The organism is Salipiger bermudensis HTCC2601 (genome assembly GCF_000153725.1).
GTDB lineage: Bacteria > Pseudomonadota > Alphaproteobacteria > Rhodobacterales > Rhodobacteraceae > Salipiger > Salipiger bermudensis.
In genome coordinates, this window is sequence record NZ_DS022276.1 from 680,345 (window position 1) to 733,790 (window position 53,446).

48 protein-coding genes and 4 pseudogenes are annotated in these 53,446 nt (G+C 66.5%); 19 read left to right on the forward strand and 33 right to left on the reverse strand.

Annotated features, from left to right (window positions below):
• Positions 1-317: 317 nt before the first annotated feature.
• The 3 genes from R2601_RS03260 to R2601_RS03270 form a co-directional block, all read right to left on the reverse strand.
• Positions 318-1,583: an ABC transporter permease gene (locus tag R2601_RS03260; RefSeq protein WP_007793513.1), complete on the reverse strand. Its 1,266-nt coding sequence runs from the start codon at positions 1,581-1,583 to the stop codon at positions 318-320.
• Positions 1,580-2,386: a taurine ABC transporter ATP-binding protein gene (locus R2601_RS03265; RefSeq protein WP_040544322.1), complete on the reverse strand. Its 807-nt coding sequence runs from the start codon at positions 2,384-2,386 to the stop codon at positions 1,580-1,582. The genes R2601_RS03260 and R2601_RS03265 overlap by 4 nt, the downstream gene beginning before the upstream one ends.
• A gap of 109 nt (positions 2,387-2,495) precedes the next feature.
• Positions 2,496-3,488: a taurine ABC transporter substrate-binding protein gene (locus R2601_RS03270; RefSeq protein WP_083793958.1), complete on the reverse strand. Its 993-nt coding sequence runs from the start codon at positions 3,486-3,488 to the stop codon at positions 2,496-2,498.
• A gap of 317 nt (positions 3,489-3,805) precedes the next feature.
• Here R2601_RS03270 and R2601_RS03275 point away from each other — a divergent pair, with 317 nt between their 5' ends.
• Positions 3,806-5,194 carry an aminotransferase family protein gene (locus tag R2601_RS03275; RefSeq protein WP_007793517.1) on the forward strand — a complete coding sequence of 463 codons (1,389 nt, stop codon included), beginning with the start codon at positions 3,806-3,808 and terminating at the stop codon, positions 5,192-5,194.
• Between the two features lie 3 nt (positions 5,195-5,197).
• Positions 5,198-5,899, forward strand: coding sequence for a GNAT family N-acetyltransferase (locus R2601_RS03280; RefSeq protein WP_007793520.1), 702 nt, complete (start codon positions 5,198-5,200; stop codon positions 5,897-5,899).
• A gap of 9 nt (positions 5,900-5,908) precedes the next feature.
• Here R2601_RS03280 and R2601_RS03285 read toward each other — a convergent pair whose 3' ends face one another.
• From R2601_RS03285 to R2601_RS03300, 4 genes are all read right to left on the reverse strand, one after another.
• Complete coding sequence (locus R2601_RS03285; RefSeq protein ID WP_007793523.1) at positions 5,909-6,346, reverse strand: MarR family winged helix-turn-helix transcriptional regulator; 438 nt, start codon at positions 6,344-6,346, stop codon at positions 5,909-5,911.
• Positions 6,347-6,579: 233 nt separating this feature from the next.
• On the reverse strand, positions 6,580-6,867 hold the full coding sequence (locus R2601_RS03290; protein ID WP_007793529.1) for an HU family DNA-binding protein: 288 nt from the start codon (positions 6,865-6,867) through the stop codon (positions 6,580-6,582).
• Positions 6,868-7,009: 142 nt separating this feature from the next.
• Positions 7,010-8,494: an AMP nucleosidase gene (locus R2601_RS03295; RefSeq protein ID WP_007793531.1), complete on the reverse strand. Its 1,485-nt coding sequence runs from the start codon at positions 8,492-8,494 to the stop codon at positions 7,010-7,012.
• A 435-nt stretch (positions 8,495-8,929) separates the two neighbouring features.
• Entirely contained in the window at positions 8,930-9,799 is an 870-nt protein-coding gene (locus R2601_RS03300) for a branched-chain amino acid aminotransferase (protein ID WP_007793534.1), read from the reverse strand.
• A gap of 160 nt (positions 9,800-9,959) precedes the next feature.
• Between R2601_RS03300 and R2601_RS03305 the strand changes: the two genes are divergently transcribed.
• From R2601_RS03305 to dxs, 6 genes are all read left to right on the forward strand, one after another.
• Positions 9,960-10,472 (forward strand): MarR family winged helix-turn-helix transcriptional regulator, encoded by a 513-nt coding sequence (locus R2601_RS03305; RefSeq protein ID WP_007793536.1) that lies wholly within the window; start codon positions 9,960-9,962, stop codon positions 10,470-10,472.
• Positions 10,469-11,170 carry a response regulator gene (locus tag R2601_RS03310; RefSeq protein WP_007793541.1) on the forward strand — a complete coding sequence of 234 codons (702 nt, stop codon included), beginning with the start codon at positions 10,469-10,471 and terminating at the stop codon, positions 11,168-11,170. Before R2601_RS03305 ends, R2601_RS03310 begins: the two co-directional genes overlap by 4 nt.
• Before the next feature lie 84 nt (positions 11,171-11,254).
• Positions 11,255-12,181 carry a histone deacetylase family protein gene (locus R2601_RS03315; protein ID WP_007793545.1) on the forward strand — a complete coding sequence of 309 codons (927 nt, stop codon included), beginning with the start codon at positions 11,255-11,257 and terminating at the stop codon, positions 12,179-12,181.
• The gene (locus R2601_RS03320; protein ID WP_007793548.1) at positions 12,178-12,420 is read left to right on the forward strand and encodes an exodeoxyribonuclease VII small subunit; all 243 of its coding nucleotides are present in this window, start codon (positions 12,178-12,180) and stop codon (positions 12,418-12,420) included. Before R2601_RS03315 ends, R2601_RS03320 begins: the two co-directional genes overlap by 4 nt.
• A gap of 6 nt (positions 12,421-12,426) precedes the next feature.
• Positions 12,427-13,296, forward strand: a complete 870-nt coding sequence (locus R2601_RS03325; RefSeq protein ID WP_007793550.1) for a polyprenyl synthetase family protein — start codon at positions 12,427-12,429, stop codon at positions 13,294-13,296.
• Between the two features lie 15 nt (positions 13,297-13,311).
• The gene (gene dxs, locus R2601_RS03330) at positions 13,312-15,237 is read left to right on the forward strand and encodes a 1-deoxy-D-xylulose-5-phosphate synthase (protein WP_007793553.1); all 1,926 of its coding nucleotides are present in this window, start codon (positions 13,312-13,314) and stop codon (positions 15,235-15,237) included.
• A gap of 336 nt (positions 15,238-15,573) precedes the next feature.
• Here the strand turns inward: dxs and R2601_RS03335 are convergent, their stop codons facing one another.
• The gene (locus R2601_RS03335) at positions 15,574-16,074 is read right to left on the reverse strand and encodes a L,D-transpeptidase family protein (RefSeq protein WP_007793555.1); all 501 of its coding nucleotides are present in this window, start codon (positions 16,072-16,074) and stop codon (positions 15,574-15,576) included.
• 18 nt (positions 16,075-16,092) lie between these two features.
• Positions 16,093-17,187 (reverse strand): GTP cyclohydrolase II, encoded by a 1,095-nt coding sequence (gene ribA / locus R2601_RS03340; protein ID WP_007793557.1) that lies wholly within the window; start codon positions 17,185-17,187, stop codon positions 16,093-16,095.
• Between the two features lie 156 nt (positions 17,188-17,343).
• Here ribA and R2601_RS03345 point away from each other — a divergent pair.
• Positions 17,344-18,029 (forward strand): annotated as a pseudogene (locus tag R2601_RS03345) (response regulator transcription factor).
• Positions 18,030-18,246: 217 nt separating this feature from the next.
• On the opposite strand, the gene R2601_RS03350 reads toward R2601_RS03345, so the two are convergent.
• The gene (locus R2601_RS03350) at positions 18,247-19,761 is read right to left on the reverse strand and encodes a catalase (RefSeq protein ID WP_007793566.1); all 1,515 of its coding nucleotides are present in this window, start codon (positions 19,759-19,761) and stop codon (positions 18,247-18,249) included.
• A 404-nt stretch (positions 19,762-20,165) separates the two neighbouring features.
• On the opposite strand from R2601_RS03350, the gene R2601_RS03355 reads away from it, so the two are divergent.
• Entirely contained in the window at positions 20,166-20,987 is an 822-nt protein-coding gene (locus tag R2601_RS03355; protein WP_007793568.1) for a DUF2711 family protein, read from the forward strand.
• A 102-nt stretch (positions 20,988-21,089) separates the two neighbouring features.
• Here R2601_RS03355 and pnp read toward each other — a convergent pair.
• From pnp to R2601_RS03380, 5 genes and pseudogenes are all read right to left on the reverse strand, one after another.
• Positions 21,090-23,230 (reverse strand): annotated as a pseudogene (pnp, locus tag R2601_RS03360) (polyribonucleotide nucleotidyltransferase).
• Between the two features lie 356 nt (positions 23,231-23,586).
• Entirely contained in the window at positions 23,587-25,956 is a 2,370-nt protein-coding gene (locus R2601_RS03365; RefSeq protein ID WP_040544324.1) for a hypothetical protein, read from the reverse strand.
• Between the two features lie 155 nt (positions 25,957-26,111).
• Positions 26,112-26,376 (reverse strand): annotated as a pseudogene (rpsO, locus tag R2601_RS03370) (30S ribosomal protein S15).
• Between the two features lie 180 nt (positions 26,377-26,556).
• Positions 26,557-27,498, reverse strand: coding sequence for a calcium-binding protein (locus tag R2601_RS27535; RefSeq protein ID WP_007793577.1), 942 nt, complete (start codon positions 27,496-27,498; stop codon positions 26,557-26,559).
• A 78-nt stretch (positions 27,499-27,576) separates the two neighbouring features.
• Positions 27,577-28,116 carry a DUF1643 domain-containing protein gene (locus R2601_RS03380; RefSeq protein WP_007793580.1) on the reverse strand — a complete coding sequence of 180 codons (540 nt, stop codon included), beginning with the start codon at positions 28,114-28,116 and terminating at the stop codon, positions 27,577-27,579.
• 101 nt (positions 28,117-28,217) lie between these two features.
• On the opposite strand from R2601_RS03380, the gene R2601_RS03385 reads away from it, so the two are divergent.
• Positions 28,218-29,189 (forward strand): threonine ammonia-lyase, encoded by a 972-nt coding sequence (locus R2601_RS03385; protein ID WP_007793582.1) that lies wholly within the window; start codon positions 28,218-28,220, stop codon positions 29,187-29,189.
• Positions 29,190-29,253: 64 nt separating this feature from the next.
• The gene (locus tag R2601_RS03390; protein ID WP_195903837.1) at positions 29,254-30,696 is read left to right on the forward strand and encodes a ferredoxin reductase family protein; all 1,443 of its coding nucleotides are present in this window, start codon (positions 29,254-29,256) and stop codon (positions 30,694-30,696) included.
• On the opposite strand, the gene R2601_RS03395 is transcribed toward R2601_RS03390, so the two are convergent.
• The 8 genes from R2601_RS03395 to hemE all read right to left on the reverse strand — a co-directional run bounded on the left by R2601_RS03395 (position 30,681) and on the right by hemE (position 36,996).
• Positions 30,681-30,938, reverse strand: a complete 258-nt coding sequence (locus R2601_RS03395) for a hypothetical protein (protein WP_040544328.1) — start codon at positions 30,936-30,938, stop codon at positions 30,681-30,683. The two genes, R2601_RS03390 and R2601_RS03395, sit on opposite strands and share 16 nt — an antisense overlap.
• An 80-nt stretch (positions 30,939-31,018) precedes the next feature.
• Positions 31,019-31,216: a Trm112 family protein gene (locus R2601_RS03400; RefSeq protein WP_007793593.1), complete on the reverse strand. Its 198-nt coding sequence runs from the start codon at positions 31,214-31,216 to the stop codon at positions 31,019-31,021.
• The gene (locus R2601_RS03405; RefSeq protein WP_007793595.1) at positions 31,213-31,860 is read right to left on the reverse strand and encodes an LON peptidase substrate-binding domain-containing protein; all 648 of its coding nucleotides are present in this window, start codon (positions 31,858-31,860) and stop codon (positions 31,213-31,215) included. The genes R2601_RS03400 and R2601_RS03405 overlap by 4 nt, the downstream gene beginning before the upstream one ends.
• Before the next feature lie 27 nt (positions 31,861-31,887).
• Positions 31,888-32,805, reverse strand: coding sequence for a thioredoxin family protein (locus R2601_RS03410; protein WP_007793598.1), 918 nt, complete (start codon positions 32,803-32,805; stop codon positions 31,888-31,890).
• 108 nt (positions 32,806-32,913) lie between these two features.
• Positions 32,914-33,585, reverse strand: a complete 672-nt coding sequence (locus R2601_RS03415) for an endonuclease/exonuclease/phosphatase family protein (protein WP_007793600.1) — start codon at positions 33,583-33,585, stop codon at positions 32,914-32,916.
• 15 nt (positions 33,586-33,600) lie between these two features.
• Positions 33,601-35,022, reverse strand: a complete 1,422-nt coding sequence (cls, locus tag R2601_RS03420) for a cardiolipin synthase (protein WP_007793603.1) — start codon at positions 35,020-35,022, stop codon at positions 33,601-33,603.
• 71 nt (positions 35,023-35,093) lie between these two features.
• Positions 35,094-35,882 (reverse strand): exodeoxyribonuclease III, encoded by a 789-nt coding sequence (locus R2601_RS03425; protein ID WP_007793606.1) that lies wholly within the window; start codon positions 35,880-35,882, stop codon positions 35,094-35,096.
• A gap of 82 nt (positions 35,883-35,964) precedes the next feature.
• Positions 35,965-36,996 carry a uroporphyrinogen decarboxylase gene (hemE, locus tag R2601_RS03430; RefSeq protein ID WP_007793609.1) on the reverse strand — a complete coding sequence of 344 codons (1,032 nt, stop codon included), beginning with the start codon at positions 36,994-36,996 and terminating at the stop codon, positions 35,965-35,967.
• A 91-nt stretch (positions 36,997-37,087) separates the two neighbouring features.
• Here hemE and hemC point away from each other — a divergent pair, with 91 nt between their 5' ends.
• The gene (hemC, locus tag R2601_RS03435) at positions 37,088-38,047 is read left to right on the forward strand and encodes a hydroxymethylbilane synthase (RefSeq protein WP_007793611.1); all 960 of its coding nucleotides are present in this window, start codon (positions 37,088-37,090) and stop codon (positions 38,045-38,047) included.
• 365 nt (positions 38,048-38,412) lie between these two features.
• Here hemC and R2601_RS03440 read toward each other — a convergent pair whose 3' ends face one another.
• Both R2601_RS03440 and R2601_RS03445 read right to left on the reverse strand, forming a co-directional pair.
• A complete protein-coding gene (locus tag R2601_RS03440) occupies positions 38,413-39,873 on the reverse strand; it encodes a D-alanyl-D-alanine carboxypeptidase family protein (protein ID WP_007793613.1) in 1,461 nt (486 codons plus the stop codon).
• A gap of 299 nt (positions 39,874-40,172) precedes the next feature.
• Positions 40,173-40,871, reverse strand: a complete 699-nt coding sequence (locus R2601_RS03445) for an HAD family hydrolase (RefSeq protein WP_007793615.1) — start codon at positions 40,869-40,871, stop codon at positions 40,173-40,175.
• A gap of 95 nt (positions 40,872-40,966) precedes the next feature.
• On the opposite strand from R2601_RS03445, the gene clpS reads away from it, so the two are divergent.
• From clpS to hemF, 4 genes and pseudogenes are all read left to right on the forward strand, one after another.
• Positions 40,967-41,329: an ATP-dependent Clp protease adapter ClpS gene (gene clpS / locus R2601_RS03450; protein WP_007793618.1), complete on the forward strand. Its 363-nt coding sequence runs from the start codon at positions 40,967-40,969 to the stop codon at positions 41,327-41,329.
• A gap of 25 nt (positions 41,330-41,354) precedes the next feature.
• Positions 41,355-42,330: pseudogene (locus R2601_RS27680) on the forward strand (class I SAM-dependent methyltransferase).
• A 46-nt stretch (positions 42,331-42,376) separates the two neighbouring features.
• Complete coding sequence (locus R2601_RS03460; protein WP_007793625.1) at positions 42,377-43,177, forward strand: SDR family NAD(P)-dependent oxidoreductase; 801 nt, start codon at positions 42,377-42,379, stop codon at positions 43,175-43,177.
• Between the two features lie 55 nt (positions 43,178-43,232).
• Positions 43,233-44,129 (forward strand): oxygen-dependent coproporphyrinogen oxidase, encoded by an 897-nt coding sequence (hemF, locus tag R2601_RS03465; protein ID WP_007793627.1) that lies wholly within the window; start codon positions 43,233-43,235, stop codon positions 44,127-44,129.
• Positions 44,130-44,157: 28 nt separating this feature from the next.
• On the opposite strand, the gene R2601_RS03470 is transcribed toward hemF, so the two are convergent.
• Together R2601_RS03470 and R2601_RS03475 are read right to left on the reverse strand one after the other, a co-directional pair.
• The gene (locus R2601_RS03470) at positions 44,158-44,772 is read right to left on the reverse strand and encodes a response regulator transcription factor (protein WP_007793629.1); all 615 of its coding nucleotides are present in this window, start codon (positions 44,770-44,772) and stop codon (positions 44,158-44,160) included.
• A gap of 250 nt (positions 44,773-45,022) precedes the next feature.
• Positions 45,023-47,122, reverse strand: a complete 2,100-nt coding sequence (locus tag R2601_RS03475) for a methyl-accepting chemotaxis protein (protein ID WP_007793637.1) — start codon at positions 47,120-47,122, stop codon at positions 45,023-45,025.
• A 146-nt stretch (positions 47,123-47,268) separates the two neighbouring features.
• Between R2601_RS03475 and ade the strand changes: the two genes are divergently transcribed.
• Positions 47,269-48,966, forward strand: a complete 1,698-nt coding sequence (gene ade, locus R2601_RS03480) for an adenine deaminase (RefSeq protein WP_007793639.1) — start codon at positions 47,269-47,271, stop codon at positions 48,964-48,966.
• On the opposite strand, the gene R2601_RS03485 is transcribed toward ade, so the two are convergent.
• Positions 48,967-49,371: a hypothetical protein gene (locus R2601_RS03485; protein ID WP_086003292.1), complete on the reverse strand. Its 405-nt coding sequence runs from the start codon at positions 49,369-49,371 to the stop codon at positions 48,967-48,969.
• Positions 49,372-49,453: 82 nt separating this feature from the next.
• A complete protein-coding gene (locus R2601_RS03490) occupies positions 49,454-50,629 on the reverse strand; it encodes a lytic murein transglycosylase (RefSeq protein WP_007793645.1) in 1,176 nt (391 codons plus the stop codon).
• Between the two features lie 178 nt (positions 50,630-50,807).
• On the opposite strand from R2601_RS03490, the gene R2601_RS03495 reads away from it, so the two are divergent.
• A complete protein-coding gene (locus R2601_RS03495) occupies positions 50,808-51,176 on the forward strand; it encodes a response regulator transcription factor (RefSeq protein WP_007793647.1) in 369 nt (122 codons plus the stop codon).
• Between the two features lie 6 nt (positions 51,177-51,182).
• Here the strand turns inward: R2601_RS03495 and R2601_RS03500 are convergent, their stop codons facing one another.
• The 4 genes from R2601_RS03500 to R2601_RS03515 form a co-directional block, all read right to left on the reverse strand.
• Positions 51,183-52,169 carry a glutathione S-transferase family protein gene (locus R2601_RS03500; RefSeq protein WP_007793650.1) on the reverse strand — a complete coding sequence of 329 codons (987 nt, stop codon included), beginning with the start codon at positions 52,167-52,169 and terminating at the stop codon, positions 51,183-51,185.
• A gap of 133 nt (positions 52,170-52,302) precedes the next feature.
• Positions 52,303-52,707: a c-type cytochrome gene (locus tag R2601_RS03505; protein ID WP_007793652.1), complete on the reverse strand. Its 405-nt coding sequence runs from the start codon at positions 52,705-52,707 to the stop codon at positions 52,303-52,305.
• 146 nt (positions 52,708-52,853) lie between these two features.
• Entirely contained in the window at positions 52,854-53,090 is a 237-nt protein-coding gene (locus R2601_RS03510) for a GlsB/YeaQ/YmgE family stress response membrane protein (protein WP_007793655.1), read from the reverse strand.
• Between the two features lie 5 nt (positions 53,091-53,095).
• Positions 53,096-53,338: a hypothetical protein gene (locus tag R2601_RS03515; RefSeq protein WP_007793658.1), complete on the reverse strand. Its 243-nt coding sequence runs from the start codon at positions 53,336-53,338 to the stop codon at positions 53,096-53,098.
• Positions 53,339-53,446: the final 108 nt, after the last annotated feature.

Below are 53,446 nucleotides of genomic sequence, written 5' to 3' on the forward strand. Positions count from 1 at the left end.
GTCGTCGCGGGGCGCTCTACTGCTCGCCCCGACCATCGCCGAGATGTCCCGGGCTCGACCCCGATTCTGGATGCTATGTCGGCCAGATCGACACCGCGCGGCTCTGGCTCGACGGCCAGGTGGGTGCGCTGGTGCAGCAGTTCGGCGGCGAATAGAGCCCACGAGAGAGCTTGGTGGGCCCGCTTCGCTGCCTGAGCCCTAGCGCCAGTTGAACGCTGAGCTGACGGCCGAGCGCGGCGCGCCGACTGCGTGTTTCGTTTTCATACAGTTTGTCCGAGGAGGCCCACCCGGAGGGGGCCTCCCAGAGGCGTGTGCCGTCAGCCGCGGCCCTTCCACGGCACCAGAGCCTTCTCGGCAAACCGCATCAGGATGTCGATGCCGAACCCGATCACGCCGATCAGGATAATCCCCATGATCACGATGTCGGTGAGCTGGAACTTCGACGCCACCATGATCATCATGCCCGCGCCCTTCTCGGCGGCGACCAGTTCTGCGGCCACCACGGTGCCCCAGCACACGCCCATCGCCACCCGCGCGCCGGTGAAGATCTCGGGCAGCGAGTTGGGCACGATCACGTGGCGCATGATCTGCGCCTTGGACGCGCCCAGAGAATAGGCCGCGTGCACCTTGGAGATCTTCACCCCCGACACACCCGAGCGCGCCGCGATGGCCATGATCCAGAGCGCCGCGAGGAAAAGCAGGATGATCTTGCCGGTCTCGCCGATGCCGGCCCAGATGATCACCAGCGGGATCAGCGCCAGCGGCGGCACCGGGCGCATGAACTCGACGATCGGGTCGAACCAGCCGCGGAACCAGTCGCTGAGACCCATCGCGTAGCCCAGCGGGATGCCGATCAGCGCCCCGAAGAAGAAGCCCGCGATGACCCGGAACAGCGACCAGCCGAGATGCTCCCACAGCGTGCTGTCGCGGTAGCCGTCCTGCGCAATCTCCTTGAGCCGTGCGAGCACCGCCTCGGGCGGCGGCAGCCAGATCGGTTCCATTTGCCATCCCTTGCGCGGCTCGAAATTCAGCGTGCCCTTGGGCGACATGCCGACCCGGCCGAACTCGGTGATGACCTCGCCGCCCGGCGCGATCGGCTCGCCGTTGACCGCCACGACCGTGTGGCCCTCGTCGCGGCCATACCCGTCGTTGCGGTCGACCCGGATCAGCCCCGAGCGCCATGCGCCGACACTGTCGGAATCGTCCTTGGCCCAGCCCGCGCCGGGATCGACCTCGGGCGCCTCGACATCCTCGCCGACCGGGAAGACCCGCACCGTCACCGTGGCGTCGTCGGGCGCCGCACCCTCGGCCTCGGCGGTGTAGGTGAAGGTGGCGTCGCCCACGAAAGGCCCCGGCGCGTGCAGGAAGCCCGGCACCCAGGAGGAGCCGGTGAAGGCGCCCCAGAGCAGGAAGATCGTCAGCACCGAGATCACGCTGGCGATCCGGTTCGGGCGCACCGCGCTCTCGTCGCCGAAGGTAACGGTCTTGCGGGCGGTGAAATCGCGCGTGGTCTTGTGCACCAGGAGCTTCACAAGGAAGAACGAGGCCACGAAGATCGCGACATAGATCAGCAGGACGATCATTGCGTCTCCTCCGTGCGGCCCATGATTTCCTCTTCCATGTCCCAGATCATCCCGAGGATCTCCTCGCGGGTCTTGTTGAACTCCGGGTGTTTCTTGACCGTGCGCAGGTCCTCCCCGACGCCAAGATCGGCGAAGGGCAGGCGGTATTCCTTGTGGATGCGGCCCGGGCGCGGCGCCATCACCAGCAGCCGTTCGCCCAGAAGCAGCGCCTCCTCGACCGAGTGGGTGATCAGGATGATGGTCTTGCCGGTCTCCTTCCAGAGCTTCAGCACGAGAGACTGCATCTTCTCGCGGGTCAGCGCGTCGAGCGCGCCCAGCGGCTCGTCCATCAGGATCACGTCGGGATCGTTGGCGAGGCAGCGGGCCAGCGCCACGCGCTGCTGCATGCCGCCCGAGAGCTCGTAGACGGCCTTCTCCTTGAAATCCCTGAGGCCCACGACCTCGAGCAGGTGATCGACGGTGCCGGCCCAATCCCGCTCGCGCTTGCCGGCCATGCGCGGGCCGAAGGCGACGTTCTCGCGCACGTTCATCCACTCGAAGAGTGCGCCCTGCTGGAACACCATGCCCCGCTCGGCGGCGGGGCCGGTGACGGTGTGCCCGTTGAGCCGGATCTGGCCCTCGGTGGGGGCGAGAAAGCCCGCCACGATGTTGAGAAGCGTGGTCTTGCCACAGCCCGAGGGTCCGAGCACGGAGAGAAGCTCGCCCTCGGCCAGATGCAGCGACACGTCCTTCAGCGCCTGCACCGAACTGCAGTTCGGCAGATCGAAGCGCATGGACAGGTTTTCGATTTCTAATCCGCTCATGGCCCCCGCCTGCCGGTGCGTTGCCGGCGCAGGAGCCTTGAACCGACCCCTGTCAAATTCGTCAAAGAGTGCCGGGCGCGGAGCAGGATCGCCCCGCGCCCGCGCGTGATTACATCTCCGAGGCCGCCTCGAGCGGGCCGGTGTTCACCGCGTCAGCATAGCTGTCGAGCGCTCCGTCGATGGAGCCCGCCTCGACGAACACGTCGGCCACGCCCTTCATGAACTCCTGTGCACCGCCGGCGAGCCACTTCTCGGTGAGCTGCTCCTCGACGCTCGGGAACACGAAGGTGGCCAGCGTCTCGGCGGTCGCCTCTTCATCCATGCCGGCATCCTTGGCGATCACCGGCAGCATCATCTCGTGGTTGGCCTCGTCAGCCCACATGGCGTTGGCCTCGGCGGTAACCGCGAGGAACTCGGCCACGATGTCCGAGTTCTCGGCGACCCAGCCTGCCGGGCCGGAGGTCACGTCGAAGACCAGGATGCCCAGCTCTTCCTTCTCGGCGCCGGTCAGCAGCACGTTGCCATGCTCTTTCATGCGGCGCAGCGAGCCGCCCCAGCCGCAGGCCATGTCGACCGAGCCCTGGGCGATCGCCGCGGCACCATCCGGCGGCGCCATGTCGACGATCTCCATGGTCGAGACGTCGACGCCGAAGTGATCCATCTGCTTGAGAAAGCCGTAATGCGCCGCGGTGCCCAGCGGCACGGCGACCTTCTTGCCCTCGAGCTCGCCGGCGGAATCCTTGTCGATTTCCAGCGCTTCGGCCACGACGCAGTTGTCGTTGTCGGCATAGCTCACCGCGACGTCGAGGATCTGCAGATCCTGCCCGGCGGAGGCGGCGACCACGAAAGGCGGCACGCCCTGGCTCACCGAAAGATGCACGTCGCCCGAGGCCATCGCGGCACTCATCGCGGTGCCGGTGTCGAAGCTCACCCAGTTGATCTCGAGGCCCATCGCCTCTTCGTACATGCCTTCGGCCTTGGCGTATTCGAACGGCATCGGCCACTCGAGGAAATACCCCACGGTCAGATCCTGCGCGCTGGCGGCGCCGGTCATCAGCGCGGCCGCGGCAGCACCCGTCATCAGGCCCTTGATCGTCTTCATCATGACTCTCCCTGTCATCCGACCCCTGCTCATCCGGCGGGGCCTTTGTCTGTGGCGCGGGCGTCAGGGCCGCGCGCTCGAGCCAATCCGAGCCGAAATTGAGCGGGCAATCAATGGTTTTCCCGGGAACTGCGCCCGTTTTCCGTGCAGATGCACAAGCCGCAGGCCCTCGTTCCTGATGCCGGTTTTCTCCGCAGCGGCGCCGGCGCAACTCTGCGCGGGCGGCCGATTGGGTTGCCAGTCCGGAATATGTGTGTGCTAACATTCGCGCCAGACGGCCCCGGGGCCGGAATCACGCTTCCCAGGAGACAGGACCAATGGACGGCACGCTCACGCAGAACGATCTCAGCCACGTTGTCGAGGCCGACAAGCGCCACGTCTGGCATCATCTGACGCAGCACAAGCCGTTCGAAACCACAGACCCGCGCATCATCGTCGAGGGCAAGGGCCTGCGGGTCTGGGACCAGCACGGACGCGAGCATATCGACGCCGTCTCGGGCGCGGTCTGGACCGTGAACGTGGGCTACGGGCGCAAGTCCATCGTCGACGCGATCTCCGAGCAGCTGATGAAGCTGAACTACTTCGCCGGCGCCGCGGGCTCGGTGCCGGGCGCACTGTTTGCCGAGAAGCTGATCTCGAAGATGCCGGGCATGAGCCGGGTCTACTATACCAACTCGGGCTCGGAGGCGAACGAGAAGGCCTTCAAGATGGTCCGCCAGATCGCGCACAAGCGCTATGGCGGCAAGAAGAACAAGATCCTCTACCGTGAGCGCGACTACCACGGCTCGACCATCGGCGCGATGTCGGCCGGTGGTCAGGTCGAGCGCAACATGCAGTACGGCCCGTTCGCGCCGGGCTTCGTGTCGGTGCCGCATTGCCTCGAGTACCGCGCCCAGTGGGACCTGTCGGGCGAGGCCTATGGCCAGCGCGCCGCCGACGCCATCGAGGAAGTCATCCTGCGCGAGGGCCCCGACACCGTGGGCGCGCTCTGCCTCGAGCCGGTGACCGCCGGCGGCGGCGTCATCGTGCCGCCCCCGGGCTACTGGGAGCGGGTGCAGGAGATCTGCCGCAAGTACGACATCCTGCTGCATATCGACGAGGTCGTCTGCGGCGTGGGCCGGACCGGCACCCATTGGTTCGGCTACCAGCATTATGGCATCGAGCCCGATTTCGTCACCATGGCGAAGGGCGTCGCCTCGGGCTACGCCGCCATCGCGTGCTGCGTCACCTCCGAGCGCGTCTTCGACATGTTCAAGGACGACGACAGCGATCCGATGAACTACTTCCGCGACATCTCGACCTTCGGCGGCTGCACCGCCGGCCCGGCGGCGGCGCTCGAGAACATGCGCATCATCGAAGACGAGAACCTGCTCGAGAACACCACCAAGATGGGCGACTACATGCTCGAAAAGCTGGCCGCGCTCGGCGACAAGCACGCGGTGGTGGGCGAGGCCCGCGGCAAGGGCCTGTTCCTTGGGCTTGAGCTGGTCAGCGACCGCACCACCAAGGAACCGGTTTCGGAGAAGCATATCGGTGCCGTGGTCGGGGCCTGTGCCGCCGACGGGGTCATCATCGGCGCCACCAACCGCTCGAACCCGGGGCTGAACAACGTGCTGTGCTTCGCGCCGCCGCTGATCGCCACGGCAGACGACATCGACCAGATCGTCGATGCGGTGGACCGCAGCCTGACCAAGGTCTTCTCCTGAACGATGACTGACGGCCCCCTGAACGATCTTGGGCAACCCGTCGGCCAGCCGGTCGACGGGAGCTTTCCCCGTCCGCGCCCGGAGCGCAGCGTCAACGAGGGTCGCTACGTGCGGCTCGAGCCGTTGACCGTGGCCCATGCGCCCGGTCTCTTCGAGGCCTTCGCCGAGGACAGCACGGGCCGTGGCTGGACCTACCTGCCGCGCGGCCCCTTCTCCGATCTGGCGGATGCGACCGACTGGGCCACCGGCGCCGAGGCCAGCGAAGACCCGCTCTATTTCGCCATCTGCACGCCTGATGGCCAGCCTGTCGGGTTCTGCTCCTACCTGCGTATCGATCCGGCCAATGGCGCGATCGAGGTCGGTTTCATCCACATGTCGCCGCGCCTGCAGAAGACCGCCGGCGCCACCGAGGCGATGTATCTGATGATGGCGCGCGCCTTCGACACGCTGGGCTACCGCCGCTACGAGTGGAAATGCGACGCGCTCAACATGCCATCGCGCCGCGCCGCCCAGCGCCTCGGTTTCCAGTACGAGGGCACCTTCCGGCAGGCCACGATCGTCAAGGGCCGCAACCGCGACACCGCGTGGTTCTCGGTGCTGGACCGGGAATGGCCGGCGCTGAAGGCCCGCTTCGAGCACTGGCTGGCGCCCGAGAACTTCGACGAGGACGGTCGCCAGATCGCCAGGCTCGGCGCTGTCGCCTGAGGCGACGCCCTAGCCTTCCTCGCCCGCGCTGCGCAGACGATCCCTCAGATCGTGAAGCTCGTCGCGCAGGCGGGTGAGATCCTCAAGCGGAAGCCCAACGCGCTCGATCAGGCACTCGGGAATCCGCGCCGCCTGCTCCTGCAGTGCGCGGCCCTTGGCCGTCACCCGGATCAACACACGCCGCTCGTCCTTGCTGTCGCGCTTGCGCCTGACCAGCCCCTGCCCCTCGAGCCGTTTCAGCATCGGCGTCAGCGTGTTCGATTCGAGCCGCAGGTCGCGCCCAAGCGCGCCGACGGTGCGCCCGTCCTCAGCCCAGAGCGCCGTCATCAGCAGATATTGCGGATAGGTCAGCCCAAGACCATCGAGCAGCTCTGCATAGGCCTGCTGCATCGCATGCTGCGCCGAGTAGAGCGCGAAACAGATCATGTCGGGTGGGATGAGTTGCATCAGTTTTTGTTAAGACCCGTATGCCGGGATCGCAAGGGAGTTGAGTGCCGCTCGCTCCGTCTTTTTGGCCTCCATCGCGGCGCAAGTGCGGCGGCACCAGAACCGGAGCAAACCTCAACCCTGCGCCCAATGCGGCTGCATGCCAGCCTAGAGACAGGAAATAACCATCTGTAAACAAACAAAAAGGACCGCCAAAGGGCGGTCCTTTCAAGGTCATGTCGTCCGGGGCTGGATCAGCCGTTGACGCTGTCCTTCAGAGCCTTCGCGATGGTCATCTTGACCTGCTTGTCGGCTTCTTTCTTGAACTGTTCGCCGGTGGCGGGGTTGCGCACCATGCGCTCCGGGCGCTCGCGGCAATAGATCTTGCCCACGCCCGGAAGGGTCACCGCGCCGCCTTCGGCGACTTCCTTGGTGATGATCCCGGTGATCGCATCCAGCGCGGTGGAGGCGGTCTTCTTGTCTGCGCCCATCTCCTCGGCCAGAGCGGCCACCAGCTGGGTCTTGGTCATCGGTTTCGCCATTTCATGGTCTCCTTGAACTGCCCGAACGATTGGGCCTCGATACGGGAAAGTAACATCATATGGAGTTCAAACACAACGATTAGGGGCTATTTGCAAGGGAAAACTGCGCATATAGCGGCGTATCGGCGGCGTTGCACCCATGTCAGAGGAAAGCTGTTTCCTCAAAGCTACGCAGCTTGCGGGAGTGCAGGCGCTCGAGCGGCATCCCGCGCAGCCGTTCCATGGCTCGTATCCCGATCATCAGGTGGCGCGCAACCTGGGTCTTGTAGAAATCGCTCGCCATGCCGGGCAGTTTCAGCTCGCCATGCAGCGGCTTGTCGCTGACGCAGAGCAGCGTTCCGTAGGGCACGCGGAAGCGGAAGCCGTTGGCGGCGATGGTCGCGCTTTCCATGTCGAGAGCCACGGCCCGCGACTGGCTCAGGCGCTGCACCGGGCCGGACTGGTCGCGCAACTCCCAGTTGCGGTTGTCGACCGAGGCCACGGTGCCGGTGCGCATGATCCGCTTGAGGTCGTAGCCGTCGAGCTGTGTTTCCTCGGCCACCGCCTGTTCAAGCGCCACCTGTATCTCGGCCAGGGCCGGGATCGGCACCCAGACCGGCAGGTCGTCGTCGAGCACCTTGTCCTCACGCAGGTAGGCGTGGGCGAGCACGAAATCGCCAAGGCTCTGCGAGCTGCGCAGCCCGGCGCAGTGGCCAACCATGAGCCAGGCATGCGGGCGCAGCACGGCGATGTGGTCGGTGGCGGTCTTGGCGTTCGAGGGCCCCACCCCGATATTGACCAGCGTGATGCCCGAGCCGTCCTTGCGCTTGAGGTGGTAGGTCGGCATCTGCGGCATCTTGAGGCTCGGCGGGATGGCCGTCTCGGGGTCTGTGATCTCGACATTGCCGGTCGAGACGAAGCTGGTGTAGCCGCTCTCGGGATCGGCGAGCTGCTGGCGCGCATAGGCCTCGAACTCGCTGACATAGAACTGGTAGTTGGTGAACAGCACGTGGTTCTGGAAATGCTGGGGATCGGTGGCGGTGTAATGCGCCAGCCGCGCCAGCGAGTAGTCGATACGCTGCGCGGTAAACGGCGCCAGCGGCCCGGCGCCGTCCTCGGCAGGCTTTGCCACGCCGTTGACGATGTCGTCATTGGTCGAGCTGAGATCGGGCACGTCAAACACGTCGCGCAGGATGAAGCGCCCGGCGCCCTCCTGCGGCACGGCAAGGTCGGGATAGTTGGCGACGGCGAAATGCACCGGCATCGGGGTCGAGGAGAGACCGACCTGCACCGCCACCTGATGGTTCTCAAGCAGCAGCCCGATCTGTTGCTCAAGGTAGTGCCGGAAGAGATCAGGCCGGGTGATGCTGGCGGCGTGGGTGCCGGGGGCCGCGACATGGCCGAAGCTCAGGCGGCTGTCGACCTTGGCATGGGTGCCGGTGGTGATCCGCACCTCGGGATAGAAGGCGCGCAGCCGCACGCCGGGATGGCCGCTGGCCATGGCGTCGAGGAAGCGGTCATGCAGGAAGGTGACCGACAGCTCGTAGAGCGCGCAGAGCCGGTCGACGGCGGCCTTCGCCTCGGTAAAGAGCGCGGCCTCGGGGGCCTCGGGAGACACGATCTCCAGCGGTGCGTGGTTGTCCTGCATGCCTGCCTCGTCACGTTATTTGCGAGGCAGGGTGACACCAAGGCGCGGGGCGTTCAAGCGCTGGTGTGACCGTTAACGTCGCGGAGGGTTGCGGGGGCGCGTGCAAGGGATGGCGCACCAGCCTTTCCCGCCTCGGCGAGACCGCATCGTTCGGGACGTCGCCGCGCCATCGCCAGCCCGCGGGGTGGCGAGCCGACCTCCGAACCTCTCGATTTATTGTACCCAGACCCGAAGGACCCAGACACGCCGCGCTTACGGCACCAAATCGCCAGCCCGTCGGGGCGGGCCGGCGATGGCGCGACGGCCTGCGGCCTTGAGTCCGCGCGGTCGGGCCACAAGCCGTAGCTCAGGGGAAAGCCGTCGTGCCCCCCAAAAAACAAAACACCCCGCGGCCTCAGCCCCGGGGTGCCCTGTCTCATCGAAGCGATGCCAGCCTTAGCTGCGCACCAGCGTTTCGTAGGTCTCGGCGATATCCAGCGTCAGCGCGCCGACCTCGAAGCTGTAGTCGCCGATCTGCCCCACCGGGGTGACCTCGGCGGCGGTGCCGGTGAGCCAGCACTGCTCAAAGCTCTCGAGCTCCTCGGGCATGATGTGGCGCTCGTGCACGGTGATGCCCTTCTCCTTCAGCAGCCGGATCACCGTCTGCCGGGTCAGGCCGTTGAGGAAGCAGTCTGCCAGCGGGGTGTGCACCTCACCATCCTTCACGAAGAAGATGTTGGCGCCGGTCGCCTCGGCGACGTAGCCGCGATAGTCCATGAACAGCGCATCCGAGCAGCCCTTCGCCTCGGCGGCGTGCTTGGACATGGTGCAGATCATGTACAGGCCGGCGGCCTTGGCGTGCACCGGGATGGTCTCCGGCGAGGGCCGCTTCCACTTGGCGATGTCGAGCTTGGCGCCCTTGGTCTTGGCGTCACCATAGTAGTTGCCCCACTCCCACGCGGCCACGGCAAGCTGCACCGGGTTGCGCGACGAGGCGACACCCATGTCCGGGCCGGCACCACGCCACGCCACTGCACGCACGTAGGCGTTGGTGAAGCCGTTGACCTTGAGCACCTCGTCCTTGATCGCGTCGATCTCGTCGGCGGTGTAGGGGATCTCGAAATCGAGCGACTGCGCCGAGGCGATCAGGCGCTCGGAATGCGCGTGGCCAAGGAAGATCTTGCCGTTATAGGCCCGCTCGCCCTCGAAGACCGAGCTCGCATAGTGCAGCGCGTGGGTCAGTACGTGCACCTTCGCATCCCGCCACTCCACCAGCTGCCCATCGAGCCAGATCTTTCCGTCGCGGTCGTCATACGCACCTTCCATAGCGAGTCTCCTTCTCGGCGCCTTTTCATTTGTTGCGCAACTTACGTCCGATCCGGACACATAATTGCGGAAAAACTGCGACTCGCTACCAGTTTGCTATTGGAATGTCAACAAGGCTGACTTAAAGTGCCGCAAAAGACGCAAGACGGAGGGGGCAGCAATGGCGGACGGTCCGGGCAGTCAGGGGCATGGCGGCGAGCTGCTGCTCTATCTCACCGACGAACAGCTGCGGCAGGGCATCGAGGCGATGTTCTTTGCGTATCGGGCCTTTACCGCCGATCCCGACCGCATCCTGCAGGGCCTGCATTACGGTCGCGCGCATCACCGCGCCATCCACTTCATCAACATCGCGCCCGGCACCACGGTCAACAATCTGCTGTCGATCCTCGGGGTCACCAAGCAATCGCTCAACCGCGTACTGCGCACCCTGATCGAGGACGGGCTGGTCGAGAGCAAGGTCGGCCGCGCCGACAAGCGCGAGCGTCACCTGCACCTGACCGAGGCCGGCGCCGCACTCGAGCACCAGCTTTCCGAGGCGCAGCGGGCGCGGATGCGCGCCGCCTACCGGCAGGCCGGGCCCGAGGCCGTGGCCGGTTTCCGCCGAGTGCTCGAGGCGATGATGGATCCCGAGATGCGCCGCCACTACTCCGGCCTGCGCGAGGCCCGCGGATGAGCGATCCCGACGCCCACATCCTGATCGTCGACGACGACGAGCGCATCCGCGGCCTGCTGCAGAAGTTCTTGATGCGCAACGGCTTCCTCGTCAGCGCCGCGCGTGATGCCGCCCATGCGCGCCGCCTGCTCACCGGGCTCGAGTTCGACATGATCGTGCTCGACGTGATGATGCCCGGCGAGGACGGCATCTCGCTCACCGCGGCGATCCGCGAGACCTCGAGCACGCCGATCATGCTGCTCACCGCCCGCGGCGAGACCGAGGACCGCATCAAGGGGCTGGAAGCCGGCGCCGACGACTACCTCGCCAAACCCTTCGAGCCGAAGGAGCTCCTGCTGCGTATCAACGCCATCCTGCGGCGGATGCCCGAGACCCCCTCGGAGGAGACCGTGCCCAAGCTCATCGGCCTCGGCCCCATTCGCTACGACATCGAGCGGGGCGAGATGTGGAAGGGCGAGGAGCTGGTGCGCCTCACCGCCACCGAAAGCCAGCTGATGCGGATCTTCTCGGGCCGCCCCGGCGAGGCGCTGAGCCGGGCGCAGCTGGTCGAGGAACTCGGCCGCGACAAGGGCCAGGCGCAGGAGCGCGCGGTCGACGTGCAGATCACCCGCCTGCGCCGCAAGATCGAAACCGACCCCAAGCAGCCGCGCTACCTGCAGACCGTGCGCGGCGCGGGCTACATGCTGGCGCCCGACTGACCGTCGGCCACCGCTGAAATTCGCACCTTGTCCCTGCCGGCCAATCGCGGTCTGGTGGCCCCGACCGATGAGGGAGGATCCGTCATGACCACGGCACTGATCACCCATGCCGACTGCCTCGAGCATGTCACCCCCGAGGGCCACCCCGAGCAGGTGGCGCGGCTCGAGCACGTGCTGCACGCGCTGGCCCCGCTCGACCTGCTGCGCCTGAGCGCCCCGCCGGCGAGCGACGAGGATCTCGCGCGGGTGCATCCGGCAGCCTACATCGCGCGCATTGCGGGCGCCGAACCCACCGAGGGCGAGATCGCGCTCGACGGCGACACCTGGATGTCGCCGGGCTCGATGATGGCGGCGCGCCGTGGCGCCGGGGCCGCGATGCGCGCCGTGGACGCGGTGATGTCGCGTGAGGCCCGCAACGTCTTCTGCGCCACCCGCCCGCCGGGCCACCATGCCGAGCGCGAAACCCCGATGGGCTTCTGCCTGTTCGGCAACGCCGCGCTGGCGGCGAAACACGCGCTCGATCACCACGGGCTCGAGCGCGTCGCGGTGGTGGATTTCGACGTGCATCACGGCAACGGCACCCAGGACCTGCTGTGGGACGAGCCGCGCGCGCTGTTCATCTCGTCGCAGCAATATCCGCTATGGCCCGGCACCGGTGCGGCGACCGAGCGCGGCGGTCACGACAACGTGCTGAACCTGCCGCTCGCCCCCGGCAGCGGCGGCACCGAAATGTATCGCGCCTATACCGAGCAGGCCCTGCCCCGGCTGCGCGAATTCCGCCCCGACCTGATCGTGATCTCTGCCGGGTTCGACGCCCACCACGAAGACCCGCTGGCACAACTGAACTGGAAGGATCAGGATTTCGCCTGGCTCACCCGCGAGCTCTGCCGCATCGCCACGGATCAATGCGAGGGGCGGGTGGTCTCGGTGCTGGAAGGCGGCTATGATCTCGCCGCGCTGGCCGGCTCGGCCCGCGCCCATGTGGAAGAACTGATCGAGGCAGGAAAATGAGCGACACGCCCGTCGAGGAGATGACATTCGAACAGGCCATGGCCGAGCTCGAGCAGGTGGTGGGCCAGCTGGAACGCGGCGAAGTGCCGCTGGAGCAGTCGATCGCGCTCTACGAACGCGGTGCCAAGCTCAAGGCGCGCTGCGAGACCAAGCTCAAGGAGGCCGAGGAAAAGGTCGCCCAGATCACCCTCGATGCCGAGGGCCAGCCCGCCGGGCTGAAGGCCGCCGAAGGCCTCTGACCCCCGATGTTCCGCGACAGCCTGGAGGCCGGCGCCCGCGCCGTCGCCGCCCATTTCGATCATGTCCTGAGCGATGCCGCCGACCTGCCGGTGCTGCACGCGATGCGCTATGCCACCACCGGTGGCAAGGGGCTGCGCGGCTGGCTGGTGCTGGAGGGCGCGCGGCTGCACGACGTGGCGCCCGAGCGCGCGCTCTGGCCGGCCTGCGCCATCGAGGCGATCCACGCTTACAGCCTCGTGCATGACGACCTGCCCTGCATGGACGATGACGATCTGCGCCGCGGCCTGCCCACGGTGCACCGCAAGTGGGACGAGGCCACCGCCGTGCTTGCGGGCGACGCCCTGCAAGCGCTGGGCTTCGAGATGGTCGCGGACCCGCGCTGCCACCCCGACCCGCTGGTTCGCGCCGACCTGACCCTGAGCCTCGCCCGCGCCGCCGGCGCGCGCGGCATGGTGCTGGGACAGGCGCTCGACATGGCGGCCGAGCGCGCCGACGCCCCGCTCGATCTGCAGCAGATCACCGCGCTTCAGGCCGGCAAGACCGGCGCGCTCATCGCGTGGTCCGCCGAGGCCGGCGCGCGGTTGGCGCATGCCGATCTCGCGCCGCTCACCGCCTATGCCGAGCGCCTCGGCCTAGCTTTCCAGATCGCCGATGACATCCTCGATGTCGAGGGCGACGCCGAAACCGTCGGCAAGGCGGTGGGCAAGGATGCCGGGCGCGGCAAGGCCACCTTCGTGTCGCTGCTCGGGCTCGAGGGCGCCAAGGCGCGCGCCACGTCACTTGTGACCGAGGCCTGCGACGCGCTATCTCCCTATGGTCACCGGGCCGATGCCTTGCGGGAAGCCGCCCGGTTCGTTATCTCCCGCCGGAACTGAGTGTCGAGGGACAGCATGTCTGACAGCCCCCAAACGCCGCTTCTCGACCGGGTGAGCTCGCCCGCCGATCTCAAGCGCTTCTCTGATGCCGAGCTCGAGCAGGTCGCCCACGAGCTGCGCGACGAGACCATCGCCGCGGTCTCCGAGACCGGCGGCCATCTCGGCGCGGGCCTTGGCGTGATCGAGCTCACCGTGGCGCTGCACGCGGTGTTCGACACGCCGCGCGACAAGGTGATCTGGGACGTCTCGCACCAGGCCTACCCGCACAAGATCCTGACCGGACGCCGCGACCGCATCCGCACCCTGCGCAAGAAGGGCGGGCTCTCGGGCTTCACCAAGCGCTCCGAGTCGCCTTACGATCCTTTCGGCGCCGGCCACAGCTCGACCTCGATCTCCGCCGCGCTGGGCTTTGCCGTGGCGCGCGATCTCGGCGGCGTCTGCGACACCGGCGCGGGCGATGCCATCGCGGTGATCGGCGACGGCGCGATGAGCGCGGGCATGGCCTATGAGGCGATGAACAATGCCGGCCACCTCGGCAAGCGGCTGATCGTGATCCTCAATGACAACGAGATGTCCATCGCGCCGCCCACCGGGGCGATGTCGTCCTACCTGTCGCGGCTCTATGCCGAGGAACCGTTTCAGGACCTCAAGGCCGCCGCCAAGGGCGCGGTCTCGCTGCTGCCGCCGCCATTCCGCGAGGGTGCCAAGCGCGCCAAGGAGATGCTCAAGGGCATGACCGTGGGCGGCACGCTGTTCGAAGAGTTGGGCTTCGATTATCTTGGCCCGCTCGACGGCCACGACCTGCACCAGCTGCTTCCGGTGCTGCGCATGGTGCGCGCCCGCGCGAACAAGCCGATCCTGCTGCACGTGCTGACCAAGAAGGGCAAGGGCTACGGCCCGGCTGAGGAGTCCGCCGACCGCGGCCACGCCCGAGCGAAGTTCGACGTCGCCACCGGCGAGCAGAAGAAGGCGCCCTCCAACGCGCCGGCCTATACCAAGGTCTTCGCCAAGGAGCTGACCCGGCTGGCCGCCGAGGACAGCCGCATCTGCGCGGTGACCGCCGCCATGCCCGACGGCACCGGGCTCGACCTGATGGCCGAGCGCTACCCCTCGCGGGTCTTCGACGTGGGCATCGCCGAGCAGCACGGCGTGACCTTCGCCGCCGGTCTCGCGGCGGGCGGGATGAAGCCGTTCTGCGCCATGTACTCGACCTTCCTGCAGCGCGGCTACGATCAGGTGGTGCATGACGTGGCGATCCAGCGCCTGCCGGTGCGCTTCGCCATCGACCGCGCCGGGCTCGTTGGTGCGGACGGCGCCACCCATGCCGGCGCCTACGACATCGCCTTCATGGCCAACCTGCCGGGCATGGTGGTGATGGCCGCCGCCGACGAGGCCGAACTCAAGCACATGGTGGCCACCGCCGCCGCGCATGACGAGGGCCCGATCGCCTTCCGCTACCCGCGCGGCGAGGGCGAGGGGGTCGAGATGCCGGAAGCTGGCGAGATCCTCGAGATCGGCCGCGGCCGCATCGTCTCGGAGGGCAAACGCGTGGCACTCCTGAGCTTCGGCACCCGGCTCGGCGAGGTCCGCAAGGCTTGCGAGAAGCTCTCGGCCCGGGGCATCACGCCCACCGTCGCCGATGCCCGCTTCGCCAAGCCGCTGGACCGCGACCTGACCCTGCGGCTCGCGGCGGAGCACGAGGCGCTGATCACCATCGAGGAAGGCTCGGTCGGCGGCTTCGGCAGCCACGTGGCACAGCTGCTCTCCGACGAGGGCGTGTTCGACCACGGGCTGAAGTTCCGCTCCATGGTGCTGCCCGACACGTTCATCGACCATGCCAGCCCCGACGACATGTACGAGAGCGCCGGCCTCGACGCGCGCCATATTGAGGAGAAGGTCCTCACCACCCTCGGCGTCGACCTCCTGAGCCGCAAGGCCTGACGCAAGACCCATCCGGCGCAACAGCGCTCGCGCCCGGCCTCGGCACAGGTGTCAGCGTAGGACGCCTCCGGCGGGAGTATTTTTGACGAAGAGAAGCCAGGGGCACAGCGCTCCTGGCTTCTTTGGTTTTAAAATACCTCGGGGGTGAATTGGCGCACAGCGCCAAGAGGGGGCAGCGCCCCCTGCCCCCTTCGAACGTGCGCAGGGTCCTCTCCGAAACCGCGTTTCTTAGGTTCGAAGCTTCGTCGGTCGCCGCTGCAATTAACGGCTAGGCAGTGCCCCCTGCCTTCGCACGCGAGAGCCACCAGACAGGCGCGGGTCAGACGCGGGGCACCATCATCCCGCCAGCGCCGCGGGCACGATGAGCCGCGTCCCCGGCACCGCAAGCACGGCGATCTCACGAATATGCTCGCGGCGAAAGGCGAGGCAGCCCTCGGTCGGGTAGCCCGGACGCCGCCACTGGTGCAGGAAGATCGCCGAGCCGCGCCCCGCCTGCGCATCGGGCCAGTTCCAGTCCGTGGTCAGCACGATGTCGTAGAGCGGATCGGCCCGCCGCATGCGTTCGTGGCTGAGCCGGTAGGGCGCCCGCACCAGCGTGTTGTAGGCGGCATCGCCCGACGCATCAGACCACAGATCGCCCGGAAGGATCGGCCGCGACCACGGCGCCGGCGCCGCCACACGGTCCGGCCGATGAAAGCACAGGGCGATGCGGTGGTCCCCCACCGGCGTCGCGCCATCCCCCTCGCGCTTGTCGGCGCGGATCCCCCCCTTGCCGACCGAGCAGGGCCAGAGCCGCCCCGCAAAGCGCAGCCCCATCGGCGTGAGAACCATCTCCATGCGATCCCTCCTCCGGGCCTAGAGCAGGTGGCCCGACTTGGCCGCCTTCGTGGCGAGGTAATGGGCGTTGAACGCGGTCTTGCCGACCTTCAGCGGCACCCGCTCCGCGACAGCGATGCCGCTGCGCTCCATCATCGCCAGCTTGTTGGGGTTGTTGGTCAGCAGACGCACCGAGCCGAAGCCCATCCGGCGCAGGATCTCGGCGCCGAGGCGGAAATCGCGCTCGTCATCCTCGAAGCCCAGACGGTGATTGGCCTGCACCGTATCAAAGCCCTGATCCTGCAGCGCGTAGGCGCGCATCTTGTTGGCGAGCCCGATGCCGCGGCCCTCCTGATTGAGGTAGAGCAGCACCCCGTGCCCCTCCTCGCCCATCTTCGAGAGCGCCGCGTGCAGCTGCGGGCCGCAATCGCATTTCAGCGAACCCAGCACGTCGCCGGTGAAACAGGCCGAGTGCAGCCGCGCCAGCACCGGCGCGTCGCGGTCGGGGCGACCGACCTCGATGGCGTAATGCTCCTCCGAGCCGTCCTGCGGGCGGTAGATATGCAGCCGCGCGGTCTCGGCGGTCTCCAGCGGCACCCGCGCCGAGACCACGTGATCGAGGTTCGACAGCAGCAGCATCGACGGCGCCGCCGCCACCCCGTCCACCAGCGTCAGGTTCTCGCGCAGCGCCACGCCCTGCGGCGCCTCGAGTTCGAGCACCAGCGCCGCCGGCAGCAGCCGCGCCGATTTCGCCAGCGTGATCGCCAGCCGGTGCAGCGCAACGTCGCCACCGCGCCGCTCCTGCAAAGGCCCCTTCATCGGCATGGCCAGATCGTCGGCCGGGTCGGCAATGCTGCGCACCCAGTCGAGCCCCGCATCCCCGGGCAACGCCACCCGCGCCAGATCGCCATCGTAGACCCGCGCCTTCAGCGTCGCGGCCCGGCGCGCCGTCAGCACCAGGTCAAGCTCTCCGCCGGCCTCGCGGACCAGCGCCAGCCGCTCGGCCGAGACCGTCTCAGCAGCCAGCAGCAGCAGCCCTCTGCCGCCGGCGCCCGACAACACCACCGGCACCCCCATGCGCAGGTCGGCGCGGGCGCGGGCGAGGATCTCCATCAGGTTGGGTGCAAGCGGCATGGGGCGGCCTTCCGGGACAGCGGCGCTGTAACAAACCAGCATCGAACTTGTAACAAAAGCCCTCCTGCAACACGAGGGCGTGAGACTGGTGCAGCAAAACTTGCCCGCACGCAACGGTGTTTCCATGTGAGGGGAAACGTGAATGGAGACAGACACATGGCCCAGATCAAGAACATCCTTCTGGTCGACGACGATGACGACCTGCGCGAGGCCCTGGCCGAACAACTGGTGATGACCGAGGATTTCGAGGTCTTCGAGGCAGAGACAGCCGCCGCCGCCATGGGCCGGGTCAAGGTACAGAATTACGAGCTCATCATCCTCGACGTGGGCCTGCCCGACAATGACGGGCGCGAGCTCTGCCGGCTGATGCGCAAGCAGGGCGTGAAGGCGCCGATCATCATGCTGACCGGCCACGACACCGACGCCGACACCATCCTCGGGCTCGATGCCGGCGCCAATGACTACGTCACCAAGCCGTTCAGTTCCCGGTTCTTCTCGCCCGGATCCGCGCCCAGCTGCGCCAGCACGAGCAATCCGAGGACGCGGTCTTCACCGTCGGCCCCTACACGTTCAAGCCGTCGATGAAGCTGCTGGTCACCGAGGACGACCGCAAGATCCGCCTCACCGAGAAAGAGACCAACATCCTCAAATTCCTCTACCGCTCGACCGAGGGCGTGGTGCCGCGCGACGTGCTGCTGCACGAGGTCTGGGGCTACAATGCCGGGGTGACGACGCACACGCTCGAGACCCACATCTACCGCCTGCGCCAGAAGATCGAACCGGATCCCTCCAATGCGCGCATCCTCGTGACCGAGTCGGGGGGATACCGTCTGGTTGCTTAATCAGCCAAGCGCCCGGCCGCCCGGGCCGGCCTGCCTCCGGCGGGAGTATTCTTGACGAAGAGAAGCCAGGGGTGCCGTGCTCCTGGCTTCTTTGGTTCAAAAATACCTCGGGGGAGTCCGCGGCACGCGGACGGGGGCAGCGCCCCCGGCAAGCGTCCCAAACAGAAAGGCCGCCCGGGGGTTCGGGCGGCCTTTTTCATTTTCAAGGATGCGCGGCTTACTCAGCGGCGCGGATCGGGGTGTCGTCGGTCACCGGCAGGGACGGGTCGCCGTGCTGGCCGGTTTCCAGCGCGCGGCGCACGCCGGCCTCGTAATCGGGATGCACCTTCTTCAGCACCGCAAGCCAGCGCTCCTTCACGCCGTCGGTGCAGGGCGCCATGCCGCCAGCCATGTTGCGGTGCAGCCGGTCGCGCTCGTCATCGTCGAGCACCTCTGCATAAAGGGCGCGCGGCTGGACGTAATCGACTTCGCTCTCTTCCTGATCGAAGCGCGCGGCGACGGCCTCGGGGTCGATGCGCATCGGCGGCTCCTGCACGCTTTCGTCCGCCACCGGGCCGTCATACTGGTTCGGCTCGTAATAGGCGTCGGGATTGCCGAAATCGTTGGTGAAGAACCGCATGGCGCCGTCCTTGTGGTAATGGTTCACCTTGGCGTTCTTCGGTGCGTTGGCGGGCAGCGCCTCGTAATGGGTGCCAAGGCGGTAGCGGTGCGCATCGGCGTAGGACAGGATCCGAGCCTGCAGCATCTTGTCCGGCGAGAAGCCGATGCCCGGCACCACGTTGTTCACGTTGTAGGCGGCGTTCTCGACCATCTGGAAGTAGTTCTCAGGGATGGTGTTCATCTCGAGCTCGCCGACCTCGATCAGCGGGTAGTCCTCGTGCGGCCAGACCTTGGTCAGGTCGAACGGGTTGAACGGCGTTTCGAGCGCCTCTTCCTCGCTCATGACCTGAATGTACATGGTCCATTTCGGGAAATTGCCCTCGGTGAGCATGTTCCACAGCTCTTCCTGGTAGCTCTCGCGCGTCTGGCCGATGATCTCGGCCGCCTTGGCGTCGGACAGCCAGTCATGCCCTTGCTGGGTCTTGAAGTGGAACTTCACCCAGTGACGCTCGCCCTCGGCGTTCCACATCGAAAAGGTGTGCGAGCCGTAACCGTTCATGTGCGCGGGGGTGCGCGGGATACCGCGGTCCGACATCAGTATGGTGACCTGGTGCACCGATTCGGGCTGCGCCGCCCAGAAGTCGAACATCGCCTCGGGAGAGCGCATGTTGGTCTTTGGGTGCCGCTTTTGCGTGCGGATGAAATCAGGAAACTTGAACGCATCGCGGACGAAGAAGATCGGGGTGTTGTTGCCCACCATGTCCCAGTTGCCGTCCTCGGTGTAGAACTTCAGGGCAAAGCCGCGCACGTCGCGCTCTGCATCGGCGGCGCCGCGTTCACCGGCGACGGTGGACCAGCGCGACAGCACCTCGGTGGTCTTGCCAACCTCGGAGAACAGCTTGGCGCAGGTGTATCTGGAGATGTCATGCGTGACCGTGAAGGTGCCCTGAAGCCCCCAGCCCTTGGCATGCACGACCCGCTCGGGGATGCGCTCGCGGTTCTGATGCGCAAGTTTTTCAATCAGTTGGTGATCCTGCATCAGCACAGGGCCGCGGCTGCCCGCGGTCTGCGACGTGCGGTTCGTGGGATAGGGCGCACCGGAGGTGGAGGTGAGGGTCGGCTTGTCGGCCATGGGTCTCTCGCTTTCTCTCTGTCGTGACGGAGGGGCGATCTTGCGATCGTGGGCAGCAGACAGTGCGCCCGTCATTGCCCGCCCAACGACAGCGGCGGCCCTTTTGTTCCCACGCGAACCAGGCCCGCGACGGCAGAGGCGCACGCCGGTCGGCATCTCTTCGCGCAACGGCGGGGTTCCGTTTGCGTCAGATCAAAGCATCATTGTTCAGATAGCTTTAGTTCCTATATGACAGAGATCCCGTTGCATGTGCGGGCATTCACATGCACCTCCCTGTTGGACCTGGCCGGGCGTCACGCCCGGCCTTTTTTCGTCAGCATACCGTTTACCACCGCACGCGGCCGCCCCTGACGACGGCCAAGAGCGTTTGGCGCGCGCCGCCGCGCCGTGCTACACAGGACGCAATGGACTTCGACCTTCAGAACGACACGCTGAGCCCGGTGCCCCGCCGGCTCGAGCATCCTTACGACAACGTGCCGGTCCTCGACTGGTGGAAATACGATTACGACCACGTTTTCGTCGTGCTGAACCCGTTTTACCGGGTGCCCGGCTACACCCCCGAGACCGCGAGCTTCGGCCCGATGCGGGTGTCGATGGACCCCGAAACGCTGATGGAGCAGATCGAGGAGGGCGGCATGCCCGAGCCGCTCAACCCCGCCCCCGAAGGCTTCGAGGATCTCATCAAGCAGACCGGGGAGGCGGTGGCGTGGTCCGACGTTGCCTTTGCCATCGGCGCCACGGATTTCGACCGCTTTGCGCGCACCGTCTGGCTGCAGGCGATCGGCGGCGAAATCCCCGAGGCGGATCAGGACCTCGCCGCGCGTCTGGCGGAATACTGCGAGCGCACCGGCCTCTACCACCCCGAGGAAGACCTCCTGCCGGCGGCGATGGAGCCTGTGCTGGGGCGTTACCTCGCGGCACTGGGCCAGACCGACGTGATGCTCTGGAGCGAATGGCGCGAGGTTTCTCGCCTCGCACCGCTGGAAACCTTCGCACGCGAGAACCCGGCGTCGGGCCTGCCCGGCGAGAAGCTCTCGGCGGTGGCCGCTCCGGGCCTGCTGCTGAGCTGGGGCTATGACGATATCGCCGGGTTGCTGGCGCTGACCGACGCGCAGCGCGCCCGCGCAAACCCGGCCGACTATTTCGAGGGCTACTGGGCCGGCGCCGAAACCACCTCGCTGGTTTTCGCCCCAGAAGGCGCCCCGCCGCCCTCTCGTCGCAACTGATTCAGCGCCGAAGACACCACGCGCAAGTGGCAGCCTTCAGAAATGCGGAACGCCCCGGTCAGTGACCGGGGCGTTCCTTTTTCTGCTTCAGGTGAGAGGGGCTCAGTCGGCCGCCTCTTCCTTCTTCTCGGCGGAGACTTCCTCGCCGGTTTCCTGATCGACCATCTTCATGGCGAGGCGCACCTTGCCGCGATCGTCGAAGCCGAGCAGCTTCACGAAGACTTCCTGGCCTTCCTTCAGCACATCGCTCGGGTGGTTCAGGCGGCGGTTCTCGATCTGGGACACGTGCACCAGACCGTCGCGCTTGCCGAAGAAGTTCACGAAGGCGCCGAAATCGACGATCTTCACGACCTTGCCCTTGTAGACCTTGCCCTCTTCCGGCTCGGCCACGATCGAGTGGATCATGTCATAGGCCTTCTGGATCGACTCGCCGTTCGGCGACGCGATCTTGATCAGGCCTTCATCGTTGATGTCGACCTTGGCGCCCGACACTTCGACGATCTCGCGGATGACCTTGCCGCCCGAGCCGATCACTTCACGGATCTTGTCGGTCGGGATCTGCATCATCTCGATGCGCGGAGCGTGGACCGAGAACTCGCCGGCTTCGGACAGCGCCTTGCCCATCTCGGACAGGATGTGCATCCGGCCGTCCTTGGCCTGTGCCAGCGCCTTCTTCATGATCTCGGGGGTGATGCCCGCGACCTTGATGTCCATCTGCAGCGAGGTGATGCCGTTCTCGGTGCCTGCGACTTTGAAGTCCATGTCGCCGAGGTGATCCTCGTCGCCGAGGATGTCGGTCAGGATCGCGTACTCGCCGTCATCTTCCAGCACCAGGCCCATGGCCACACCGGCCACCGGGGCCTTCAGCGGAACGCCCGCATCCATCATCGACAGCGAGCCGCCGCAGACGGAAGCCATCGAGGACGAGCCGTTGGACTCGGTGATCTCGGAGACCAGGCGGATGGTGTAGGGGAAGTCGGTCGGAGCCGGCAGCACGGCCTGCAGCGCGCGCCATGCCAGCTTGCCGTGGCCGATTTCGCGACGACCCGGGGAACCGACGCGGCCCACTTCGCCCACCGAGTAGGGAGGGAAGTTGTAGTGCAGCAGGAAGTTCGAGCGGAAGTTGCCGTGCAGCGCGTCGATGATCTGCTCGTCGTCGCCGGTGCCCAGCGTGGTCACGACCAGCGCCTGGGTTTCGCCGCGGGTGAACAGCGACGAGCCGTGGGTGCGCGGCAGCACCGAGGTTTCCGACTGGATCGGGCGGACCTGGTCAAGCGCGCGACCGTCGATGCGGCGCTTGTTCTTGACCACGTCGGCGCGCAGAACGGTCGACTCGAGCTTCTTCAGAGCCGAGCCAAGGTTCGCGTCCTCGAGCTGCTCTTCCGAGAGCTGGCCCTTGATCTCTTCCTTGGCGGCCGAGACGGCGGCAACGCGTTGCTGCTTGTCGGTGATCGCATAGGCGGCACGCATCTTGTCTTCGCCAAGGCCCTTCACGACCTCGTACAGCGCCGAGTATCCGGCGGCTGGAAGTCGAACGGCTCTTTCGCGCAGTCTTCGGCCAGCGAGACGATCAGGTCGATGACAGGCTGGATCTGCTCGTGCGCGAAGGTCACCGCGCCCAGCATCTCTTCCTCGGTCAGCTCATAGGCTTCCGATTCCACCATCATCACGGCGTCCTTGGTGCCGGCCACGACGAGGTCGAGACGCTGCTCGGGGTTGTTGCGCAGCCCCTGCATGTCGTCGACGGTCGGGTTCAGCACGTAGTCGCCATCCTCGAAGCCGACGCGGGCGCCGGCGATCGGGCCCATGAACGGCACGCCCGAGATGGTCAGCGCAGCCGAGGCGGCGATCATCGCGACGATGTCGGGGTCGTTGACGAGGTCGTGGCTCAGCACGGTGCACATCACCAGCACTTCATGCTTGAAGCCGGGGACGAACAGCGGGCGGATCGGACGGTCGATCAGGCGTGCGGTCAGCGTCTCTTTCTCGGTCGGACGCGCTTCACGCTTGAAGAAGCCGCCGGGCACCTTGCCCGCGGCATAGTATTTTTCCTGGTAGTGGACGGTCAGCGGAAAGAAATCCTGACCCGGCTTCGGCTCTTTCGCGAAGGTCACGTTGGCCATGACGGAGGTCTCGCCCAGCGTGGCGATGACGGTGCCGTCGGCCTGACGGGCAACCTTGCCCGATTCCAGCGTGAGCGTCTCTTCGCCCCACTGCATCGATTTCTTCGTAATGTTGAACATGTTCATATCCTGTGAGGGAGCACTCGCGGGCCCTCCCGCGTCTCCCGTTTTCGTGGCGGCCCCATTGCCGCCGCCCCCTATCCTCCTGCACGCGCCCGGGGGCCAAGGGCGTCACGTCTCAGATGGCGCGGCCATACAGTGTTTTCCCGATGATTGAAAGAAAAACCCGCGGTGCGTCACCCCCGCCAGCAGATCGTAAGCGCATCGCGAGATTTCAAGCCGCAAGGCATTCCGCGCCAGGCGAGCAGCGCTCTATCGCCGGCAAACACTGACCTTGCAGCCCTCTCGCTGACCGCTCACCTGGCAACGCCGAGACAGCGAATGATCGATGTCCGGCACTGGTTTCACAATCGTGATCAAACCTGCAGCATGTCGTCGGTGAGCGCCGCCAATTGCTCGGACTGGAACCGGATTCTGGTATTCTCCGCTTCGAAGACGAGGTGGTCGCCATCCTGATGGAAGGCCTCAAGCGCGGCATCGAGATCGGCGAAACCAAAGGCCATCAGGTCAATGATGTCGAAGGACTGTAGATCGGCGACCGTGTCGTTGCCTTCGTCGGGTGCAAAGACAAACCTGTCGGACCCGGGCCCACCGAAGAGCAGGTCATTGCCGGCACCGCCAGCGAGCACGTCGTCTTCGCCCCGCGCGCGCATCCATGCGTCAAAGCCTTGATCGTCATTGAGCAGGACTTGCACGGCGACGAATTCATCACGGCTGAGCCCGGCGTCAAGCTGTGCCGCGGCGAAATCCACCTCGACTTCGGATGTCGTGTCATCCAAATTGGTCAGGACCAGTTCGACAAAGTCGCGATCCGACAGGCCACTCGCGCTCTGCTCGAACTCTTGCGACGTAAGCAGCATCCGGGTCAGACCGCTGAGATCGAGCCCGTTTTCGATGCGATCGAGCCAGTTCTCGAACCCCCGCGCATCCGGACGCCGGCCCAAGACCGCCTGATAGGACGAGAACACCTCGTCTCCCCATTGATTTTCGAACTCGACGAGGCGCCCAGTCAGATCGTAGCCCGAGCTCTGCGATTGATACTCCTCGCTCAGGACGAAAGCGCTGGCGATCTCGCCCTCGGCGTAGCGAGGCAGCAAACCCCAACTATAGGCCCGTTCCAACTGGTCTAGCCAAATTTCGCGATAAGGATCATCATCCACGACATTGCCACGCAAACGCTCGTAGAAGAACGAAATCAGGTCTGCGCCATGCAGATCACCCCAGCGCTGATCGAACTCGGGGCTGCCGATGATGAAGGCCGCCGCATCGCTCAGACCGTAGAATGAATAATAAGCATTCTCCAGCCCCATCTGCAGCTCTCTCTCGCTGGGTTCGCGGTCGAGCAGAAACTCAAACAGGCGGAAAACCGCTCCCTCGATGCCGGGGAGCCATTGACCGTCGGCAGTGTCATCACCGATCAAGAGGTCGTCGCCCTCCGCACCGAGCAAGACGTCGTGCCCGGAAATGCCGCGAATCGTATTATCGCGGTCTGAACCAAACACGAGCGTCGAAGACGCATCGTCGACATAATTGGGAGAGTAAGCGTGTATCTGGATCGAGGCCACGGCATCCGGTACGTATCCATCGAAACTGTAAATCCTTTCGGCCGAGATTTCGTAGGCGCCATACACGTCGACCCACTCGGCCGATGCCGATACGAAATACGTTCCATTGGCCTCGGGAGCGAAAAACAAACTGTTGCTCAAGTAATAAGAATTTCTGACCATTACCGGGATCAAGTCTCCCTCGCTGTCATAGATCCCCCTGATCACGGCCGAGTAGGACAGCGAGCCTGTGGCGTCGGTGGGCGACATGACGAACTGGTAAACGCCGCCCTCCTCCAACTCCACTGCAAACCAGTCACGATCCGCGCGCGGTAGAAACGCATTATCCTCAATCTCGCCAGTTGCGGCCTCTCCGACACGTAGAATGCCCGTCGTATCGACCGTCGCCGCGAAATCGTCGATGCGTTGGTAGATTGAGGCTTGCAGTTCGTAGCCGCCTTCACCTTCCAAGAAATAATCCCAATTTGTTACAGATACATGGTACACTCCTGATTCATCGGGAGTAAACAGAACCTTGTTACCTCGGTAGGCAACTTGGTCATTCCATTCCGACACATACTCGCCTTCCGAGTCATACAACCCCTCGATAGACGGAAAGCCCCCGCTGTCAGAAGTGCCATTGCCGCTAGCGGACACATCGAAGATATAGCTTTCACCGGCCGTCAACTCTATTGCAAACCAGTCGTCATCCTGAATTTGATAGACGTCGCCGGCCTGAATTTCTCCGGATACGGTCTCTCCAACGGAGAAATTTCCAGAAGTCTCAGGATCGGCACCGAAATCATCAACGAAATCGTAGGCTGTTAGGTTCAGTTCATATGCTCCGGTGGAAGTTCCAAAGGCAGACGCCGCGAGATAGTAGGTCCCGGACTGGGCAACCGAAAAGATGCTCCGGGAGTTATAACCCTCGCCACCATCGTCATCCCCTGTCCCATAGACGATCTGACCCTGCGAATTCCGCAATCCAAGAAAATAGGGGTCTCCCAGGCCCAAAACATCGCCATTCGAAGCAGAGACCAGATCGATCCGGTAATACTGGTCTGCGTCCAGCTGCGTAGCAAACCAATCGACATCATTATCCACTTCGATAATACCTGTCGCGAAACCGCCTACTGAAATCGTTCCTGTTGTGGATACTGCATTCTCGAAATCATCAGGCATGTCTCAACCCCAGGATTAATGAATAAATGAAATCTCGCCTTCAGTATGTGCAAAATCCGATCGCCGCGCAACTCGCAAGAACTGGCAAAATGAAAACGCCCGCTCCTCTCGGAACGGGCGCTCGTAACCTTGGCCGGGCGCATGCCCGAAAGCGACTAGCGGCGGATGCCGAGGCGCTGATGAGTCCTGGTAACGGGCTCTTCCTTGCCTTCAGGTAGTCCAGCAGCTTGCGGCGCTGAGCCACGAGCTTGAGAAGGCACGACGCGAGTGGTTGTCCTTCTTGTGGGTCTTGAAGTGCTCGGTCAGGGTGGTGATGCGGCTGGTGAGGATGGCCACGTGAACTTCAGGGGAGCCGGTATCGCCTTCTTTGGTGGCGAATTCCTTCATCAGGCGGTTCTTTTCTTCGACGGTGATCGACATCGGGGTCTCCTTGATGGTTGGTGTGGATGGCACAAGCCGGGATGTCGTCCAGCAGGGCCCGTGGAGATACCCACCCCCGAATGGAGCGGATGCGCGCGTATAAGGCGATTCCGGCGCGTTGAAAAGGAAAATCCCCGCCTGCCGCCACAGCCGCACCGGCCGCGTGCTCAGGCTGCGTGCTCAGGCCGCGCCCGCCAGCGCAGCCGCGCTCTCGCCCAGCACGACGATGGCCTCGACCTCAGGCGCGTCGGCATCGGGCATCACGGCGATGACATCGCCATCCAGCACGACCTCGGTCAGACCGGGCAGTTCGGCGCTGCTGCGCAGCTCGACCTCGGGCGTGTCGGCCCCGTCGCTGTCGTCGTAGACGATCAGCATCTGGTCCTGCCCGGGATCGAAATCCATCAGCATGGCGCTCTGGCCGTCGCGGATCCACGAGCCGAGCACGAACTCGTCGCTGCCCTCCCCGCCCGAGGCCACGTCGCGTGCGCCGATCTCGAGCCGGTCGTCACCATCGCCGCCGTTGAGATAATCGAGATCATCGCCATCGCCGCCATCTCCGGCCAGCATCAGGCCCGAGATCACGTCATCGTCCCAGCCACCGAACAAGGTGTCCTGCCCGGTGCCTCCGATCAGCGTATCGTCGCCCTCGCGCCCGTGCAGCGCATCGTTCCCGGAGCCGCCGAGCAGGGAATCCGCCGACAGCCCGCCCTGCAGCTCATCATCATCGTCCCCACCGTCGAGCGCGCCTCCGCCATCATGGGCAAAGAGCTGATCCGATCCGCCAAGCCCCATGAGCAGGTCGCCCCCGGCGTCGCCGTGCAGCGTGTCGTTACCGTCGCCGCCGAGCACGGTGTCGCTCCCCTCGCCGCCCACCAGTTCATCGTCGCCGCCCAGCCCGTCCAGCAGGTCATCGCCGCCAAGCCCGGCCAGCAGATCGGTCTCTTCGCTGCCCTCAAGCGTGTCGGGACCCTCGGTGCCCGAGGCGATGACGCCACGCGGACCGGTCTCTTCCGCCTCATCGGGAGTGTCGCCCTCGTCGCTCTCGCCAAGCTCCTGCGTGCCGATGATCGCAACCGATCCCAGCACCATCATTCCCATCAGACCCGCCAACCAGAGCATCCGCCAACCTCTCACTCATGACGAGTGCAGAGTTTCCCGCGCCGGAGGCCGCAACTCAACGGATATCGCCGCTCAGGGTTAACCGCCCGCAATCCGCGCGGGCGTGACCGGGTAGCGCTCGGCCTCGGGCCAAGGCGCCGGCGCGACCTTGTAGGAGACGTAGAGCGGGTGGCGCGGGTGGCCGTCGCGGGTCAGGCCGAGGTGATGCAGCACGCCCGGCAGCGCCGCCGCCAGCGCCGGCCCGCGCCCCATCAACGCGCCGTGCACGCCCCACGCGGCCAGCGTCATGTCGGCCTGATCATGCCAGGCGCGCAGCAGCGCGTCGTTCTCCGTGCCCACCGGCGCGCGCGCCTTGCGCAGGTCCTCGGGCCGGGTGGCGCGCCAGGCGAAGAGGTTGGCGATGCGCATCGCGCCAAACCCCAGCTGCACCGCACGACGCTGGCAGCGCTCGATGGTGGGGTCGTTGCGCAGCTCGTCGGCGGTCGAGGGGTTGAGCATGACATAGAGCAGCGACGGCCCCTGCCCCCAGACCCGCTCGAGCCCGTAGCGATAGCGCTCGCAGGGCGAATAATACGCCCGCGATGTCACCCCGTCCGCGCTGTGTTCCCGTTCGATCATGGCGCCGGACCCTGCCTCCGCGCCGCCCGCGCCGCAACCCCGTTGACACCGGAAAGGCCCCGGCGCAGGCTCCGGCCAAACGCCGCACCACAGGACATTCCATGGACATCGCCCGCATCGAGGCGGCCGCAAAGCGGCTCGCCGGTCACGCCCGCCGCACGCCGCTGCTTTCCTCTCCGTTCCTCGACGAGATCGCCGGGCGCCGGGTTCTGGTCAAGGCCGAGTGCCTTCAGCACACCGGCAGCTTCAAGTTCCGCGGCGCGTGGTCGGCGATCTCGGTGCTCGATCCCGAGCTCCGGCAGCGTGGCGTGATCGCGTTCTCTTCGGGCAACCACGCGCAGGGCATCGCGGCGGCGGCGCGGATGCATGGCATCCCGGCGGTGATCATCATGCCTTCGGACGCGCCCGACGCAAAGGTTGCCGGCACCAGGGGGCTCGGTGGCGAGGTGGTGCTCTATGACCGCGCTTCCGAAGACCGCGACGCGATCGGCGCGCGGCTCGCGGCAGAGCGCGGGCTGACGCTGATCAAGCCGTTCGACGAACCCGAGGTGATCGCCGGACAGGGCACCTGCGGGCTCGAGATCGCCGAGCAGGCGGCGGAGGCCGGCGTGAGCGAGGCCGACGTGATCGTCTGCTGCGGCGGCGGCGGTCTGACCTCGGGCATCGCGCTGGCGCTCGAAGCCAGGGCGCCGGGGCTGCGGGTACGGCCCGCCGAGCCCGAGGGGTTCGACGACGTGAAACGCTCTCTGGCAGCCGGCGAGATCGCCCGCAACGCGCAACTCTCGGGCAGTATCTGCGACGCGATCGTGACGCCGCAGCCCGGCGAGCTGACCTTCCCGATCATGCGCCGCCTCTGCGGTCCGGGCCTCGCCGTCAGCGAGGAAGAGGCGCTGAAGGCCATGCAGCTCGCCTTCCGGCACCTCAAGGTGGTGGCCGAGCCGGGCGGCGCGGTGGCGCTGGCCGCGGCGCTGTTCCACGGCGATGAGATCGAGGGCAACGCGGTGGTTTGCACGATCTCGGGCGGCAATGTCGATCCGGAGATGTTCAAGCGGGCGCTCGACCTCCCTCTTTGACGCGGCTCAAGGCGCGGTTTGCGGCACGGGTGCAGACTCGGGACGCAAACCGATGGAGGGCCGGATGCCGGATCTTCCGAGCCACAGGGGCATTCACGCGGGCATTCCCCCGCTTACACTTGCGCTGATCTATATCGGCGCCGTGGTGCTGCCGCTCGCGCTGGCCGCCCTGCTCGGCGAGACGCACCGGCAGGTCACCGTGCAGCTTGGCGCCGCGGCGGGCTCGATCTCGGCAGCGATGATCCTCCTGCAGATGATCTCCAGCGGCCGCTTCGAGGCGGTTTCGGGCCGCATCGGCATCGACATCACCATGGCATTCCACAAATGGGCCGCGCCGATGGCGCTGGCCTTCGCGCTGGCGCATGTGGCGCTGCTGATCGGCCTGCCCGACCCGGATCGCCCGAACCGCCTCGCCCGCCGCTTCGCGACGCTGATGACCGCCGAGCGGCTCTGGGATGCGCGGCTGGCGCTGATCCTGCTGGCGCTTCTGGTGGGGCTGGCGCTGCTGCGCGACCGGCTGCCGGTGCGCTACCAGATCTGGCGCGGCAGCCACGCTCTGGGGGCGCTGGCGCTGGTCGGGCTGGTGCTGGCACACCTTGTCACCGACGGGTTGCTTGGCCCGGCCCGCGCCGCGCTCTGGACGGGCTTCGCTGCCGCCGTCACCCTGCCCGCGCTCTGGGTCTATGCCCGTCGGCTGACACGGCCCCGCAGTGAGTGCTGGACCGTCGCCAGCCTCCGCCGCGTCACGCCGCGCATCCACGAGATGCTGCTTGAGAACCCGCATGGCGACAGCCTCGACTTCCGGCCCGGCCAGTTCGTCTGGGCCAGCGTCGGCGGCCAGCGCCTGCCGCTGCATGACCACCCGTTCTCCATCGCCTCCGCCCCCGGCGCGCCGCAACTCCGGCTGCTGATCCAGGAGGCGGGCGATTTCACCTCGTCGCTCGATGCGGTGGAACCGGGCACCCGCGTCGCCATCGACGGGCCGCATGGCAGCTTCGGACCAAGCGACGCCCCGCGCGACGGGCTCGTCCTGATCGCCGGCGGCGTCGGCATCGCGCCGATCCTGTCGATGCTCGAAACCTTCGCCCGCGACGGCTGCGCCTGCCGGCTGCGCTTTGCCTACGCGATGCATGACAGCCGCGACATGATCCCCGCCGCGATGTTCCGCCCGGCACTGGCGACGCTCGGCGTGACGCCACTGCTGACCGCAAGCCGCAACGCCGGCGGCGAGATCGCGCAGGGCCGGCTCGGCGAGGCGCAGATGAAGCTGCTTCTCGATGGGCTGGATCCGAAGCGCGTCGAGGTGATGATCTGCGGCCCGGGGCCCTTGATGACCACGCTGACCGATACGCTCAACGACCTCGGCGTGCCGCTCTCGCACATCCATTACGAGCGTTTCAGCTACGGCTCGGGGCCGCTCTCGCGCAAGGATCACCGGATAATGGCGGGGTTCGCGACGATCTTCGCCGCGCTGGCGGCGGCGATGGCGCTCTACTCGCTGGTCTGAGACCGGAACCACGCGATGAGCGCCGCCCGCAGGTCGGGATCGCTGGCATGATGGCGGCTCAGGAAGGCGTCCATCTCGGCCGCGGCATCCGGCCCTTCGAACGCATAAGACACCTCGGACGGGTTGCGATGACAGCGCGTGCAGGCCTGTTGGAAATAGGCCGCACCCTCCTCGTTCTCGGCCAGAAGCGTGCCCGGCGCAACGCCACTCAGAACCATGGAAAGAACAATCGCCGTCCGCATCTCCCGACCTCCCAGTCCGAACACCGCATCTGTTGCGATCATCGGCCCGGCGGGCGGGGTTGCGCAACCGGCGAATTGCCTCAGTCGTCGATCCGACGCGCCTCGTCGACCAGCATCACCGGGATGCCGTCGCGGATCGGGTAGGCGAGGCCCGCGGCCTTGCTGATCAGCTCCTGACGCTCGAGATCGTAGTCGAGCCGGTGCTGCGTCGCCGGGCAGACCAGCGCCTCGAGCATGCGGCGGTCAAACGCCGCGGGGGATGTGTCGGCTTCGGTCATTGCACGCGGTCCTCTCCGCCACCGCCCCGAAGGGCATATTCGATCAGCGTCACCAGCGTTTCGCGCCGGGTCTGCAGCGACGGCGCCTCGAGCAGCGCCTGTTTTTCCTCGGGGTCGAACTCGAGCAGCATGGACAGCGAATTCACCAGCAGCTCGTCATCGGCCTCCTTGAGCGTGCCCCAGTCCGCCGACAGGCCCTTGGCCTCGAAATAGCGGTCGAGCAGCCTCATGAATGCGTCACGCTGGAATTCGGGATCGCTTTCGTCGGTCTCGAGATCCCGGTCGAACCCCTCCCAGCTCACCTCGCAACGGCGGTAGGGGGTGAAGCTCTCGATCTCCTGCCGGATGCGAAACCGCGACATGCCCGTGAGGGTGATCATGTAGCGCCCATCCTCGGTTTCCGAGAATTGCGTCACCCGCCCGGCGCAGCCGATGCGGTAAAGCCCGTCTCCGCCCTCGCGCTTCGACAGCGGGTCGGGCTGGACCATGCCGATCAGGCGCGACTCGGTCTTGAGCGCGTCGTCGAACATCGCCAGGTAGCGGGGTTCGAAAATGTGCAGAGGCAGCCGCGCGCGCGGCAGAAGCAGCGCGCCCGGCAGGGGAAAGATCGGGATCGTTCCCGGCAGATCGATGTGTTTCGCCATGCAAGCCCAGCTAGCGCGCCCGAGGCCTCAGGCAAATATCATCGAGCTGAGTTTTCGGCGTCCGTTCAGCACCACCGGATCGTTCGGCTTCAGCGCCTCGAAGATGGTGAAAAGCTGAGCTTTTGCCGCGCCGTCGTTCCACTCGCGATCGCGCTTGAAGAGCTCGAGCAGCTGTTCCACCGCGCCCGCCGCGTCGCCCTTGGCATAGAGCGCCTGAGCGAGGTCGAAGCGGGCCTGATGATCGGCCGGATCGGCTTCGACGGCGGCGGTCAGATCTGCGACGGGGCCGGCATCGGCGGCCTGCTTCGCGAGCTCGAGCTGCGCGTGTGCGGCTTCCAGCTCGGGGCTCTTGGAAATCTCCACCGGGGCGCCGTTGAGCACCGCCTCGGCCTGCTCGAGATCGTCCATCGCAATATGGGCGCGCACGAAGCCGCCGTAGGCGCGGGCGTTCTGCGGCTCTTCCTCGAGGATCGCCGCGAAGGTCTGCGCCGCGTCGGTGGCGGCACCCTGCTCGAGCATCTCCTCGGCGGCGTCGACCGCGGCATCGAGCCCGTCCTCACCGGCTTCGCCACCGGCGGCCTGGATCACCCGCTCGACAAAGGCCTTCAGCTCGGAGGGCGGCAGTGCGCCCTGGAAGCCATCGACCGGCTGGCCCTTGTAGAAGGCATAGACCGTCGGGATCGACTGGATCCGCATCTGGCCGGCGATCATCTGCGCCTCGTCGACATTGACCTTGGCCATGACCACGGCGCCCTTGGCAGCGGTCACCTCGGCCTCGAGTGCCGGTCCGAGCTGCTTGCAGGGGCCGCACCACGGCGCCCAGAAGTCCACGATCACCGGGACCTCCTGCGACTTCTCGACCACCTCGGCCATGAAGTCGGCTTCGGTCACGTCCTTGATCAGATCGCCCTTCGGCGCCTGCGCATTGCCACCCAGTTCCAGCATCTTGTCCTCCGCTGCTTGCGGTCACGTTGCAGGGACAGATGGCGCATGAGCCTTGGTGTTGCAAGGGGATCGCGTCAGCGCTTGGGCCCAAAGCGCCGAAAAGCCGCGCTAGTCGTGCTCGATCCGGGCCCAGATCGGCAGGTGATCCGAGGCCAGCCGCGCCGCGCCGCCACTCTCGACCCCCATCTCGGCGATGCGAAGCCCGCGGCCGTGGGCGATGCCGTCGAGCGCCACGAAGGGTCGGCGCGCGTGATAGCTGCGTCCCGGCAGCAGCAGTTCGAAATTCTTCTCCCACGGCTCGTAGCCGCGGACGTCTGACCACTCGTTGAAGTCGCCGGCGATCAGCGCCCGGATCTCGCGCCCCTTCAGATGCTCGCGGATCGTGGTCATCTGCTGCAGGCGGTAGCGCCGCATCAGCCCCAGATGCGCGCCCACCAGGGTCACGCCGCCGACTTCGGCCAGCACCGCGCCGCGCGGCTCCAACCCCGGCAGATCGATGCGCTCGAGCCGGGCGGGCTCGAGCCCCCGGCGCAGCAGGATGGCGTTGCCATGCCAACCGATGCTGACATCGTTGATCGCCAGGTCGGCAACCTCGTAGTCGGTCTCCTGCGAGATCAGGAAGCGCGGCAGCGCGGTGGGGCGCGGCCCGAGCCGGAGGTCAGCCTCCTGCAGCAGCACCGCGTCGGCGTCGATCTGGTTGAGCACCTTGAGGATGCGCGCCGGATCGCGGCGGCGATCGGTCCCCAGCGCCTTGCGGATGTTGTAGCTCGCGATTTTCATGCCCGGCGGTCCCTCTCAGAGCACCGGAGAGAACAGCCGGGTGACGCGTGCGCCGGCGCGCAGCCACAGCGGCTGCTCGTCGAAGCTGGTCTCGAGCTTCTCGGAGACCTCGAAATCCGCCTCGAGCATCGCGGCCACCCGGCCCGCGAAGCGCTCGTCGAACACCGCCACCATGGTCTCGAAATTGAGCCGGAAGGACCGATTGTCGAGGTTGGCAGTGCCGACACCGGCAAAATCGTCGTCGCAGACCACCACCTTCTGGTGCACGAAACCCGGCTGGTAGCGCCAGATCTGCACCCCGGCGGCGCGCAGCTCGTCGAAATAGGTGAAGGCCGCGAGCCAGGTCAGCCAGTGGTCGCGGACCTCGGGCACAAGCACCCGTACGTCGACCCCGCGCAGCGCCGCCGCCTTCAGCGCCGCCATGACCTCCTCGTCGGGAACAAGGTAGGGCGACGAGATCCACAGCCGCTCTCGCGCGGCGTTGATCGCGGAGAAATAGAACAGTGAGCCGCTGTCGAGCTCGTCGACCGGGCCGGAGGGCACCACCACCGCGTCGGCGCCATCTTCCTGCGCCGCCGGGGTCCAGTGCAGCTTTTCGCCCAGCGCCTCGTCGGTGGCCCAGTGCCAGTCCTCGACATAGGCCAGCTGAAGCTGCGCCACGGTCGGCCCGGTAAGCCGCAGGTGGGTGTCGCGCCACGGCCCGAATTCCGGGTTCAGCCCGCGATAGGTGTCCGAGACGTTGAGTCCGCCTGTAAAGCCGATCTCGCCGTCGATGATGACGGTCTTGCGATGGTTCCGGAAGTTGATCTGCAGCCGCGAGGTCGGGCCGCGTGCGGCGCGCGGGTCGAGCACGGTGACACCGGCCTCGACCAGCCGCTCGCGGTAGCTTGCCGGCAGGCTGTAGCTGCCCACCCCGTCATAGAGCAGACGCACGTCCACGCCGCGCTCCGCCGCCGCGATCAGGCGGTCCGCCAGCGCCCGGCCGGTGTCGTCGTCGGCGATGGTATAGTATTGGACCAACACGTAGCTCTTGGCGGCGTCGATGGCCTCGTGGATCGCCGGGAAGGTCTGCGCGCCGTCAATCAGCAGCTCGAACCGGTTGCCGCCGACCACTTTCAGCTCCGAGATGCTCTCGTAGAGCCGGTAGGCGGCGCGCTGCCGGCTCGGCTGTACCGTGCGCGCATAAGCCCCGTAGGTCTTCATCAGCTGGTGACTGGCACGCCGGCGCTTGGTGAAGCCGTGCAGCTTGTGATGCCCGAAAAGCAGGTAGGCTGGCAACGCGAACCAAGGCGCGGCGAGCAGGAACACAACCCACGCGACCGAGCCTTGCGGCGTGCGCGCGCGGCGCAGCACCCGCCAGATCGCCACCCCCACGGCCAGCGGCAGGAGGACGGCGATGAGAACGGAGATCAGGATGCGCAGATCGGTGATGAACATGGACCTATGCCTACAGGGTTCGTCTCAACCCTGCCAAGTCCTTCCGGTTCCCCCGGCGCCATTGTTCGCGGTCAGAGATCGAATGTCGCGAAAACCGGCGCGTGGTCCGAGGGCTTTTCCCAGCCGCGCGCATCTCGCAGCACCCGGCTCGAATGCCCGGCGGAGGCGATGTCGGGCGTCGCCCAGACATGATCGAGGCGACGGCCCTTGTCGGCGGCATCCCAGTCACGCGCCCGGTAGGACCACCACGAATAGAGCTGGCCTTCGGGGATGTCCTTGCGGGTGATGTCGACCCAGCCACCGGCCTCCTGCGTCTCGGCCAGCGCCTCGACCTCGACGGGCGTATGCGAGACCACCTTCAGAAGCTGCTTGTGCGACCAGACGTCATCCTCGCGCGGGGCGATGTTGAGATCGCCGACGAGGATGGATTTCTTCGGCGCCTCCGCGCGGAACCAGTCGCGCATCTCGGCGAGGTAATCGAGCTTCTGGCCAAACTTCTCGTTGACCTCCCGATCGGGCACGTCGCCGCCGGCGGGAACGTAGAAGTTCTGCACCGTCACGCCGTTCTCGAGCTCGGCCGCAACGTGGCGGGCATGGCCCAGCCCGGCGAAGTCGTGGTCGCCCATGTCGCGCATCGGCAGCTTCGACAGGATCGCCACGCCGTTGTAGCCCTTCTGCCCCCGCGCCACGACATGGCCGTAGCCGAGCGCGCGGAACGCCTCCATCGGAATCTTCTCGACCGGGCTCTTGCACTCCTGCAGGCAGAGCACGTCCGGTGCCTCCTCGGTCAGCAGCTTGCAGACCAGCGCCTCGCGCAGGCGGACCGAGTTGATGTTCCAGGTGGCGAGGGTGAAGGGCATGTCTGGGATCTCCGGCTGTGTCCCTGCCCCAATCGCACCGGGGCAGGGTCATCGCAACCCGGATCGTGCCGCAGCCGGGGGCTCAGGCGCCCTCGCGCACCGTGTCGATCATCAGTTGCACGTTCTCGGGATCGGCATCGGGGGTGATGCCGTGACCGAGGTTGAAGATGTGCGGCCCCTTGGAGAACGCCTTCACCACGCGCAGGGTCTCGGTCACCAGCGCGTCGCCGCCGGTCACCATGTGCGAGGACGCAAGATTGCCCTGCACGCAGCCCGAAACCTGCACGTGCTCGGCCGCCCATTCCGGGCTCACGCTGTCATCAACCGCGACGCAATCGGCGCCGGTCGCTTCGTGGAAGCCGACATAACCCTGCCCCGCCTGCCGCGGGAACACGATGACCGGCAGGCCGGGATGGCGTGCCTTGAGCTCCTGGGTGATGATCCGTGCGGGCTCAAGTGCGTAGCGCCGGAAATCCTCGCCCGAGAGCGAGCCCGCCCAGCTGTCGAACAGCTTGACCACCTCGGCCCCCGCCTCGACCTGCGCCGAGAGGTAGTCGATGGTGGCCTCGGTCAACCGCTCGATGATCGCCTCGAAGAGCGGCCGGTTCTCGGCCTTGAGCGCGTGCGCCGGGCCCTGGTCCTTGGTGCCGCGACCCGCGATCATGTAGGTCGCCACCGTCCACGGCGCGCCGGCAAAGCCGATCAGCGTGGTCTCTTCCGGCAGCTCGCGGCGGAGGATCTTCACCGTCTCGTAGATCGGGCTCAGCGTGTCATGGATCATCTCGCCACGGCCCAGCTTGTCGAACTCGGCCTGCGTGGTGATGGTCGACAGGCGCGGCCCCTCGCCGGTGACGAACCACAGGTCGTTGCCGAGCGCCTGCGGCACCAGCAGAATGTCGGCGAACAGGATCGCCCCATCGAAGCCGTAACGGCGGATCGGCTGCAGCGTCACCTCGGCGGCGAGCTCGGGGTTGTAGCACAGCGACAGGAAGTCGCCGGCCTGCGCCCGCGTCGCCTTGTATTCCGGCAGGTAGCGCCCGGCCTGGCGCATCATCCAGATCGGCGGCACGGGCAAGGTCTCGCCGGCAAGCGCCCTGAGGATGGTCTTGGTCATTGTCGCGGCCTCCCAGATGGTGTCGCAGGCGGCAATATGTCAATTCACGCCCCATTGCCACAGGCGAACACGCGACATAAAGCTCAGGCCCATGATGACACTGCTTCCCTCCCCCGCCGCTCCTCTGAAGATCGGCACCCGCGGATCGCCGCTGGCGCTGGCCCAGGCCCACGAGACCCGCGACCGCCTCGCCGCCGCCTTCGACCTGCCGCAGGACGCCTTCGAGATCGTCGTCATCAAGACCACCGGCGACGACCGCGCGATGATCGCTGCCGACCGGCCGCTGAAAGAGATCGGCAACAAGGGGCTCTTTACCAAGGAGATCGAGGAGCAGCTGCTCTCGGGCGGCATCGACATCGCGGTGCACTCGATGAAGGACATGCCGACGGAGCAGCCCGAGGGCCTCGTGCTCGACTGCTACCTCCCGCGCGAGGACGAGCGCGACGCCTTCATATCGCCGGGCCATGCCGGGCTTGCCGCCCTGCCCGAGGGCACCGTTGTCGGCACCTCGTCGCTGCGCCGCCGTGCGCAGCTGCTGAACCGCCGGCCGGACCTGCAGGTGGTGGAGTTCCGCGGCAACGTGCAGACCCGGCTGAAGAAGCTCGAGGACGGCGTCGCTGCCGCCACCTTCCTCGCCATGGCGGGACTGCGTCGCATGGACATGACCGACATCCCGATGACCGCCATGTCGCCCGACGACATGCTGCCCGCCATCGCCCAGGGTGCCATCGGCATCGAGCGTCGCTCCGATGACAGCCGCACGGGCGACATGCTGGCCGCGATCCACGATACCGACACCGCCACCCGTCTCGCCGCCGAACGCACCTTCCTCGCGGCGCTCGACGGCTCCTGCGAGACCCCCATCGCAGGGCTCGCGGAGCTCGACGGAGACAGGCTCCGCCTGCGCGGCGAGATCCTCGCCCCCGACGGCAGCGCCTCCCACGCCGGCGAACTGAGCGGCCCCGCCGCCGATGGCCCCGCCATGGGCCGCGCGCTCGCCGAAGAGCTCCTCGCCAGGGCCGGCCCTGATTTTTTCGCCTGGCGCGGCTGACCATCTCGCAAACATCCGGGCCGGACGCCTCCGGCGGGAGTATTTTTGACGAAGAGAAGCCAGGGGCGCAGCGCTCCTGGCTTCTCTGGTTTCAAAATACCTCGGGGGTGAATTGGCGCACAGCGCCAAGAGGGGGCAGCGCCCCCTCCTTTCTTTTATTATGCGCGCACCTCCGGTGCGACAGGGGGCAGCGCCCCCGTCACCGCCCGGGCCGGCGAAGACGGGACCGGGCTGATCCTGCGCAGTCCGAAGGGCTGCACCGCCGGACATCTTTCACAAGAAAATGCCCCCGGCATTGCGGCCGGGGGCAGGGGTCTGGAGAGCGGCCCGGGTCTTCGCCCGCGCCGTCACGGCGTGGCCCGGCGTCAGCTCGGCCCGATCATGAAGCAGGTCACCTGCCGCGCCTGCAGCCGGCGGCAGGCGAGATCCGCGGTCTCGCGGCTCAGCCCCATGAAATTGGCATCGAAGCCGGAGCTGCGGTCGATCACTTTGCGCAGCGAGCCATCCAGCGTCGAGGTCTCCATCAGCGCGGTCTTCAGCAGCACCTTCTCGGCGGCGTAGCGGCTTGGATAGCGACCGACATTGATGCCCCAGTGGCGCCCGCCCGAGGTCGAGAGCCGTGTCACGACCTCCTGCGTTTCCTGCACCGGCGCCGAGACCGGCACGGCCTGTGCCTCGGCCGGCGCCGCCGAGGCGGCAGCCATCAGGATGCCCTGCGGGCGGCGCACCGGCTTGATCGAGGCATTGGGCGCCACGTCCGAGGCATCGCCGGCAACCGCCTCGGGGACCGCTTCGGCAATCTCGACCTCCGAGACGGCGCTCTCCTCGGCGATCTGTACACTGGCCAGCACGGTCTCGATGTCGCTCTCCACGCTCGCCACCAGCGGGGCGATCTCGGCGCTCGAGGCGCCGGGGCGGGATTGCGGTCGCAGGCTGCGGGTCACCGCCGCCGAGACCACGCGAATCGTCTTGCCACGCGCGCCGTCCGGCGAGGGGTCGGCGCTGCGCGCCACTTCGACATTGCCGAGCCCGCGATTGCCGAGATAGGGCGGCTTGCCCGGCGCCCGCAGCGCGACGCGGGTCTTGGCGCGCTTGAAGCCGAGATCCATCAACTCCGCCACCTTGGCATTGCGCGACGCGGTGGAGCGACCGCCGAACACCGTCGTCACCACCCGTTCGCTGCCGCGCTCGGCAGAGGCCACGAGGTTGAAGCCCGCCGCGCGGGTGTAGCCGGTCTTGATGCCGTCGGCGCCCTTGTAGGCCCCGAGGAACCGCCGGTTGGTGTTGTAGACCTCGTGCATGCCCGCATGGGTCGTGATGCGCGAGAACAGATTATAATACTGCGGGTAGTCGTAGATCATGTGCCGCCCGAGCAGCGTCATGTCCCGCGCCGTCGACATGTGACCGGTCTCGGTCAGTCCGTTGGCGTTCTTGAACGTGGTGCGCGACATGCCCATCGCCTTGGCGGTGCGGTTCATCCGCCGTGCGAAGGCCGCTTCGCTGCCCGAGATCGCCTCACCGATGGCGGTGGCGGCATCGTTGGCGGATTTCACCGCCGCCGCCCGCACCAGATAGCGCAGCTTGATCTTCTGCCCCGAGCGCAGCCCCAGTTTCGAGGGCGGCTCTGCCGCGGCATTGCGCGAGATCGTGACCACCGTGTCCATGGTCAACTCGCCATGCTCGACCGCCTCAAAGGCGAGGTAGAGCGTCATCATCTTGGTCAGAGATGCGGGGTGCAGCGGGGTGTCGGCATTCTCGGAATGCAGCACCTCGCCGGATCTGGCGTCCACCACCATCGCCGCGTAGGGCGCAGCGAGAGCGCTCATCGGAGCAGCGATGAGGAACCAGAGTAGTGTAATGAATTGCAGGCCTGCTCGGCCCGGCTTTTGCCTGTGCCGTCCCGTCACGGTATCCGCCTTTTTTTCTGCCTCGGTGTTCCCGGTTTCTCCGGTGAACTTCTCGTTATGATTGTTTGAAAGCGTAGCACGGAAGATCGCATCGCGGAAGACCGCAATATGTTGATTCTCTGCCTCTTTCGAAGGCAGCGGAGTCCAGATGTTGGGGGCCGTTTCGGACCACCGACTATCACGGCGATTAAGGCAAAAATGTGGCGAAATCGCGAGACTCAGCCGATCTCGCGCACCAGACTCACCAGCCCGCCAAGATCTTCGAGCTCTGCAAACCGCGGATGCGCGGGCTTTTCCGCCGCCTCCAGAGACCACATGAGCTCCTGCGGCACGTAGACTCCCCAGCCGCCCGCCTCGATCGCCGGACGCACATCCGATTTCAGCGAGTTGCCGACCATCATCGCCGCCCCTGCCCCACCCGGGCAGGCCGCGAAGATCCGGGCATAGGTCTCGGGCCGCTTGTCCGAGACGATCTCCACCGCATCGAACCAGTCGCCCAGCCCGGACTGGGCGAGCTTGCGCTCTTGGTGCAGAAGATCGCCCTTGGTGATCAGCACGAGGTGATGATCCGCCGCCAGCGCCTCGACCGCCTCCTGCGCGTGCGGCAGCAACTCGATGGGGTGGGCCAGCATGTCCTGCCCGGCCTTGAGGATCTCGCCGATGACGCTGCCCGGCACCCGCCCGTCGGTGACCTCGATCGCGGTCTCGATCATCGACAGCACGAAGCCCTTCACGCCGAAACCGTAATGCCCGATATTGCGCCGCTCGGCCTCGAGCAGCCGCGCGTCGAGGTGATCGGCCTCCACATGGTCCTGCAGCAGCTCGGCGAATCGCTCCTGTGTCAGCTTGAAGAAACGCTCGTTGTGCCAGAGCGTGTCGTCCGCATCGAAACCGATTGTCAGCAAATTCGAGGCCATAAGGCGAAGACTCCGTCCTGAGCCCTTTTCTCCGGGCGATCACCGATTTATATAGACCCTTCGAGCCACCAACCGCAAAGCGCCTTGAGCCCGAGATGACAATCACCATCACGGAAAAAACCATCCGCCTCGCGAACTCGCCCTCCCTGCCGGGAGATGGCGATGGCGATGCCGATGTGGTCCTGCAGACCAAGCCCAAGACCAAGCGGCCGCCGCTCTACAAGGTGCTGCTGCTGAACGACGATTACACGCCGATGGAATTCGTCGTCCACGTGCTCGAGCGGTTTTTCGGCATGTCCCATGCCCAGGCTTTCGAAATCATGCTCACGGTGCACAAGAAGGGGGTCGCGGTGGTCGGCGTGTTCAGCCACGAGATCGCCGAGACCAAGGTCGGACAGGTGATGGATTTCGCCCGCCGCCATCAGCATCCGCTGCAATGCACCATGGAAAAGGAGTGAGCCGCGCCCCCGCGCCGGCCCTGCCATGACAGCCGAGAGATTGAGTTTCGCAACAAAGGCAGGCCTCACCCTGCCCTCCGATGGCCGCATCCTGCTGATCGGCGCCCCCGGGGACCTGCTCACCGAGGCACTGCCGCTCGAGCGCTGCGCCGTGGTGCAGGGCTTCAATCCCGATCATGACCTGTGGCAGCGCCGCGGTGTGCCCGTCGCTCTGCACCGGAAGGCGACTTTGCCGCCGCCATCGTCTTCCTGCCCCGCTCGCGCGAGCTGGCCGAGGCGCGCGTCGCCATGGCTTGTGCCGCGGCCCCCGGCGGGCTGATCGTCATCGACGGCCAGAAGACGACGGCATCGAGCCCATCGCCAAGGCGGTGAAGGCGCGTGCACCGCTGCTCGGTCAGGTCTCCAAGGCGCATGGCAAGACGGTCTGGTTCACCGCCACCGACGCCTTCGCAGACTGGGCCCGCGAGGCCGCGCCCAACGTCCACGGGCTCTGGACCGCGCCGGGCGTGTTCTCGGCCGACGCCCCCGATCCGGGCTCGGCCGCTCTGCTCGCCGCGCTGCCCGAGAAGCTCGGCGCGCAGGTCGCCGATCTCGGCGCCGGATGGGGCGGGCTCGGGGCCGGTCTGCTGACCCGCGACGGCATCAGAACGCTGCACATGGTCGAGGCCGACCACGCCGCGTTTGAGTGTGCGCGCCGCAACGTCACCGACCCGCGAGTGCAGTTCCACTGGGCCGACGCGACCACCTGGACCCCGCCCGAACTGCTTGACGCCGTGGTGATGAACCCGCCCTTCCATCAGGGACGGCGTGCCGATCCCTCTCTGGGGCAGGCCTTCATCACCGCCGCGCGCAAGATGCTGAAACCGTCCGGGCAGCTCTGGCTGGTGGCCAACCGCCACCTGCCCTACGAGACCACGCTTGCCGCACAATTCCGCAACAGCGACGAGATCGCCGGGGACAGCCGCTTCAAGATCCTGCACGGCTCTCGCCCGAACCGGTGATCTTCGCTAACGTCACCCCGACGCGCCAACTCTCAGGGAACGCCGAATGAGCTATTCGATCGAAGGCAAGACCGCCATCGTCACCGGAGCCGCGAACGGCGTCGGTCTCGCCATCGCACGGCACTTCGCCGACAAGGGCGCCAACGTGATGTTCGCCGACATGGACGAGAACCGGCTCGCCAAGGAATGCGGGCAGGAAACCGACGGCGGCAACATGTGCTACTTCGCCGGCGACCTGCGCGAGAAGCTGACGCTGAACAACCTGCTCTCGGCCACGCTCGACCAGTTCGACCGGGTCGATATCCTGATCAACGGGGCGCGGCAGATGATGCCGACCGATCCGCTCGACCTCGAAGACGACACCATGGAAACGCTGATCGGGCAGAACCTGATGCCGGCCTACCGGCTCAGCCAGATCGTCGCCAGGCGGATGATGAAGCAGTCGAACGGCGACAGCGACCGGCAGGCCGGCGCGATCATCAACCTCTCGTCCATCGCCTCGCGCCGCACCCAGAAGCAGATCCTGTCCTACTCCGTGTCCTGCGCCGCGCTCGACCAGATGACTCGCTCGATGGCAGTCGCACTGGCGCCCGAGCGCATCCGGGTGAACGGCGTCGGCTTCGGCTCGGTGATGTCGGCGAGCCTCAAGGACAAGCTTAAGGATCACCCGAACTACCGCAAGGAGATCGAAGCCAACACGCCGCTTGGCCGCATCGCCGCGCCCGGCGCGCTGGCCGAGGCGGTTCAGTTCCTCGCCTCCGAAGGGGCGGGCTTCATGACCGGTCAGATCCTCACCGTCGATGGCGGCCGCACGCTGATCGACCCGGTTGTCGCCCCCGCGCACTGATTGCCCCCGCCCCCGCTTGGGTCTAACACGGGCCCGCATAGCGAGGAGATCCACGATGACCGACACCGATGCCTTCGCCGAGCGCAAGATCCGCGCCTCGGACTGGTTCCGCGCCCTGCGCGACGAGATCGTGGCGGCCTTCGAGGGGCTCGAGCAGAGCCATGACACCGGCCCGTTCTCCGACGACGCGCCCGGAGCCTTCGAGGTCACCCCCACCAGCCGCACCGCCGAGGACGGCTCCGATGCCGGTGGCGGGCTGATGAGCGTGATGCGCGGTGGTCGGGTGTTCGAGAAGGTCGGCGTCAACGTCTCCACCGTTTACGGCACGCTCGGCGAGGCGGCGCAGAAATCCATGGCGGCGCGCGGCGTGCCGGGGATCGAGAGCGACCCCCGCTTCTGGGCCAGCGGCATCAGCCTCGTCGCCCACATGCGCAACCCGCACGTCCCGGCGGTGCACATGAACACGCGCATGTTCTGGACCCCGAACGCCTGGTGGTTCGGCGGCGGCTCCGACCTCAATCCCTGCATCGAATACGACGAGGACACGGCGCATTTCCACGCCACCCAGAAGGCGCATCTCGACCCACACGGGCCGGCGCTCTATCCCGAGCTCAAGGCCTGGGCCGACGAGTATTTCTACATCCCGCACCGCAAGCGGGCGCGCGGTGTCGGCGGCATCTTCATGGACGACCGCAACACCGGCGACTGGGACGCGGATTTCGCGCTGACGCAGGATATCGGCCGCGCCTTCCTGCCGGCCTACCTGCCGCTGGTGGAAAAGCGCCGGGTGATGCCCTGCGACGCGGCGGACCGTGAGACGCAGCTGGTGCATCGCGGGCTCTATGCCGAGTACAATCTCGTCTATGACCGGGGCACCAAGTTCGGTCTGGCCACCGGGCACGATGCCAACGCGGTTCTGATGAGCCTGCCGCCGCTGGCAAAATGGATCTGATCTTAGGGTGACGCGTGGCGCCGGGCGGTCAAAACAGCCCGGCTTCCTTGGCGATCATCGCCGCATGGGTGCGGTTCGACGCGTTGATCTTGCGATACAGCGACTTCACATGCAGCTTGACGGTCGGCTCGCGGATGTCGAGATCGCGGGCGATTTCCTTGTTGGACTTGCCCTGCGTCAGCCCCTCGAGCACCTCGAGTTCACGCGGCGACAGCTTCTCCGCGAGCGGGTTTACCTCGGTCTCTTCCTCGGCGCGCATGAAGTCGAGCGGCGCGTATTGCTCGCCCATCGCCATGAAGCGCACGGCGTTGACCAGAGATTTCGCCGAGAGGGTTTTCGGCAGGAAGCCCGCGGCCCCGGCCTCGAGCACCTTTTCCGCCACCTCGCGGCTGGCGGTGCCCGAAATGATCGCGACGCGGCGCGCACCGGGCAGCGCCTGCATCCGGGTAAAGCCGGTCAGCCCGTTCATCCCCGGCATCGAGTAATCGAGCAGAACGAGATCGAAAGGTCCGTCCGTCGCGACCCGCGCCTCGGCCTCGGGATAGGTCGAGACCCCGATGGTCTCGAAACTGCCCTCGCCTTCGAGAAAAAGCTCGAGCGTGTCGCGCAGGAGGTCATGGTCATCGGCGATGAGAACACGCATGGCAGTCGTCTGTCGGGCGTCGGGACGCATCGCTAAATCAACCTTCACCTCGAAATCCCCTGTCAAGTTCCACGAATCACCTTTCGGTTGTTCTTCTAGGCTGGTCCGGAAAGGAGGTAAAATTAAGGAAGGCGTTCGCTACGCTGCGTAACGGTCACGGCTATCCCACTGGTCACACGGTCATCTTAGCACAGACCTCCGGAAAAGCGGGCTTTTCGACAGATATTTTCTGGCTGTTGCCCCAAGACGCTCATGCTGCCCTTAAGTTGTCCTCCGGGCCGGATGCCTCGAGCTCGAACTCGGACACGAGCGCCGCGAGATGCTGGACCCGCTCGGCGATCTCGTGCGAGCTGTCTCGGCTGCCCTCCGCCGCCGTGCCGTTCTGCGCGGTGAGTTCGTTGAGCCGCCGAATGGCATCGTTGATTTCCTCGAGTTCGCGACTCTGGCCGTCGGCGGCGGTGCTCACGCCCGAGAGCACCTCATCCACCTTGCGGATCTGTTCAAGGATGGTCTGCAACGCGCGGCCGGTCTCTCCGACCAGATCGACACCGCTCTTGACCTCGGCGGCGCTCTCTTCGATCAGCGCCTTGATCTCGAGCGCCGCGTCGGCCGAGCGCCCGGCGAGGCTCTGCACCTCCATCGCGACCACCGCAAAGCCCTTGCCGCTTTCGCCGGCGCGCGCGGCCTCGACCCCGGCATTCAGAGCCAGAAGGTTGGTCTGGAACGAAATATCCTCGATCACCCCGGTGATCTGGGCGATGCGGCCGGAGGAATCCGCGATCCGGTCCATCGCGTTCACCGCGCGGTCGACCACCCCGCCGGAGAGATCCGCGCGTTCGCGCGCGCCATCGGCAAGGTCCTTGGCATCCCTCAGCGACCCGCTGGTCTGGCGCAACGTCTCGGTCAGTCCGGACACGGTGTCGGAGGTGCGCGCGATCATCTCGACCTGGCGGGTGGTCCGATCGGCGAGGTCGGACGCCGACACCCGCATATCCGACGCCTGATCGCGCAGTTCCGAGACGGTGCCTGCAAGCGTCAGCATGACCTCGCGCAGGCGCGCGGTCGCGGTGTTGAAATCGGTGCGGATCGAGTCGTATTCCGGCGCCAGCGGCGCGTCGAAGCGCAGGGTCAGCCGGGCATGGGCCAGCGCGTTCAGCCCCTCGGTCACCAGCTCCACCACCTGGCGATGCTTGTCGTGCAACGTGGCTTCCTCTTGTTCACGCCGTTCCGTGGCCGCCCTGGTGATCTGCTTGAAGCGATAGATCGACCGCGCCATCATCCCGATCTCTCCGCGCGCCTTGATATGGGGCACCCAGACCTCGAACTGGCCGCCGATCACTTCGTTCATCACCGCCGTGAGCCGGCGCAGCCGCCGCGTGACGAGCTCGGACTGGAACAGGGCGAAACCGGTGCTGAGCAAGGCCACCCCCGCCGTCAACAGGGCCTCGAACCGGAGCGCCTGTCCCGCCTCCGCCGCACCGGCGGCGGTCAGTTCCGCCAGCTCCGCGACCAGCGCGGCCTCGGCCCTGCGCAGATCGTCGATCCACGCGGTCGAGGCCGCGAACCACGCCGGCGCGGTCAACCTTCCCCGTTCGCCGCCATAAGGCAGCGCCACGATAGCCTGGCGCATCGGCTCGAGCCTGCGCGCCGCCGGCGCGTCGGTCAGCCCGGCCACGAATCCCGGTCGTCCGAGCACCGCCTCTGCCCGTGTCAGGAAGGCGCGCTGCCGGGCACCGAGATCGGTGAAGCGGCGGTGCACCGGGTCGGCGAAGCGGGTGCCACCTAGCCCGGCGGCGCCCATCGCCCGCTCGAGCCCGGCGCTCTCTTTCGCCAGGGCGACCAGTTCAGCGGCCTCCATCAGAGTTGCCCCCGGATCGCCCCCGGCACCGAGGCGCACCCGGCTCGAGGCCGCCATCAGCGTCTCGATGATGCCGGTGTAGTACCCCGCAAGCTCGGGTACGGTCAGCGCCAGCGCATCGATCTGCTTGCGCCGCTTGGCGAGCGCCGCCATCCCGTCATCGACCGTTGCGACCTGCTCCGGCGCGACGTCCGACAACACCGCACGATCCGCCAGATGGGACTCGATCGCGGCATCCGTGGCCTCCCGCTGGGCGGCAAGCTCGGTGCGGAAATTGCGCCCGAGGGACGAGCTGAACCCGGCGGAATAGCCGCGTTCCTTCTGCAATTCATGCACCAGGTCCGCGACCGCCCCGGATTCGGCGGCGACCTGAGACACCATCCTTTCGCGCTGGGACAGCTGTGACAGCGACGACAATCCGTTGCCAGCGAGGTACAGCACAAGCAACAGGAGTGGCGCAATGGCACTCAGCAACATCAGGCGCAGGCTCATTCCGTGGCATCCCGTTCAAACACAACCCTCCGCATGGTGTGCCGCATGAGGCGTTAAGATCCCTTGAACGCTGGCACCCCCTCATCCGGCCTGTCGCCCCGGTGGCGGCTGTGCCAAACTCTCGCGAAACAGCAGCGGAGGCCGGCATGGCAGATCTCGAAACCCGCATCGCGCAGGGGCGCGGCGACGCCCCGGCAGACCGCGTCCTGCGCGGAGGCCGCATCCTCGATCTCGTCACCGGCGACCTCCTCGAAGGCGACGTGGCGATCTGCGGCGACACCATCGTCGGCATTCTGGAGGACTACGAGGCGGGCGAGGTGATCGACGTGAGCGGCCTGATCCTGGTGCCCGGCTTCATCGACACCCACCTGCATATCGAGAGCAGCCTCGTCACCCCGTTCGAGTTCGACCGCTGCGTGACCCCGCGTGGCGTCACCACTGCGATCTGTGACCCGCACGAGATCGCCAACGTGATCGGCGCGGCGGGCATCCGCTACTTCCAGGAGGCCAGCGCGCATACGTTGATGGACATCCGCGTGCAGCTGTCCTCCTGCGTGCCGTCGACGCATATGGAGACGGCGGGCGCCGAGCTGCTGGCCGAGGATCTGGCACCGCTGATGGGTCATCCGTCGGGCATCGGGCTGGCGGAGTTCATGAACTATCCCGGCGTGATCCACCGCGATCCGGAGGCGATGAAGAAGCTGCGGCTCTTCGAGGGCGGCCATGTGGATGGCCATTGCCCGCTGCTCTCGGGCAAGGATCTCAACGCCTATGTCGCCGCCGGCATCCGCACCGAGCACGAGGCAACCAGTGCCGGGGAGGCGCTCGAGAAGCTGCGCAAGGGCATGCGGGTGCTGATCCGCGACGGCTCGGTCTCGAAGGACATGCACGCGCTGCAACCGCTCCTGAGCGAGCGCACGGCGCCCTACATGTGCCTGTGCACCGATGACCGCAACCCGCTGGATATCGCCGAGCACGGCCATCTCGATTACATGATCCGCACGATGATCGCGCTCGGCACCCCGCCGCTCGCGGCCTATCGCGCGGCGACGCTGTCGGCGGCTGAGGCCTTCGGGCTCAAGGATCGCGGAATGATCGCGCCGGGCAAGCGCGCCGATATCGTTGCAATTGACTCGCTCGAAGGCTGCCATGCGCAGATGGTGCTGGCAGGCGGCGTGGTGGCGACCGACGCAGCCTTCGCGGCGCGCGGATCGGTCGAATCGGTGGGGCGCGGATCGGTCAAGGCACCGCGGCTGGTGCCCGGGCAGTTCCGCGCCATCGGCAATCGCGAGGAAACCGACGTGATCGGCATCCGCGAGGGGCAGATCCTCACCGACCACCTGCGCGAGACGATCGCCATCGAGGACGGCGACAAGCGGCCCGACGCGGCGCGCGATCTGGTGCGCATCGCGGTGGCGGAGCGGCACGGCAAGAACGGCAACGTGGCCACCGGATTCGTGAAGGGGTTCGGGCTGCAGAGCGGGGCCATTGCCTCGACGGTCTGCCACGACCACCACAACATCGCCTGTGTCGGCGTCGATTACGACGACATGGCGCTGGCTGCGAACCGGCTCGAGGAGATCGAGGGCGGCTTCGTAGTGGCGCGGGGCGGCGACATCCTCGCCGAGTTGGCGCTGCCGGTGGCCGGACTGATGAGCCTCGCGCCGTTCGAGGAGGTGCGCGACCGGCTGGTCGAACTGCGCGCCGCGGCACGGTCTCTGGGTGTGACGCTGGAGGAGCCCTTCCTGCAGCTTGCCTTCCTTGCCCTGCCGGTAATTCCGTCGCTGAAGATCACAGACCGCGGCATGGTCGACGTGCTGAAGTTCGAGATCATTCCGGGCTGATCAGCCGCCGTCGCAGCGCCGATAGGTCAGGTCCACGGGTTCAGCCTCGGGCCCGGTTTCCTGCCGCTGCAGGCGGTCTCCGTCTTCCGTGAGGGTGAGCGACACGTCTTGTGACCAGGTCGTACCTTCGCCGGTATAGGAGAACTCTGCCGCGACCCGCTCCGGGCCGAGATGCTCAACCTCTCGCAGCGTGGCGCGGGACTCATAAAAGGTGAGGTGGCGGGCGGTGACGACCATCAGGCCCTTGGCGTCGGCCCGGCCCCGCTCGCAATCGGCGTCGACAAGCCCCCAGCGGCCCCGCATGTCGTCGGGCAGCACCTGAAGCTCCACCTCCTCGGGTGGGGTCGGCGCCTCGTCCGGCGCACACATTCCGACCTGCAATAGCGACAGCAGGGCGACCGGCAATGCGATATCCCGTATCATGGCGAAGTAACGAGGAGCCCCCGGGCAGGGTTCCGGCCCGGATCAGACCTGTATCAAACGTGGGTCAGAGCAGGTTCAGCAGTTCGATTGTGGGCCAGCCATCCGCCGGCAGGCCCAGTCGGGCCTGCATGTCGCGGACCGCCGAGCGCGTCCCGGCCCCGAGAATGCCATCGATGCCGCCCACGTCGTAGCCCTTGGCGTCCAGCGCACGCTGCAGCGCCAGCATCTGCTCGCCCGAGAGGCCGGGATCGGGGTTGCCCGGGTCATAGACCGAGGCGCCCTCCAGCCGGGAGGCGAAGTAGGCGGCGGTCATGACGTAGGTAAAGCTCTGATTCCACTCAAAGTAGACGCGAAAATTCGGATAGGCGATGAAGCTCGGCCCGCCGCGCCCCTGCGGCAGCAGGATTGAGGCCTCGAGCCGGCCGTCATCCAGCGCCCCCTCGCGGGCCCGCACCCCGAGGCGCTCCCATTCGGCCACGCTCATCGTGGTCTCGAGCCCGGTCTGCGACCAGTCCATGTCGGCGGGCAGGACAACCTCCTGCAGCCACGGCTCGCCGTGGCGCCAGCCCAGCTCCGAGAGCATCTTGGCCCCCGAGAGCAGCGCATCCGGTGCCGAGGTCTTGAGCGTGACATGGCCATCGCCATCGCCGTCCATGCCGTTCTCGAGGATGTCCCTGGGCAGCATCTGCACCATGCCGATCTCGCCCGCCCAGGCGCCGGTGGTGGTGGCAGGATCGAAGTCACCCCGCTCGTAGAGCTCCATCGCGGCGAAGATCTGCGGCCGGAAGATCTCGGGGCGGCGGCAGTCATGCGCCAGCGTGACCAGCGCGTTCAGCGTGTTGAAATCCCCCTGGAAAGCACCGTAATCGGTCTCGAAGGCCCAGAACGCCAGCAGCACCCCGCGCGAGATGCCGTAATCGCGCTCGATCCGATCAAAGACCTCGTCCCAGCGCTGCGACAGCTGGCGCCCCCGGTCGAGCCGGTCCTGGCTGATCAGCTTGCGCGAGAACTCGATGAATGGCGTCTGGAAGATGCCCTGCGCCCGGTCGCGGCGCAGCACGCTGCTGTCCTGCCGCGCGCCGGACAGGAAGCGCCGCGCCACCTCGGCGTCGTGGCCCATCGCCACGGCCTCGTCCCGCAGCCCCGCCTTGAAGGTCTGGAAATCGCCGCCGCAGGGCACCTCCTGCGCGAAAGCCGCACCGGAGAGCGAAAGGGCGATGAGACAGGAGAGCGCGCGCATGTGAACCTCGTTTCCGCGTTTGGCGGCACAGTACCAGCCCGGTTTGGCGGCGCAAGAAGCGGCATCCCGCTCATGTTTGCGTTTCGTTCACATTCCTTACGAGTTCGTTAAACAATTGTTTAGAACTGAGGAAGACAAAGGCCTCATCGCCTGGGGACGACTGCCATCGGAGACGCGCATGAACGTGCTCATCGTCGAAAGTCGGAAAGAGTTGGGTGGCCTGTGGTCGCGCCATCTGGCGCGGCTCGGCGCGACGGTCACCGTCGCGCTGACCGAAGACGAGGCCACCGGCCACCTGCTCGACAGCCCGACCGACATCATCGTCCTAGACCTCGTGCTCGACGAGGGCAGCGCCATCGCGGTCGCGGATTTCGCCAATTACCGGAGGCCCGAGGCGAAGGTGATCTTCGTCACCAACACCTCGTTCTTTTCCGACGGCTCGATCTTCCAGCTCTGCAGCAACGCCTGCGCCTACCTGCCAAGCGCCACACCGCCGGCGGACCTGGCCGCGATGGTCGAGCATTTCGGCCAGCCCGAGCCGCACTGAGCCCGCTCAGGCGGCCTTGAGCGCCTCCCGCCCATGCGGCGCCATCAGGTCGAGGTCGGGGCCCACCGGGATGATCCGGTTCGGATTGATCATGTCATGGCTGTAGTAGTAGTGCCGCTTGAAATGATCGAAATGCACCGTGTCGGCAACGCCGGGCCACTGGTAGAGCTCGCGCGTGTAGGCCCAGAGGTTGGGATAGTCGACGATCCGCGCCTTGTTGCACTTGAAGTGCACGTTGTAGACCTGATCGAAGCGGATCAGCGTGGTGAAGAGCCGCCAATCGGCCTCGGTGACGCGGTCCCCCATCAGGTAGCGGCCTTTCGAGAGACGCTCCTCGATCCAGTCGAGGCTCTCGAAGAGCGGCCCCACCGCATCGTCATAGGCCTCCTGCGAAGTGGCGAACCCGGCCTTGTAGACGCCGTTGTTCACCGTGTCGTAGATCCGCGCGTTGACCGGCTCGATGGCCTCGCGCAGCGCCTCGGGCCAGTAATCATCACTGTTGCCGGTCAGCCTGTCGAAGGCCTCGTTCAACATCCGGATGATCTCGGCGCTCTCGTTCGAGACGATGGTCTCGCGCTCCTTGTCCCACAGCACCGGCACCGTGACCCGCCCCGAGATGTCGGGCTGCGCCTTGGTGTAGATGTCGCGCAGGAACGGCAGATCGTAGAGCCGATCACCGGTGGCGCCGGGGAAATCCGTCTTGAAGGTCCAGCCATCCGACAGCATGTCCGGATGCACCACGCTCACCGGGATCAGCTCCTCGAGCCCCTTGAGCGCGCGGAACACCAGCGCCCGGTGCGCCCACGGGCAGGCATAGCTGACATAGAGGTGATAGCGCCCCGGCTCGGCCTTGAAGCCGCCCTCACCCGAGGGGCCGGCACTGCCATCGGCGGTGATCCAGTTGCGAAACGCCGTCTCGCTGCGTTGAAATTTGCCGCTGTCGTCGTTGTAGTCCCAGCGGTCCTGCCATTCGCCGTCAACCAGCAAACCCATCGGCTCTCTCCTCTTTGGTTGGGAGAGAAATTAGGCTTTGGACGCCAGCAGGCAATTGCGGCGCGGCGCGCAGGGTCTTCGCGCAGCCGCACAGCCCGACCCGGAACGGACGCCGCGCCGGGCTGGCCGGGGGCTATTGCTGGATCGACTCAAGGTAGTAGGCGATCGACAGGATGCGTCCGCGTGCCAGCGCCTCGGCGCCGCCCATCATGCCGCTTTCGGTCATCAGACGCGACTTGAAGACGGTGCCCCAGATCGGCATCGGATCGCCATGCGCCCGCAGCTGGGTGCGGCCGTCGATGATGTGGATGACCTCGAGCATCGGAAACACGCCGTCATTGTTGGCCGAGAGGTGCGTCAGGTCGGGCATCTCCACGGTCAAGAGCTCAGCCAGAGACCCCTGCCCCATGCCGCTTTCGCCGTGGCAACCGGCGCAGCCCTCGACGAAATCCTGCTTGCCCATGTCATCGGCCAGCCCCGCCCCGGCGCTCAGCGCGAGGGCCGCAGCGGCGGCCAGCGTGGTGTTCAGACGTGTCATGTCGTGTCTCCCCTTCATCGGTGATGAGCCTCCCTCACGTCGCGCGATCATATGCGCGAAGTGACATGTCAACGAAGCGCCGGTTTACGCAGCGCCACCTTGACCTGCCTCATTGACAGGAACGGGAAGAGGAGGGGCGGCCCGGCTCAGCGCCGGTTGTAGACCTGCCAGAGCCAGAGCAGCAGCATGGCGCCCAGTACCGCGCCCACCAGCCCGGCCAGAGCGCCGGTCACCGCGATCAGCAGCCGCAGCACCAGCCCGCCGATCACCGCCCCGGCGATGCCGAGCGCCATGGTCTGCACGAGGCCGAGTTCGATCCGCATGAAGCGCGTGGCGAGGAACCCCGCCGCGGCGCCGATGATGATGAGCCAGACGACCGACATGGGCCTTACCTCCGTCCGCGCCAGTGAAACGGCACGATGATCAGCGCCCCGATCGACGAGGCGATGGCGTTGAGCCCCGGCGAGCCGAAGCCGATGCCGAACATCAGCCGGATGAAATATGCCAGGAAGGCGCCACCGATGCAGATGATGATGCTCGGCAGGATGCCGTTGCGGGTGAAACCGCTGCGCTCCGAGGCGTAGCCGACGATGCCCGCGATCACCACCGTGCCGATCAGCGTGGGAAACATCAGCCCGCCCCCAGCGTCGCGCCCTGCGGGATCGCCATGCCGCGCAGGAAGGTCTCGGCATCCTGCGCCCCCTTGCCCGCGCGTTGCGCGCGCGTGACCTGACCGCGC

Bases quoted from the DNA above. Each gene is read 5' to 3' on its own strand.
- R2601_RS03260 (WP_007793513.1), bottom strand. From the start codon at position 1,583: ATGATCGTCCTGCTGATCTATGTCGCGATCTTCGTGGCCTCGTTCTTC.
- R2601_RS03265 (WP_040544322.1), bottom strand. From the start codon at position 2,386: ATGAGCGGATTAGAAATCGAAAACCTGTCCATGCGCTTCGATCTGCCG.
- R2601_RS03270 (WP_083793958.1), bottom strand. From the start codon at position 3,488: ATGAAGACGATCAAGGGCCTGATGACGGGTGCTGCCGCGGCCGCGCTG.
- R2601_RS03275 (WP_007793517.1), top strand. From the start codon at position 3,806: ATGGACGGCACGCTCACGCAGAACGATCTCAGCCACGTTGTCGAGGCC.
- R2601_RS03280 (WP_007793520.1), top strand. From the start codon at position 5,198: ATGACTGACGGCCCCCTGAACGATCTTGGGCAACCCGTCGGCCAGCCG.
- R2601_RS03285 (WP_007793523.1), bottom strand. From the start codon at position 6,346: ATGCAACTCATCCCACCCGACATGATCTGTTTCGCGCTCTACTCGGCG.
- R2601_RS03290 (WP_007793529.1), bottom strand. From the start codon at position 6,867: ATGGCGAAACCGATGACCAAGACCCAGCTGGTGGCCGCTCTGGCCGAG.
- R2601_RS03295 (WP_007793531.1), bottom strand. From the start codon at position 8,494: ATGCAGGACAACCACGCACCGCTGGAGATCGTGTCTCCCGAGGCCCCC.
- R2601_RS03300 (WP_007793534.1), bottom strand. From the start codon at position 9,799: ATGGAAGGTGCGTATGACGACCGCGACGGAAAGATCTGGCTCGATGGG.
- R2601_RS03305 (WP_007793536.1), top strand. From the start codon at position 9,960: ATGGCGGACGGTCCGGGCAGTCAGGGGCATGGCGGCGAGCTGCTGCTC.
- R2601_RS03310 (WP_007793541.1), top strand. From the start codon at position 10,469: ATGAGCGATCCCGACGCCCACATCCTGATCGTCGACGACGACGAGCGC.
- R2601_RS03315 (WP_007793545.1), top strand. From the start codon at position 11,255: ATGACCACGGCACTGATCACCCATGCCGACTGCCTCGAGCATGTCACC.
- R2601_RS03320 (WP_007793548.1), top strand. From the start codon at position 12,178: ATGAGCGACACGCCCGTCGAGGAGATGACATTCGAACAGGCCATGGCC.
- R2601_RS03325 (WP_007793550.1), top strand. From the start codon at position 12,427: ATGTTCCGCGACAGCCTGGAGGCCGGCGCCCGCGCCGTCGCCGCCCAT.
- dxs (WP_007793553.1), top strand. From the start codon at position 13,312: ATGTCTGACAGCCCCCAAACGCCGCTTCTCGACCGGGTGAGCTCGCCC.
- R2601_RS03335 (WP_007793555.1), bottom strand. From the start codon at position 16,074: ATGGAGATGGTTCTCACGCCGATGGGGCTGCGCTTTGCGGGGCGGCTC.
- ribA (WP_007793557.1), bottom strand. From the start codon at position 17,187: ATGCCGCTTGCACCCAACCTGATGGAGATCCTCGCCCGCGCCCGCGCC.
- R2601_RS03350 (WP_007793566.1), bottom strand. From the start codon at position 19,761: ATGGCCGACAAGCCGACCCTCACCTCCACCTCCGGTGCGCCCTATCCC.
- R2601_RS03355 (WP_007793568.1), top strand. From the start codon at position 20,166: ATGGACTTCGACCTTCAGAACGACACGCTGAGCCCGGTGCCCCGCCGG.
- R2601_RS03365 (WP_040544324.1), bottom strand. From the start codon at position 25,956: ATGCCTGATGATTTCGAGAATGCAGTATCCACAACAGGAACGATTTCA.
- R2601_RS27535 (WP_007793577.1), bottom strand. From the start codon at position 27,498: ATGCTCTGGTTGGCGGGTCTGATGGGAATGATGGTGCTGGGATCGGTT.
- R2601_RS03380 (WP_007793580.1), bottom strand. From the start codon at position 28,116: ATGATCGAACGGGAACACAGCGCGGACGGGGTGACATCGCGGGCGTAT.
- R2601_RS03385 (WP_007793582.1), top strand. From the start codon at position 28,218: ATGGACATCGCCCGCATCGAGGCGGCCGCAAAGCGGCTCGCCGGTCAC.
- R2601_RS03390 (WP_195903837.1), top strand. From the start codon at position 29,254: ATGCCGGATCTTCCGAGCCACAGGGGCATTCACGCGGGCATTCCCCCG.
- R2601_RS03395 (WP_040544328.1), bottom strand. From the start codon at position 30,938: ATGCGGACGGCGATTGTTCTTTCCATGGTTCTGAGTGGCGTTGCGCCG.
- R2601_RS03400 (WP_007793593.1), bottom strand. From the start codon at position 31,216: ATGACCGAAGCCGACACATCCCCCGCGGCGTTTGACCGCCGCATGCTC.
- R2601_RS03405 (WP_007793595.1), bottom strand. From the start codon at position 31,860: ATGGCGAAACACATCGATCTGCCGGGAACGATCCCGATCTTTCCCCTG.
- R2601_RS03410 (WP_007793598.1), bottom strand. From the start codon at position 32,805: ATGCTGGAACTGGGTGGCAATGCGCAGGCGCCGAAGGGCGATCTGATC.
- R2601_RS03415 (WP_007793600.1), bottom strand. From the start codon at position 33,585: ATGAAAATCGCGAGCTACAACATCCGCAAGGCGCTGGGGACCGATCGC.
- cls (WP_007793603.1), bottom strand. From the start codon at position 35,022: ATGTTCATCACCGATCTGCGCATCCTGATCTCCGTTCTCATCGCCGTC.
- R2601_RS03425 (WP_007793606.1), bottom strand. From the start codon at position 35,882: ATGCCCTTCACCCTCGCCACCTGGAACATCAACTCGGTCCGCCTGCGC.
- hemE (WP_007793609.1), bottom strand. From the start codon at position 36,996: ATGACCAAGACCATCCTCAGGGCGCTTGCCGGCGAGACCTTGCCCGTG.
- hemC (WP_007793611.1), top strand. From the start codon at position 37,088: ATGATGACACTGCTTCCCTCCCCCGCCGCTCCTCTGAAGATCGGCACC.
- R2601_RS03440 (WP_007793613.1), bottom strand. From the start codon at position 39,873: ATGAGCGCTCTCGCTGCGCCCTACGCGGCGATGGTGGTGGACGCCAGA.
- R2601_RS03445 (WP_007793615.1), bottom strand. From the start codon at position 40,871: ATGGCCTCGAATTTGCTGACAATCGGTTTCGATGCGGACGACACGCTC.
- clpS (WP_007793618.1), top strand. From the start codon at position 40,967: ATGACAATCACCATCACGGAAAAAACCATCCGCCTCGCGAACTCGCCC.
- R2601_RS03460 (WP_007793625.1), top strand. From the start codon at position 42,377: ATGAGCTATTCGATCGAAGGCAAGACCGCCATCGTCACCGGAGCCGCG.
- hemF (WP_007793627.1), top strand. From the start codon at position 43,233: ATGACCGACACCGATGCCTTCGCCGAGCGCAAGATCCGCGCCTCGGAC.
- R2601_RS03470 (WP_007793629.1), bottom strand. From the start codon at position 44,772: ATGCGTGTTCTCATCGCCGATGACCATGACCTCCTGCGCGACACGCTC.
- R2601_RS03475 (WP_007793637.1), bottom strand. From the start codon at position 47,122: ATGAGCCTGCGCCTGATGTTGCTGAGTGCCATTGCGCCACTCCTGTTG.
- ade (WP_007793639.1), top strand. From the start codon at position 47,269: ATGGCAGATCTCGAAACCCGCATCGCGCAGGGGCGCGGCGACGCCCCG.
- R2601_RS03490 (WP_007793645.1), bottom strand. From the start codon at position 50,629: ATGCGCGCGCTCTCCTGTCTCATCGCCCTTTCGCTCTCCGGTGCGGCT.
- R2601_RS03495 (WP_007793647.1), top strand. From the start codon at position 50,808: ATGAACGTGCTCATCGTCGAAAGTCGGAAAGAGTTGGGTGGCCTGTGG.
- R2601_RS03500 (WP_007793650.1), bottom strand. From the start codon at position 52,169: ATGGGTTTGCTGGTTGACGGCGAATGGCAGGACCGCTGGGACTACAAC.
- R2601_RS03505 (WP_007793652.1), bottom strand. From the start codon at position 52,707: ATGACACGTCTGAACACCACGCTGGCCGCCGCTGCGGCCCTCGCGCTG.
- R2601_RS03510 (WP_007793655.1), bottom strand. From the start codon at position 53,090: ATGTCGGTCGTCTGGCTCATCATCATCGGCGCCGCGGCGGGGTTCCTC.
- R2601_RS03515 (WP_007793658.1), bottom strand. From the start codon at position 53,338: ATGTTTCCCACGCTGATCGGCACGGTGGTGATCGCGGGCATCGTCGGC.